The organism is Rhizobium acidisoli (assembly GCF_002531755.2).
GTDB classification, from domain to species: Bacteria; Pseudomonadota; Alphaproteobacteria; order Rhizobiales; family Rhizobiaceae; genus Rhizobium; species Rhizobium acidisoli.
Genome location: NZ_CP035001.1, coordinates 230,687 through 286,396, shown reverse-complemented (window position 1 = coordinate 286,396; position 55,710 = coordinate 230,687). Strand labels below are relative to the sequence as shown.

The 55,710-nt window shown below is 60.4% G+C and carries 56 protein-coding genes and 3 pseudogenes; 32 read left to right on the top strand and 27 right to left on the bottom strand.

From position 1 onward, the window contains the following. Positions 1 to 190 precede the first annotated feature (190 nt). The 3 genes from CO657_RS30245 to CO657_RS30235 all read left to right on the top strand — a co-directional run bounded on the left by CO657_RS30245 (position 191) and on the right by CO657_RS30235 (position 2,187). Entirely contained in the window at positions 191 to 1,276 is a 1,086-nt protein-coding gene (locus tag CO657_RS30245) for an NAD(P)H-dependent flavin oxidoreductase (protein WP_054184690.1), read from the top strand. Between the two features lie 37 nt (positions 1,277 to 1,313). After that, the gene (locus CO657_RS30240; RefSeq protein WP_054184691.1) at positions 1,314 to 1,538 is read left to right on the top strand and encodes a YbfB/YjiJ family MFS transporter; all 225 of its coding nucleotides are present in this window, start codon (positions 1,314 to 1,316) and stop codon (positions 1,536 to 1,538) included. Between the two features lie 187 nt (positions 1,539 to 1,725). Beyond that, the gene (locus tag CO657_RS30235) at positions 1,726 to 2,187 is read left to right on the top strand and encodes a YybH family protein (RefSeq protein ID WP_054184692.1); all 462 of its coding nucleotides are present in this window, start codon (positions 1,726 to 1,728) and stop codon (positions 2,185 to 2,187) included. Positions 2,188 to 2,234: 47 nt separating this feature from the next. On the opposite strand, the gene CO657_RS30230 is transcribed toward CO657_RS30235, so the two are convergent. The 3 genes and pseudogenes from CO657_RS30230 to CO657_RS30220 form a co-directional block, all read right to left on the bottom strand. Beyond that, positions 2,235 to 3,272 (bottom strand): LLM class flavin-dependent oxidoreductase, encoded by a 1,038-nt coding sequence (locus CO657_RS30230; RefSeq protein WP_054184693.1) that lies wholly within the window; start codon positions 3,270 to 3,272, stop codon positions 2,235 to 2,237. 162 nt (positions 3,273 to 3,434) lie between these two features. Then, positions 3,435 to 4,472 (bottom strand): annotated as a pseudogene (locus CO657_RS30225) (alpha/beta fold hydrolase). A gap of 146 nt (positions 4,473 to 4,618) precedes the next feature. Beyond that, positions 4,619 to 5,284, bottom strand: a complete 666-nt coding sequence (locus CO657_RS30220; RefSeq protein WP_054184694.1) for a response regulator transcription factor — start codon at positions 5,282 to 5,284, stop codon at positions 4,619 to 4,621. A gap of 249 nt (positions 5,285 to 5,533) precedes the next feature. Between CO657_RS30220 and CO657_RS30215 the strand changes: the two genes are divergently transcribed. From CO657_RS30215 to CO657_RS30180, 7 genes are all read left to right on the top strand, one after another. Next, positions 5,534 to 8,374, top strand: a complete 2,841-nt coding sequence (locus tag CO657_RS30215) for an ATP-binding protein (RefSeq protein WP_054184695.1) — start codon at positions 5,534 to 5,536, stop codon at positions 8,372 to 8,374. A gap of 340 nt (positions 8,375 to 8,714) precedes the next feature. Further along, positions 8,715 to 9,428 carry an SDR family NAD(P)-dependent oxidoreductase gene (locus tag CO657_RS30210; RefSeq protein WP_054184732.1) on the top strand — a complete coding sequence of 238 codons (714 nt, stop codon included), beginning with the start codon at positions 8,715 to 8,717 and terminating at the stop codon, positions 9,426 to 9,428. 60 nt (positions 9,429 to 9,488) lie between these two features. Continuing rightward, a complete protein-coding gene (locus tag CO657_RS30205) occupies positions 9,489 to 10,121 on the top strand; it encodes a DsbA family protein (RefSeq protein ID WP_054184696.1) in 633 nt (210 codons plus the stop codon). Between the two features lie 32 nt (positions 10,122 to 10,153). Then, on the top strand, positions 10,154 to 10,390 hold the full coding sequence (locus CO657_RS30200; protein ID WP_054184697.1) for a tautomerase family protein: 237 nt from the start codon (positions 10,154 to 10,156) through the stop codon (positions 10,388 to 10,390). A gap of 484 nt (positions 10,391 to 10,874) precedes the next feature. Next, on the top strand, positions 10,875 to 11,576 hold the full coding sequence (locus CO657_RS30195) for a type 1 glutamine amidotransferase domain-containing protein (protein ID WP_054184698.1): 702 nt from the start codon (positions 10,875 to 10,877) through the stop codon (positions 11,574 to 11,576). 390 nt (positions 11,577 to 11,966) lie between these two features. After that, complete coding sequence (locus CO657_RS30185; protein ID WP_054184699.1) at positions 11,967 to 12,323, top strand: EF-hand domain-containing protein; 357 nt, start codon at positions 11,967 to 11,969, stop codon at positions 12,321 to 12,323. An 843-nt stretch (positions 12,324 to 13,166) separates the two neighbouring features. Continuing rightward, on the top strand, positions 13,167 to 14,663 hold the full coding sequence (locus tag CO657_RS30180; RefSeq protein ID WP_054184701.1) for a phospholipase D-like domain-containing protein: 1,497 nt from the start codon (positions 13,167 to 13,169) through the stop codon (positions 14,661 to 14,663). A gap of 144 nt (positions 14,664 to 14,807) precedes the next feature. Here the strand turns inward: CO657_RS30180 and CO657_RS30175 are convergent, their stop codons facing one another. From CO657_RS30175 to CO657_RS30165, 3 genes are all read right to left on the bottom strand, one after another. Beyond that, positions 14,808 to 15,422, bottom strand: a complete 615-nt coding sequence (locus tag CO657_RS30175; protein WP_054184702.1) for a general stress protein — start codon at positions 15,420 to 15,422, stop codon at positions 14,808 to 14,810. 38 nt (positions 15,423 to 15,460) lie between these two features. After that, complete coding sequence (locus CO657_RS30170; protein WP_054184703.1) at positions 15,461 to 15,778, bottom strand: hypothetical protein; 318 nt, start codon at positions 15,776 to 15,778, stop codon at positions 15,461 to 15,463. A 312-nt stretch (positions 15,779 to 16,090) separates the two neighbouring features. Further along, on the bottom strand, positions 16,091 to 16,318 hold the full coding sequence (locus CO657_RS30165; protein ID WP_054184704.1) for a hypothetical protein: 228 nt from the start codon (positions 16,316 to 16,318) through the stop codon (positions 16,091 to 16,093). Positions 16,319 to 17,090: 772 nt separating this feature from the next. On the opposite strand from CO657_RS30165, the gene CO657_RS30160 reads away from it, so the two are divergent. The 3 genes from CO657_RS30160 to CO657_RS30150 all read left to right on the top strand — a co-directional run bounded on the left by CO657_RS30160 (position 17,091) and on the right by CO657_RS30150 (position 21,207). Further along, complete coding sequence (locus CO657_RS30160; RefSeq protein ID WP_003595398.1) at positions 17,091 to 19,208, top strand: carboxy terminal-processing peptidase; 2,118 nt, start codon at positions 17,091 to 17,093, stop codon at positions 19,206 to 19,208. 113 nt (positions 19,209 to 19,321) lie between these two features. After that, positions 19,322 to 19,618, top strand: a complete 297-nt coding sequence (locus CO657_RS30155; RefSeq protein WP_003595401.1) for a type II toxin-antitoxin system TacA family antitoxin — start codon at positions 19,322 to 19,324, stop codon at positions 19,616 to 19,618. A 668-nt stretch (positions 19,619 to 20,286) separates the two neighbouring features. Beyond that, on the top strand, positions 20,287 to 21,207 hold the full coding sequence (locus tag CO657_RS30150; protein WP_128715632.1) for an ArdC family protein: 921 nt from the start codon (positions 20,287 to 20,289) through the stop codon (positions 21,205 to 21,207). Between the two features lie 110 nt (positions 21,208 to 21,317). Here the strand turns inward: CO657_RS30150 and CO657_RS30145 are convergent, their stop codons facing one another. From CO657_RS30145 to CO657_RS30100, 10 genes are all read right to left on the bottom strand, one after another. After that, on the bottom strand, positions 21,318 to 22,130 hold the full coding sequence (locus CO657_RS30145) for an ABC transporter ATP-binding protein (protein ID WP_054184707.1): 813 nt from the start codon (positions 22,128 to 22,130) through the stop codon (positions 21,318 to 21,320). Further along, positions 22,127 to 23,116: an ABC transporter ATP-binding protein gene (locus CO657_RS30140; protein ID WP_003594482.1), complete on the bottom strand. Its 990-nt coding sequence runs from the start codon at positions 23,114 to 23,116 to the stop codon at positions 22,127 to 22,129. The genes CO657_RS30145 and CO657_RS30140 overlap by 4 nt, the downstream gene beginning before the upstream one ends. A 1-nt stretch (position 23,117) precedes the next feature. Further along, entirely contained in the window at positions 23,118 to 23,975 is an 858-nt protein-coding gene (locus CO657_RS30135; protein ID WP_054184708.1) for an ABC transporter permease, read from the bottom strand. A 3-nt stretch (positions 23,976 to 23,978) separates the two neighbouring features. Further along, on the bottom strand, positions 23,979 to 24,983 hold the full coding sequence (locus CO657_RS30130) for an ABC transporter permease (protein WP_003594484.1): 1,005 nt from the start codon (positions 24,981 to 24,983) through the stop codon (positions 23,979 to 23,981). 121 nt (positions 24,984 to 25,104) lie between these two features. After that, positions 25,105 to 27,009, bottom strand: coding sequence for an ABC transporter substrate-binding protein (locus CO657_RS30125; protein ID WP_054184709.1), 1,905 nt, complete (start codon positions 27,007 to 27,009; stop codon positions 25,105 to 25,107). Positions 27,010 to 27,202: 193 nt separating this feature from the next. After that, complete coding sequence (gene arfA / locus CO657_RS30120; protein WP_003594486.1) at positions 27,203 to 28,711, bottom strand: arabinosylfuranosidase ArfA; 1,509 nt, start codon at positions 28,709 to 28,711, stop codon at positions 27,203 to 27,205. Positions 28,712 to 28,922: 211 nt separating this feature from the next. Next, on the bottom strand, positions 28,923 to 29,849 hold the full coding sequence (locus CO657_RS30115; protein ID WP_172643320.1) for an ArsR/SmtB family transcription factor: 927 nt from the start codon (positions 29,847 to 29,849) through the stop codon (positions 28,923 to 28,925). A gap of 104 nt (positions 29,850 to 29,953) precedes the next feature. Further along, a complete protein-coding gene (locus CO657_RS30110; RefSeq protein WP_003594489.1) occupies positions 29,954 to 30,376 on the bottom strand; it encodes a type II toxin-antitoxin system VapC family toxin in 423 nt (140 codons plus the stop codon). Beyond that, positions 30,373 to 30,621: a FitA-like ribbon-helix-helix domain-containing protein gene (locus tag CO657_RS30105; protein WP_054184710.1), complete on the bottom strand. Its 249-nt coding sequence runs from the start codon at positions 30,619 to 30,621 to the stop codon at positions 30,373 to 30,375. Before CO657_RS30105 ends, CO657_RS30110 begins: the two co-directional genes overlap by 4 nt. A gap of 115 nt (positions 30,622 to 30,736) precedes the next feature. Further along, positions 30,737 to 32,026 carry a cytochrome-c peroxidase gene (locus CO657_RS30100; RefSeq protein WP_054184711.1) on the bottom strand — a complete coding sequence of 430 codons (1,290 nt, stop codon included), beginning with the start codon at positions 32,024 to 32,026 and terminating at the stop codon, positions 30,737 to 30,739. Positions 32,027 to 32,222: 196 nt separating this feature from the next. On the opposite strand from CO657_RS30100, the gene CO657_RS30095 reads away from it, so the two are divergent. Then, a complete protein-coding gene (locus tag CO657_RS30095; RefSeq protein WP_054184712.1) occupies positions 32,223 to 33,767 on the top strand; it encodes an acid phosphatase in 1,545 nt (514 codons plus the stop codon). Between the two features lie 55 nt (positions 33,768 to 33,822). Here CO657_RS30095 and CO657_RS30090 read toward each other — a convergent pair whose 3' ends face one another. Beyond that, positions 33,823 to 34,581, bottom strand: a complete 759-nt coding sequence (locus CO657_RS30090; protein WP_003594497.1) for an IclR family transcriptional regulator — start codon at positions 34,579 to 34,581, stop codon at positions 33,823 to 33,825. A 152-nt stretch (positions 34,582 to 34,733) separates the two neighbouring features. On the opposite strand from CO657_RS30090, the gene CO657_RS30085 reads away from it, so the two are divergent. The 9 genes from CO657_RS30085 to ligD all read left to right on the top strand — a co-directional run bounded on the left by CO657_RS30085 (position 34,734) and on the right by ligD (position 44,392). Then, on the top strand, positions 34,734 to 35,441 hold the full coding sequence (locus CO657_RS30085) for a 3-oxoacid CoA-transferase subunit A (RefSeq protein ID WP_054184713.1): 708 nt from the start codon (positions 34,734 to 34,736) through the stop codon (positions 35,439 to 35,441). After that, on the top strand, positions 35,438 to 36,127 hold the full coding sequence (locus CO657_RS30080; protein WP_003594501.1) for a CoA transferase subunit B: 690 nt from the start codon (positions 35,438 to 35,440) through the stop codon (positions 36,125 to 36,127). The genes CO657_RS30085 and CO657_RS30080 overlap by 4 nt, the downstream gene beginning before the upstream one ends. A gap of 9 nt (positions 36,128 to 36,136) precedes the next feature. Next, positions 36,137 to 37,342 (top strand): 3-oxoadipyl-CoA thiolase, encoded by a 1,206-nt coding sequence (gene pcaF, locus CO657_RS30075; RefSeq protein WP_003594503.1) that lies wholly within the window; start codon positions 36,137 to 36,139, stop codon positions 37,340 to 37,342. Between the two features lie 40 nt (positions 37,343 to 37,382). Beyond that, positions 37,383 to 37,865, top strand: coding sequence for a GNAT family N-acetyltransferase (locus CO657_RS30070; RefSeq protein ID WP_003594505.1), 483 nt, complete (start codon positions 37,383 to 37,385; stop codon positions 37,863 to 37,865). 128 nt (positions 37,866 to 37,993) lie between these two features. After that, complete coding sequence (locus CO657_RS30065) at positions 37,994 to 39,208, top strand: MFS transporter (RefSeq protein ID WP_003594507.1); 1,215 nt, start codon at positions 37,994 to 37,996, stop codon at positions 39,206 to 39,208. Between the two features lie 220 nt (positions 39,209 to 39,428). Next, positions 39,429 to 40,223: an SDR family NAD(P)-dependent oxidoreductase gene (locus CO657_RS30055; protein WP_003594508.1), complete on the top strand. Its 795-nt coding sequence runs from the start codon at positions 39,429 to 39,431 to the stop codon at positions 40,221 to 40,223. Positions 40,224 to 40,325: 102 nt separating this feature from the next. Beyond that, positions 40,326 to 42,482 carry a glycogen debranching protein GlgX gene (gene glgX / locus CO657_RS30050; protein ID WP_054184714.1) on the top strand — a complete coding sequence of 719 codons (2,157 nt, stop codon included), beginning with the start codon at positions 40,326 to 40,328 and terminating at the stop codon, positions 42,480 to 42,482. A 15-nt stretch (positions 42,483 to 42,497) separates the two neighbouring features. After that, positions 42,498 to 43,502 carry a DNA topoisomerase IB gene (locus tag CO657_RS30045; RefSeq protein ID WP_012555243.1) on the top strand — a complete coding sequence of 335 codons (1,005 nt, stop codon included), beginning with the start codon at positions 42,498 to 42,500 and terminating at the stop codon, positions 43,500 to 43,502. Next, positions 43,499 to 44,392, top strand: a complete 894-nt coding sequence (gene ligD / locus CO657_RS30040; RefSeq protein ID WP_003594514.1) for a non-homologous end-joining DNA ligase — start codon at positions 43,499 to 43,501, stop codon at positions 44,390 to 44,392. The genes CO657_RS30045 and ligD overlap by 4 nt, the downstream gene beginning before the upstream one ends. A gap of 12 nt (positions 44,393 to 44,404) precedes the next feature. Here the strand turns inward: ligD and CO657_RS30035 are convergent, their stop codons facing one another. Genes CO657_RS30035 through CO657_RS30025 form a run of 3 tightly spaced genes read right to left on the bottom strand, consistent with a single transcriptional unit; the run spans position 44,405 to position 45,797 of the window. Continuing rightward, complete coding sequence (locus CO657_RS30035) at positions 44,405 to 45,130, bottom strand: glutathione S-transferase (protein ID WP_054184715.1); 726 nt, start codon at positions 45,128 to 45,130, stop codon at positions 44,405 to 44,407. A gap of 6 nt (positions 45,131 to 45,136) precedes the next feature. Further along, positions 45,137 to 45,427, bottom strand: coding sequence for a DUF3175 domain-containing protein (locus CO657_RS30030; RefSeq protein ID WP_003594518.1), 291 nt, complete (start codon positions 45,425 to 45,427; stop codon positions 45,137 to 45,139). Between the two features lie 55 nt (positions 45,428 to 45,482). Then, entirely contained in the window at positions 45,483 to 45,797 is a 315-nt protein-coding gene (locus CO657_RS30025; RefSeq protein WP_003594520.1) for a hypothetical protein, read from the bottom strand. Between the two features lie 127 nt (positions 45,798 to 45,924). On the opposite strand from CO657_RS30025, the pseudogene CO657_RS37665 reads away from it, so the two are divergent. Continuing rightward, positions 45,925 to 46,291: pseudogene (locus tag CO657_RS37665) on the top strand (hypothetical protein); the annotation flags it as partial. Between the two features lie 57 nt (positions 46,292 to 46,348). Here the strand turns inward: CO657_RS37665 and CO657_RS36955 are convergent. From CO657_RS36955 to CO657_RS30005, 4 genes are all read right to left on the bottom strand, one after another. After that, entirely contained in the window at positions 46,349 to 46,522 is a 174-nt protein-coding gene (locus tag CO657_RS36955) for a hypothetical protein (protein WP_003594522.1), read from the bottom strand. A gap of 10 nt (positions 46,523 to 46,532) precedes the next feature. Then, positions 46,533 to 46,745, bottom strand: coding sequence for a hypothetical protein (locus CO657_RS30015; RefSeq protein WP_003594524.1), 213 nt, complete (start codon positions 46,743 to 46,745; stop codon positions 46,533 to 46,535). A gap of 107 nt (positions 46,746 to 46,852) precedes the next feature. Further along, positions 46,853 to 47,107, bottom strand: a complete 255-nt coding sequence (locus tag CO657_RS30010; RefSeq protein WP_003594526.1) for a DUF2934 domain-containing protein — start codon at positions 47,105 to 47,107, stop codon at positions 46,853 to 46,855. A 142-nt stretch (positions 47,108 to 47,249) separates the two neighbouring features. Next, positions 47,250 to 47,891, bottom strand: coding sequence for a UdgX family uracil-DNA binding protein (locus CO657_RS30005; protein WP_054184717.1), 642 nt, complete (start codon positions 47,889 to 47,891; stop codon positions 47,250 to 47,252). Positions 47,892 to 48,053: 162 nt separating this feature from the next. Between CO657_RS30005 and CO657_RS30000 the strand changes: the two genes are divergently transcribed. Together CO657_RS30000 and CO657_RS29995 are read left to right on the top strand one after the other, a co-directional pair. Beyond that, entirely contained in the window at positions 48,054 to 49,517 is a 1,464-nt protein-coding gene (locus CO657_RS30000; protein WP_054184733.1) for a phospholipase D-like domain-containing protein, read from the top strand. A 179-nt stretch (positions 49,518 to 49,696) separates the two neighbouring features. Then, positions 49,697 to 50,512, top strand: a complete 816-nt coding sequence (locus CO657_RS29995; protein WP_003594532.1) for an endonuclease/exonuclease/phosphatase family protein — start codon at positions 49,697 to 49,699, stop codon at positions 50,510 to 50,512. Between the two features lie 24 nt (positions 50,513 to 50,536). Here CO657_RS29995 and CO657_RS29990 read toward each other — a convergent pair. Beyond that, positions 50,537 to 51,286 (bottom strand): annotated as a pseudogene (locus tag CO657_RS29990) (nucleotidyltransferase); the annotation flags it as partial. Positions 51,287 to 51,498: 212 nt separating this feature from the next. On the opposite strand from CO657_RS29990, the gene CO657_RS29985 reads away from it, so the two are divergent. From CO657_RS29985 to CO657_RS29970, 4 genes are all read left to right on the top strand, one after another. Then, complete coding sequence (locus CO657_RS29985; RefSeq protein WP_054184734.1) at positions 51,499 to 51,768, top strand: type II toxin-antitoxin system prevent-host-death family antitoxin; 270 nt, start codon at positions 51,499 to 51,501, stop codon at positions 51,766 to 51,768. Beyond that, complete coding sequence (locus CO657_RS29980) at positions 51,758 to 52,183, top strand: hypothetical protein (protein ID WP_054184718.1); 426 nt, start codon at positions 51,758 to 51,760, stop codon at positions 52,181 to 52,183. Before CO657_RS29985 ends, CO657_RS29980 begins: the two co-directional genes overlap by 11 nt. A gap of 125 nt (positions 52,184 to 52,308) precedes the next feature. After that, positions 52,309 to 52,677: a hypothetical protein gene (locus CO657_RS29975; protein ID WP_128715630.1), complete on the top strand. Its 369-nt coding sequence runs from the start codon at positions 52,309 to 52,311 to the stop codon at positions 52,675 to 52,677. Positions 52,678 to 52,799: 122 nt separating this feature from the next. After that, the gene (locus CO657_RS29970; RefSeq protein WP_054184735.1) at positions 52,800 to 53,114 is read left to right on the top strand and encodes a DUF736 domain-containing protein; all 315 of its coding nucleotides are present in this window, start codon (positions 52,800 to 52,802) and stop codon (positions 53,112 to 53,114) included. A gap of 167 nt (positions 53,115 to 53,281) precedes the next feature. On the opposite strand, the gene CO657_RS29965 is transcribed toward CO657_RS29970, so the two are convergent. Beyond that, on the bottom strand, positions 53,282 to 53,560 hold the full coding sequence (locus CO657_RS29965; protein ID WP_003594536.1) for an HU family DNA-binding protein: 279 nt from the start codon (positions 53,558 to 53,560) through the stop codon (positions 53,282 to 53,284). 402 nt (positions 53,561 to 53,962) lie between these two features. Between CO657_RS29965 and CO657_RS36950 the strand changes: the two genes are divergently transcribed. Then, entirely contained in the window at positions 53,963 to 54,130 is a 168-nt protein-coding gene (locus CO657_RS36950) for a hypothetical protein (protein ID WP_003594538.1), read from the top strand. Positions 54,131 to 54,207: 77 nt separating this feature from the next. Here the strand turns inward: CO657_RS36950 and CO657_RS29960 are convergent, their stop codons facing one another. After that, a complete protein-coding gene (locus CO657_RS29960) occupies positions 54,208 to 54,534 on the bottom strand; it encodes a WGR domain-containing protein (protein WP_082366323.1) in 327 nt (108 codons plus the stop codon). A 445-nt stretch (positions 54,535 to 54,979) separates the two neighbouring features. On the opposite strand from CO657_RS29960, the gene CO657_RS29955 reads away from it, so the two are divergent. Further along, positions 54,980 to 55,456 (top strand): hypothetical protein, encoded by a 477-nt coding sequence (locus CO657_RS29955; protein ID WP_054184719.1) that lies wholly within the window; start codon positions 54,980 to 54,982, stop codon positions 55,454 to 55,456. Positions 55,457 to 55,710 lie beyond the last annotated feature (254 nt).

Sequence of the window (55,710 nt, the reverse complement as noted above, 5' to 3'; positions counted from 1 at the left end):
GGAGCTTCCCGGCGGTCGCGCCGCCATCCGCTCTGCCACGACCATCGCGCCAAAAATCAGGAGCCGATATTGTACCAAGGTGTTCCCGATACCTTCGGATTGGGTCGCTCTTCAGCACACCAAGGTCCAATAGACGTGGAGGGTGGCCGGGGGTATCAGCGTTGCACCTCACGCACGATAAGGAGCCCACATGACCCGCTGGCCCGATCGCCGAATTCTCGATCTGTTTGGAATCGAGCTTCCCATCATCCAGGCGCCGATGGCCGGCGCGACGACGATCGAAATGGTCGTCGCCGCGGCCAAGGCCGGCGGTCTCGGGTCACTTCCAAGCGCTCAGTCGAACGTCGAGGGGCTGCGCCAAGCCCTCCATGAGATCCGCGGCGCTACCCACGCGCCTGTTAACGTGAACTTCTTCTCACATGTTTCCCCGGCCGAAGATCCAGCAGCACAGATGCGATGGAGAGCGCTGCTCGCGCCTTACTTCGTAGACGCAGGACTTGACCCTGCCGCGCCGATCGCCGCGACAGGCCGCGCACCATTCGACCCTTCGTTTTGCGAGGTGGTCGAGGAATTGAAGCCGGAGGTCGTGAGCTTTCATTTCGGGCTGCCCGAAAAGTCACTGGTCCAACGTGTGAAGGCGACGGGCGCGAAGATCATGTCATCTGCGACGACCGTGGCCGAGGCCCTCTGGCTCGAAAAAAACGGCGTCGACGCAGTCATCGCGATGGGTTTCGAGGCCGGCGGACATCGTGGGAACTTTTTGAGCCAGGACATGACGACACAGGTTGGAATCATGGCGCTCCTGCCCCAGGTCGTCGACGCGGTGCGGGTGCCGGTCATCGCCGCCGGCGGCATCGCCGACGGGAGAGGTGTTGCCGCCGCCCTGATGCTCGGAGCTTCCGCCGTCCAAGTCGGGACAGCATACCTGTTCTGCCCTGAGGCGAGGATTCCCGCAGTTCAGGCAGAGGCGCTGGCCTCCGCCCGTGACGACAGTACCGCGATAACGAACGTTTTTACCGGCCGTCCAGCGAGAGGCGTCGTAAACCGTCTGATGCGTGATCTGGGTCCAATCTCAGAGGCTGTGCCTGCATTTCCAACTGCCGGAGGAGCTCTCGCTCCAATCAGAGCAAAAGCCGAGGCGGAGGCGAGGAACGATTTTACGAACCTATGGTCGGGTCAGGCCTCCCGTCTTGCTTTGAAAGTTGGGGCCGAGGAATTGACGCGAGAGCTCTATCGGTCTGCGTTGGACGTCATTGCACGCCGCAGTCCTACCTGACGGCATTCCGCAGATCCTTCCGCATCTCGGGAGATACATGGGACTGCTGACGGCGGTGTTCGCGATCGGACAAATCATGGGACCGCCGGCCGTAGGATTGATCCTGAAGCATGCGGTGAACGTAGACGCCGGGTTCGATCTCGTGCTTGCCGTCGCCAGCCTCGCGCTCGTAATCGGCGCCGCGATCTATGTTGCGATGAACCTACTGTTTCCAAGCGAGCGAAATGTGAGGACCGAGATACGATCGGTTCGCCCCACCTGAAAATAACGCGACGATCTCCACCGATGCACTCATCAAATTGATCGGCAACACCATCGTACAATAGATGGATTGGTATCGATTGGGCATGATGCCCTGATGAACAGACAGCAAACCAAGTTGGCCAGCACGACGAGAGTCACATGCTTTCCAAGTGCGTCACCACCTTGAAGAAGTACGGAGCAAATCAATGGACCGGCATCTCATGGAAGTTAACGGCGGGGAGACGGTGCAGGAAGATGGAAGCGCCTCGGATGCCTTAATACGGTTCTATCGAGCCTTCAACGCTGGCGATCTCAAAGGTCTGGAGAAGGTCTGGCTCGGCGGCTCGGATCCCAGTATGGACAATCCGATCGGCGGCATCCGCCGTGGTTGGGACCAGATCGCCGACGGGTATTCAAAGCTCTTCAAGGGAAACACGAAGGTCCAGGTGACCTTCCACGACTTCACGAGCCAGGGCGGCGACGAGTGGCATCTGTTCGTCGGCCGCGAACGCGGAGTATGTCAGACGGCGACGGGGACGCTTGCTGTCGCCTTCCGGACGACCCGGTGGTTTGTACGCAAGGGAGGCGGTTGGCGACAGCTTCATCACCATGGGTCTGTCGAGGATCCGCAGATGCTGGCTGCCTATCAGAAAATGATCTTCGGCTGAAGAAATGGGCGCCGGCAACCGCCGGCGCTCTCCGCGACGCACACCAGCTATTCGCGCGGCTGTCCTCGCACCAAAGGCGCGACGTTGGTTCCCAGCAGCTCGATCGAACGATGCATCGCTTCCGCGTCGAGCGAGGCGGTGCTCATCTGAAAGGTGATGCGAGCAATCCCTCCCAACGTACTGCTAACATGAGATATCTTGGCAGCCACCGTCTGTGGGCTGCCGACAAGGAACGCGCCACCCGGCCCGCACATATGCTCGAACTGCGCCTGCGTCGGCGGCGGCCAACCGCGCTCTCTTCCGGCGTCCGTGAACATTTGGAACCAACCGGGGAAGAACGCCTTCTTTGCCGCCTCGTCGGTCTCTCCGACAAATCCAAGAGCGTGGACGCCTACTCGCTGGTTTTCAGCGGGGTGCCCACTGGCGAGCCATGCTCGACGATAGAGTTCGACCAGGGGCAGAAAGCGCTCGAAGCTCCCGCCGATGATGGCCACCATCAGCGGGAGGCCGAGAGTCCCGGCGCGGATGAAGGATTCTGGCGTGCCGCCGACGCCAAGCCAGATTGGCAATCTGGTCTGATGCGGACGCGGGAAGACACCCTCGCCATTGATCGCAGGACGAAACCGGCCCTGCCACTTGATGTTGGGCTGCTCCCTTATCTTGATTAGCAGGTCCAGCTTTTCCGCAAACAGTGCATCGTAGTCCCTCAGGTCGAAGCCAAACAGGGGATATGCCTCCACGGAAGAGCCACGACCAACCACGATCTCCGCCCGTCCGCGGGAGATCAGGTCCAGCGTTGCGAACTCCTGAAAAAGCCGCACAGGATCGGAGGCGCTAAGGACGGCGACAGCGCTCGTCAGCCTTATCGACTTGGTTCGCGCCGCCGCTGCGGCAAGTATTACGGCAGGCGCGGAATCAAGCGCGTTTGCCCTGTGGTGTTCGCCCATTCCGAAGACGTCGAGACCGACCTGGTCCGCAAGCTCCACCTCGGAAAGTACACTCTCCATTCGATCGACAGCCGACTGCAGACGACCCGTATCAGGTTCGGGCAAGAGCATCGCAAAACTATCGATACCGATTTCCAATGTTGGATCCTTTCAATGGGCTCGCACCGGAGCTATGGCGTCTGACGCCTTCCAGGCCGCAGCGTTTCCCATCTCACGACTAGGCGATGCCGCGCCAGTCGGGTTTTTCGGATGAAGATCATCGATTTTTTGGATAATTGAGCGCGTCGGGATCTCGGCTGCTCACACCCACGAATCGACGTCTCCTACCGCCTTGGCGAACGCCTCGGGCGCCTCCTGTGGTAAATTGTGGCCGATCCCGCCCACTGCGAGACGGTGTTCGTATTTCGCCTTGAACTTTGCGGCGTAGGCCTTGGAATCTGGATGAGGCGCTCCGTTGGCGTCGCCCTCTATCGTGATCGTCGGCACATGGATCTCGGGACCTGCCGCAAGCTTGGTCTCGAATTCGTCGAACCGTTTTTCGCCTTCCGTCAGGCCCAGCCGCCAGCGGTAGTTATGAACGACAATCGGGACGTGATCGGGATTGGCAAATGCTTCTGCACTCCGATCGAAGGTTTCGTCGTCGAACTTCCACTGTGGCGAGGCGAGATGCCAGATCAGCTTGGCGAACTGGTTCGTGTACTTTTCATAGCCGTCGCGACCGCGGTCCGTCGCGAAGTAGAACTGATACCACCATTGAACCTCCGCGGCTGGGGGCAGGGGCACCTTTCCAGCAGCTTGGTTCCCTATGAGATAGCCGCTGACGGATACTAAACCCCTGCATCGTTCTGGCCAGAGCGCGGCGACAATGTCGGCAGTCCGTGCACCCCAGTCGAATCCGGCGACCGTCGCCTTTTCAATCTTCAAGGCGTCCATCAGCTTGACGGCGTCGAGAGCAAGCGCCGACTATTGGCCGTTCCGCATAGTGTCATCGGACAGGAACCTAGTGCTGCCGTATCCGCGCAGATGCGGCACGATCACACGATGACCCCGCTCTGCGAGCAAAGGCGCCACCTCGGCGAAGGCGTTGATGTCGTAGGGCCAGCCGTGGAACAGTATAACGGCCGAGCCGCCTTCAGGGCCGAGATCGGCGTATCCGACATTCAGGTCTCCGGCGTCGATACGCTTGTCGGCAACCAGGCCCATGCCCTTGTGCAGTCCGGGCATTTTGCTTTGCGCGGCACCTTCGACACGCCCTGCGAGGATTCCTGCGGCCGCCAGCCCGAGTGCTGCTCCGCCGAAGGAGCGGCGTGTCCAGGTCGCGTTGTTTGAGTTGCCCATGCCTGTGTCTCCAAAGATCGCTTGTTGAATGCCCGCCGCACGACAGGCCATTTCAGGTCCATTTCAGACAGCTGGTAGAAGTTGCTACTGTCCAATGGTGTCGGTTAGCTACGGGTTGTGCTGGAACGTGGAGGCGCTGCGGCGCTTCAGAAGGTCGAAAGTTCGTCCGCGACGGAGCCTGCAGGGCCGAGCCTTGCGGCCATATACAAAAGGTCAGGAAGTGTTCTGGCGTTCATCTTTCTCATGAGCCGGCCACGATGAGCTTTGACGGTGATCTCGCTAATATTCAACTTGAAGGCTACCTGCTTATTTAGCAAGCCTTCCACCACGAACTTCATGACTTGCCGTTCTCGCGGTGTCAGCGTGAGAAAATATGCTTCCAAACGGTTCGCCTCGTTGAACGCACGTATAGATGCGTTTACCTCCTCTGCAATTACGGCGGGATCATCCTGCTTAGGGAGGAAGGTCACCCGGAATCTGGTGGTGGCAACAGACGTGGCGGGACTGCCGCTAGGGGTGACGACGATGATTGGGCAGTGCACGGCGTAAGAACAGATCAATCGCGCGAGATCTGAGACCGGTAGATCGGCCATGCTTGCGTCAACGAGGATGCAGCTGAAACATCCAGACTGGGCGCCGCTCAGCAAGTCGTGCGATGAGGTAAATCGTTGCAGTTGCCGGCCCATGCCCGAAATATGTACATGCAAATTGGGATCGCATTCGCTGCCGTTATCCAATACGGCGACCAAAGCATCGCTGCAGAGTGTTGTCGCCATTGTCGAGAGATCAGTTGGTTTTTTTGTGGGGGACATGTCATTGCTCCTCGTCGATCGTGCACGCGATGTGCTGCGGCTGGGGGATGATATGAATGCTTTACGCTGCCTCGCAATGAAGGTGCTCCGCGTTTTTTAAACCAGCATGCACGCCTTCACGACTTAAGTGGTGTGAGAGATCCTGAAAAAAGCTGAAGTATTCCCCTATCAGTTGTCGAAGTAGCCTTGGCGCAATCTGCCCGTCTGTGATTTTATCGATGGGGTTGAACCAGATAGATTCGGATCGCTTTGGGACAGATTGAGATAGGCCTCTTCGAGCACTCCGGATGGGAGCTTGACCTCGAAAAGCGAGAGCTGCGTGCGATGGGCGCTCCGGTACCGCTCGGCAGTCGCGCGTTCGAAATCCTCGAAACGCTTGCAGTTTCATCGGGGAGGATCGTCACGAAAGACGAGCTGATGAAGCGCGTCTGGCCTGGGATGGTCGTCGAGGAAAACACCCTCCAGGTTCATATCTCTGCAATAAGGCGTGCTCTTGGAAAGGATCGAGACCTGCTGCGTACCGTGTCCGGTCGCGGATATCGACTGCTTGGCGAGTGGACGGAACCCGAAAAGCGGTTTGCCGATCCGACGCCCGCCACGCTCGTACGGTCGAGCGAACGAGAGGGTTTTGTTACCAACATCCCCTCGGCGGCGTCCGAACTGATTGGCCGTCAGGCTGCAATTTCTCATATCGTGACGCTCATGTCGGCCTATCGACTTGTAACCTTGACGGGACCCGGTGGGATCGGAAAAACCGTACTCGCGTCCGAAGTCGCCCGACGCCTGCAGCCAACGATCGATGGGGATGCGTTCTTCGTGGAGTTGGTTTCCCTCTCGGATCCAAATCTTGTTCCCACTACACTTGCACAGGCCCTCGATCTGCGCCTTCAAAGCGACGACGTCTCTGCCGAGCTCGTTGCGCGGGCAATTGGTAACCGGAAAATGTTGCTTCTGATCGACAACTGCGAACATGTCGTCGATGCCGCTGCCGAGATGATCGAGGCGATGTTGCGCGCCTGCCCGAACGTTTCGGTTCTCGCAACGAGTCGGGAACTTCTCAGGATCGAAGGGGAGTTCACATATCGTGTGCCCCCGCTCGATGTTCCCGCGAACGAAAAGGCTGGTGATCCGCTAACGCACAGTGCGGTTCAGTTGTTTGTCGCCCGAACAAGAGCGTTGCAGTCCGACTTTAGGACGAGCGGGGACAGTGTCTCAACTATCGCGGGTATTTGTCGACATCTGGATGGAATTCCCTTAGCGATAGAGTTCGCCGCCGCCCGTGCCGCCACGTTGGGGCTTCAACAGATCGCCGGCCGATTGGATGACCGTTTCGTTCTTCTGACCGGCGGACGACGCACTGCCTTGCCTCGGCACCGCACGCTTCGGGCAGCGCTCGATTGGAGCTATGAATTGTTGCCCGAAGGAGAGCGTCGCCTTCTGTGCAGTCTCTCCGTATATCCCGCAGGGTTTACCTTGGAGGCCGCGATGGCCGCCAGCGGGGAGGATGAGGAAGAGACCGCACTAGGGCTGTCGAACCTTGTCACGAAATCGTTGGTGACCTTCGACGGAACTGAGGCAGCCCCCCGGTGGCGCCTTCTGGAGACGGTGCGGGTCTATTCGCTGGAAAAGCTTGGAGGGGGCACCGACTATCAAATGACGATGAGGCGCACCGCGGCCTTTTTCCTTTCGTTATTTCGGCCATTTTCGAGTGAAGACTCGCTGCAGTTGGCAATCGACGGTCTGGGGCGGTACCGCCGAGAGATCGACAATCTCCGAGCCGCTTTGACTTGGGCGCTTTCTTCAGAGGGCGATGGAAAGCTCGGAGCTGGCCTTGCCGCAGTTGCCTCCGATTTCTGGATCGCGACCTCACTCGTGTCGGAGTCAGGCGAATGGGCTAAAAAAGCGCTCTCCTGCCTTGAAGGAGAGGAGGGGGGACGCACCGAACTGGTCCTGCAGTGCGCGCTGGGATTTGCGATGATTTATACTCAGGGTATGAGCGAGCAAGGTCGAACGGTGCTCGCACGCGCCCTAACACTCGCTGAAACCTTGGGTGACCAGGACTACCAGCAGCGCGTTACTTGCGCCCTATGGCTGTTTAGCGCTCGATCGGTGGAGTTGGATGATGCGCTTGTTTACGCGCAAGAATACGAGAAACGCGCTGGCGGGGGCGATGCGAGGTCACGCGCAACGGCAGCTTGGATGTCGGGTATCCCGCAGACCTATCAGGCTCACCACGTGGAGGCTCATGACCGACTTGATTGGGCGGCGAGGAACTCGCCGTCGAACAATCGTCGTACGGATATGCTCAGGCTCGGGGCGGACATTCCAACGTCCTCCATGGCGCATAATACCGTCAACTTGATCTCGTTGGGTCGATTGGAGGCGGCTTCTCAAGCAGCCGAAGACTCAGTCGATGAAGCACGTGCAACGAAGCAACCGTTTGTATTTTGCGTTGCGTTGGCCTGGGCATCCGCCTTCGTGTCACTCAGTCTGGACAATGAAGCGCGAGCACGACAATGGGGCGAAGAACTCACAGCACATGCACTGCAGCATGGCCTGAAACCTTTTTACGCGGTTGGGATATGCGTCCGAGGCAGCTTGGCGTCGCGTTCAGGCTCGCCTGCGGAGGGGATCCACGCTCTTCGGGCCGGCATTCGAGATATGCAAGAATCCTCGTATCTACTGTTCTATCCGTTTTTCATGTGTGAACTCGCAGCCGCGTTGCAGGCGGCCGGACGTTTGGACGAGGCGCTCTTGGAGATCGACAGAGCGCAGAAATTTTCAGTGGAAAAAAGCTACCGCTGGATAGTGCCCGAACTTCTACGAAAGAAAGGCGAGATAATCGCAGCACAAGACGTGGACGAGACCTTAGTCGTAGACCTATTTCGAGAGGCTGGCCGAAGAGCATCGGCTCAAGGCGGTTTGTATTGGGAACTCACAGCGGGCATGACCTACGCTGAATATCTGACCAGCCGCGGTGATCTTGGAGCGGCACAAGAAATCCTTCGTCCCGTCTACCAGCGGTTCCGCGAAGGATTCTCCAGCCCTCGACTGTTGCGCGCGAAGACGTTGCTTGACACGAAGCAATGAGCTCCCCAGACCTTTGACTGTTTCATCAGAGGCTTCGAACTCGCACGGCCTCGCTATTTGCCCGCTGGCTGACGAAGCCAGGGAATACGAAAGTATTGGCAATACCTTCGCAAGCCGTTGGATGATGCAAATTCCGCCGACGTCATGAATGGCTCGTTCGTTTCGATGGGCATTTAGGTCACAAAGCGTAGCTCGCTAAAAATTATGCCGAAAAACGGCTCAGTGACTGCCGATGCCAGGCAATTCTCCCGATGGTCGACAGCACCTAAATCAATAGCACCGACGCCGAGGGCGACGGGCGGCCCAACGAAGGACCGATGCAATTGAAAGGATGAATATCATGAGCAATCAGCAGAAGGTCGCCGTCATCACCGGTGCATCGCAGGGCATTGGTGAAGGTCTGGTCCGCGCCTACCGTGCGCGGAACTACCGTGTCGTCGCCACCTCGCGTTCAATAAAGCAAGGCTCCGACGATGGCGTACATGCCGTGGGGGGCGACATCTCTAGCTCCGAGACCGCAGAGCGCGTCGTTCGCGAAGCGGTTGACCGTTTCGGTCGTATCGACACGTTGGTGAACAATGCCGGCGTCTTCACAGCAAAGCCTTTTGTCGACTTCACTCAGGAAGATTACGACCTGAACTTCGGCGTGAACGTCTCGGGCTTCTTCCACATCACGCAGCGGGCTGCGAGGCAGATGCTCAAGCAGGGCTCTGGCCACATCGTCAGCATCACGACCAGCTTAGTAAACCAGCCGGTGTCAAGCGTCCCCACGGCCCTTGCTTCGCTCACGAAGGGCGGTCTTAACGCCGTTACGAAGGAACTGGCGATTGAGTTCGCCAAGACGGGCGTTCGGGTGAATGCCGTGTCTCCTGGCATCATCAAGACCCCGATGCATGCTCCAGAGACCCACGAGTTCCTCTCCGCGCTGCATCCCGTCGGCCACATGGGCGAGATCAGCGACATCGTCGACGCCGTGATCTACCTCGAAGGCGCAAGCTTCGTCACGGGCGAGATCCTTCATGTCGACGGTGGCCAGAACGCCGGCCGCTGGTAGGTCTCGAACATCACGCGGGCACGTGGCCTGAATAAGCCGCTGCGAGTGAAAGGAAAGAGAATGGAACTTGTACTAGCCGCCGATCCGATGTGCTCGTGGTGCTATGGATTCGGCAAACAGATGGCGCTGCTGCTTGAGCGGCGTCCGGAACTGTCCGTCAAGATCATCCTCGGTGGTTTGCGCGCGGGTGCGACCGACGTTCTCGATGACGCGGGAAAGCAGTTCAGACTGCACCACTGGGGCAAGGTCGAGGAAGCCAGCGGCGTACCGTTCAACCGAAAAGGTCTTCTGGCCAGAAAAGGCTTCGTCTACGATACTGAACCCGTGTGCCGTGCGGTGGTGACTGCCCGCATTTTTAGGCCGGAAGCCGATCTTCTGAGCGTCTTCCGAGCGTTCCAGCATGCCTTCTACGTAGATGCGCTCGACACGACGGACGGGGCAGTCCTGGCTGAGACCGGTTCTCGCGCGCTCGCCGAACTCGGTCATCCCGTCAGCTCGGAGGAATTCGTGGCGGAATGGAACAAGCTTAGCACTATCGAAGAAGCCGCAACGGACTTCGCGACGGTGCGAGCAATGGGCGTTTCAAGCTTCCCGACCTTGTTCTTGAAGAAGGGGGGAACTCTCGGCAAGGTCGGCGCTGGGTACACTCATGTCGACGAACTTGAGAAGCACCTCGCTGCAATGGCCGCTTAGCAGATCGACGAGCCCAACAAGGAGAATAAAAAATGCCCATCGTCACCGTACAAGTAACCCGTGAAGGCACGACCCCCGATCGCGCCTCGGTAACATCCGAGGAGAAAGCGGCAATCATCGCTGGCGTCAGCCAGGTCATGCTCGACGTCCTCAACAAGCCGCTGGAATCAACCTACGTGGTGATTGAGGAGGTCGACTTGGACAATTGGGGCTGGGGCGGCCTTCCAACCGTCCAATACCGAAAGAAGAAGGCTGAGGGCAAAACCTGACGTTACTGTATTTCAGAGGAATATATGCACGCCGCCGGTGATCACCGGCGGTGTGTGCATTTTTCGGTGCCGACGGGATCTAAAGGAACGCAAGTAGCCGAAGCTCTCGGCTCGGCAAACAGGTGCCGAAAACGCTATGAACGAAGTGGATTCATTCCAGCCAGCCGGCGTGCTTGGTGCCGCGGCAACGATTCGCCATTGCTTCTCCGTGTCGTCGAGGCGTCGGAATGCCGTCGTGCAATAGCCTTGGCCTACTCAAGCCTCACGCGCGCGCAACTCGGACTAAGATTGGTCGTTCGGCATGGGTAGTGCGCGCAGTACTTGACAGGCGGGCTCCGATTGCGGTCATACCCCGCCCGATTGATCACCAACACCAAGGTATTGGCGATACTAACGTGCACATGCAAATCCCCCTAATCCAAGACATGCTTCCGGTCGTGCAGCAAACCGGCTGCGAATTAAGAAAAGTGGAAGGAGCCTGAGCATGAAGATCCTTATGGTATTCACCTCGCACGACACCCTCGGAAGCACAGGGCGCAAAACTGGTTTTTGGCTGGAGGAGGGCGCCGCACCGTACTACGTCTTCCGAGATGCAGGCGTCGACTTGACACTCGTGTCCCCAAAAGGGGGTCAACCCCCGATCGATCCAAAGAGCGATCTGCCGGAAAATCAGACCCCCGCCATGACGCGGTTCAAGGGCGACGAGGCCGCGCAGATGGTTTTTGCGAGCACCAAAAAGCTGAGCGAAGCCCGTTCCGAAGATTTCGATGCCGTCTTTTATCCCGGCGGCCATGGTCCCATGTGGGATCTCGTGGACAATTCGGATTCCATCAAGCTGATCGAATCCTTTTACAACGCCGGCAAGCCGGTGGCGGCAGTCTGCCACGCGCCGGCCGTGTTTCACCGCGTCACCTATAACGGCGCTCCGATTGTCAAGGGAAAGCGGGTCACAGGCTTTACCAATGGCGAGGAGGAGGAAGTGCAACTGACGAAGGTTGTTCCTTTCCTCGTTGAGGACGAGCTCAAACGTCTCGGCGGTCTCTACGAGAAGAAGGCGAACTGGGAGAGCTTCGCTATCACGGACGGCATGTTGATCACTGGGCAGAACCCGGCATCTTCCACCGCAGGAGCTCAGGCCCTCATCAAGCTTCTCACCAGTGTGAAAGCCGGCGCCGTAGGCCCCTAGCGATCATCTGCACGGGAAAAGGAGGCCGCCGGGTGGTGCTCCTGCGGCCTCTTTTTGGACTCGTTTCTACAACAGCGAATTCAGGTTGATGGAAAGATGACGGCTTTCGTTTGGAGAAACGCTTAAATCTTCGGGGCGGCCTCACGTCCAATGCCATACATCTTGAATCCTCCGAAGGGCGCCGCCGTGGCCAGTTTCATGCCATTGATGTGAACCTGCCCGGTGTCAAAATCTGCGAGCAATTTTAATGCATTGGAGCGATGACTTCGCTTCGATTGTCTGCATTCCACCTCGCATGAGGTGAGCCATAATCCAGCTCTGCTCAAGTCGTCTCGGATATCACTTGGCCAGCGAACCGCATAGTTAATTTGATAGCCGGGGAGGAACAACGTGACATTAACCGCAACGGCGACGCAACTGTCGCAAATGCTCCACAACGCCTTCACAAAGTTTGATCGCGATGGCGACGACAAACTGAATTCCGAGGAGGTCGCGAGCTTCAACGAGGTGCTGGAGCCGGGGCTGAAATTGGATGACAAGGGCAATCCTAGCGTGGACATGAACGCAAGGATGGATCACGATGGCGACGGGCTGGTCGACAGGGACGAGATGGATTCGACGGGAGTACTAATGCCGTCAAATTTGACCGATTCAACATTGAAGTCGATGATCGAATATTTGCATTTGACGGTCGATCCCGCCGCTATCCAGGCTGCGACTATACTCGAAGGCGATTCCAAGCAGTAAGGCCAAACGTCACAACTCTTTGCGACGACCAGCCTCTGTACGCCTCCTCGATACCAGGCTTGCCTCTGGCCGACGAGCTGCTTATCAGTGGCTCGTTCGACTTTCGTTGAGTTTGGAAGTCTGACGTCGTCTTGGCATCTTAAGAATTGAGCTCCGTCGCCTCCAGCGCGGCCTCGTATATTTCAACGTCTGGAGCCACGGTCCCAGCCAATTACGCCGACCCCACCAACAAGGCGAGCCTCCGCCCATAGCGCAAAACCTTTCTTGGGATATCAGGAAAAGCTCACCGGTCTTTCTGGCCTTCACCGCCTTCTTCTTCTCCTCGATGAGGGCCAGCAATGCTTCCTGTATGGGATCGGTTGTCAATCAGCGTCCAAAATTCACCCTTATCCGCGTCCAATTTCGGTTCTGACGCAGATATAGTGCAATTCCCTCATGTCGCGCCGATCCGGCGGGCGCCCGTTCGTCTGGCGCTCCAGCTGGTCCGCGCCGCAGATGCTTTTCTCCTTCACATGCAGATATCGCATGGGCGCAAAGCGAGAATGGCCACCATGAGCCGGTTGGGCAAAGGTCGTCGCGGCTGAGATCACTTCTTATTGTTCTTTCCAAACAGGGTCCCGAAGGCGCGACGCCAGGACTCTGCCCTCCTGGGACTGGCCGCAAGAGGTTATCCGTTTCCGGTTGCTGTTGGCGGTCAGAAATGAGAAGTACTTCCGCGAGGGAAAAGCCGACAGGTCGTATTCCCGAGAGCAGGCCTCGCTCGAAAGCCTTACGCAATTCGGGTTTCATCAATCAACGGGGTTGCGCGGTGTCCCGTGCAGCGAGACGGACTAAGGAAAATTAATGTCGGAACTGCTTCAACCATCCTCCAATATCTGGCGGGCGGAGCGGGCTGACGAGTTCGCGATAATAATTGACGCAGACGACTACTTCGCCGCCGCCCGGACGGCGATGGCGTCGGCCCAAAAGTCGATTTTCCTCGTGGGATGGGATTTCGATGCGTCTATTACCCTCGGCCGTCCAGGCGACTATTATGAAGGACCGAGCCATGTCGGAGATTTTCTTCTGTGGCTGACCAAGAAAAACCCGGACCTTGAGATTCGGCTTCTCCTCTGGAATCCCGGTTTCCTCTCAAGCTGGGCGAAACTGTCGAACCTTCCCTATCTCCTTCGATGGAAGCTCCATCGCCAAATAACTGTTCTTCTGGACGGCAATCATCCGATCGGCAGTTCGCACCACCAAAAGATCCTTGTGATTGACGATTCGATTGCTTTTTGTGGCGGCATCGACGTCACGGCAGGGCGCTGGGATACGCGTAAGCACCTGGATGACGATCCGCTTCGCAGGCGGCCCAATGGAACGTCTTATGGCCCTTGGCATGATGTCTCGAGTTTCTGCGCGGGGCCGGCCGCAGAAGCGCTTGGCGATCTCTGCCGTTCAAGATGGCGATCTGCGGGCGGTGAACAGCTGGCACCGGTCGATTTCCCACATGAGCCCCCGTTCATCAACGGCGCCATTTCGTTCGGACCCGTCACTCTCGCAATTTCTCGCACAATGCCTGCCTATGGAGATCAGGCAGGTGTTGCGGAGATCGAGCGGCTCTATGTAGATATGATAATGTCAGCCGAGCGGTTGATTTACGCGGAGAGTCAATATTTCGCCTCCCGGGTTATCGCTCAGGCTCTTGCCAAGCGTCTCGAGGAAAACGACGGTCCGGAAGTTATTCTCATCAACCCGGTTAAAGCAGACAACTGGCTGGGCGAGCTTGCAATGGACACAGCACGAGCGCGCCTGAGGGAAGCTCTGCGCCCGCGCGATCGCCAAAAGCGATTTCGAATTTATCATCCGATAACAACCGATGGTGTGCCGGTTTACGTCCATTCAAAGTTGATGATCGTAGATGATAAAGCGTTACGCGTCGGATCATCAAACTTCAACAACCGATCGATGCGGTTTGATAACGAATGTGACGTTGCCTTTGAGGCTGGGCAAACCGAGCGACTATCGAGCCGACTGGTCGACCTACGCAATATTCTCTTGGCGGAACACCTCGGCGTTGATCCGGATGAAGTGGCTCAGACGATTAGGCGCTCGAAGTCAGTTATTGCAGCCATCGAGGAATTAAGACATACGCCCAACGGGGATCGACCCGGAAACAGGCCAACCTTGGTCCCCTATGACACCCCGGCGATATCAGACCTGGAGGAATGGCTGGCGGATAACGAGATCCTCGACCCGGAAGGTCCTGAGGCGGTGATGGAGCCGATGGAACGGCGAGGGCTATTCCGGGGGCTCCTGACAACCCCGTTAAAAAGAAAGTCCAGATTGAGATCGCGTTAGGTTTACCTTGAAGGTGGGGTTCGCGCCGCCTCTGCTCAACAAAAGCGTCCTGTCGTAACGTGAAAAAGGCGATCCAGCCGGAAACCCGCCGACGTATCGGCGGGTTGTTTAGTCCCTCGAGCGTGGCGACGCTCAAGGTGTTCCTCAGATACCGGTGCTGCGGTCATAACGACGACGTTCTTGCTCGACCTCCGCCGGCGTATAGGGATCAAGCGTAGGATCGAACGATTTCCAGCCGCCTTCTAAATAAGCGTTGCGGCGAGCAGCAACATCGACACGGGGTGACTTTGCCAGAATGTCCTCCGCCGCACCGAATAGCGTGTCGGGAACGCGAGCCGTCACCAAAGTGCCGCCGCGACGAACGCCTTCAGCGTAAACATGAGCGTCTCTCTCATCGACGCCGGCATCCGTCAGGGCACCGATCAGACCGCCAGCAGCACCCCCGACAACCGCACCGGTTGCAGCACCCGCTAAAGTCGCTGCCAGCCAGCCTGCGGCGACCACAGGGCCGACGCCCGGAATGGCCATGATGCCAAGGCCGGTGAGGAGGCCGCCGGTGCCGCCGAGCACGGCGCCGATTCCTGCGCCTTTACCCGCATCTTCTGCGACATCATTGTCGTCGGCATCGATTTTGTGGCGGCTGTCGCTGTTGTTGGAAACGACACTGATCTCGTCGTGATCAATGCCGAGGGACCGAAGCTGGGAGACGGCACTCTCGGCATCGGTATAAGAGTCGAAAAGTCCTGTTACGGTTCTCATGGGAGATCTCCTTCAAGTTTCTCTAAGCGGTGCGCTGGCTACTTCGCGACGACGTTACCCTGGTAGTCCAAACCGACCATGACGGACTTCGCACCCTTCTTGGCGCTGGCCTGCCAGATGCCCTTGTCATCGAGCTTAAGCCCCGTTACGTCGGAATAGCCGGCGTCTTCGATCCGCGACTTGGCCTGACTTTCGGTAAAGCTGTTAGCCCCCTCGACCGGAGCAGTTGGGTTTTTCTCCGCCGGCGTCGCAACGGCCGGTGTTTTCGGATCCGCCGTTGGCTTGGGCGCGGTCTGCGCAAGTGCGGATGAGGTAGCAAGCGCGGCGGCGAAGGCTGCGAAAATTAACCTGTTCATTGAGGTTCCTCCTGATTTCTTGAGGTGATGACGGGGAGAGAACTCAGTGCAGCTCTCTAGGTTCCACCGGCTAAGGAGGTCTCGGACTTTGGTCTGAGTGCGAGAAGTTTCAAGAAGTTACCACTACCCTCGGCGCATGGTATGTAGATCGCGGAGGAGGCATCGGGGTAAGACCCATCCCTTAGCCAAAAGTGAGGACGTCACCTTTCGCAGCGCCTATAGAGAGATCCTTCGCAGTGACCTACAGCTAGTTTCCCCCAAAACACCCTGGGCCTTGCCTAGCTTTTAAAAGCCAGTTGCCGAACAGCCGACTTACTCGGCGGCATACCGCATCGGAATTCCGTGTGGCGGTTCGGCGATGGCGATGAATTCGAAGTCGCCCAGCATGTAGTGCTGATCCGAACCAATGACCGCGACGGTCCAATAATCAGGATCCTCACCGAAAACGGACGACACCTCCACAACGGTGATTTTGCCGTCGAAGTGTTTCCAAGAACTGGCCCAATAAAGCTTGCCCGGCACCAAACCCGCGATAGCCACAAAGAAACTCCAGATTGAGGTCGAAGAACGAAAAAGATAGAAGTGCGGAACCGAAAGGCAACAGCCTCAGCCTGCTTTCCGCATTATACTCGAACGTTCGATCCCGTTCTGATGCGCTTTTTCTCATTGCGGGTTTGTCCACAACGGCGTCGCCACCTATCCTCCTCCAGCTGGCTCGTCGCTCGACCCCTCGGTCTGTAATATCCCCCCGGACTTGAAGTTAGCCGTCTGCGCGCTGAGGTTGATTTCCGAGCGGTGGCCTTGCCGACGCTGGGTAGGTCTTGGCCACGCAGATGTATAACGGGTGCGGCTGCGCACTTGAAGATCTGGCGCGGCCGCTGTGGTCGTCGACGGAGGGCGTTGGTTAAGACCTTCGATCACTTCGAGGAGCTATACGGCGAGGAAACGGAGATTCAGTCTAATCCCGATCGAGATAAATATGCGCTTATGTGGTTTGTTCCGTTCCGCCGCTGCATCATGCCGAACGCAACGGCGGGGGCAGTCGGTCCCGCCTCCCAGTCGGGCGCTATGCTGAGCCTCCTGCGGTTGCCGCTACTCCGCCCTTAGCGTGGGGAGCATTCCCGATTGCCATTCTCCTTCCAACAGGTCCGCTCCAGCGAGGTGATAGACGTCAATTTCTCCCGATCGATGGCGCCCGGCCGTTTTCAACGCTTCGCGACAATGTCATTTGCCAGCTGGTTGCCAAAAAACCATGATTGCCTCACATAGATCACAGATCGATCACAGGCATGAAGAATTGGATCAACGCTGCATGCGCATAGCTTACGTTTTTCTCGGTGCATTTCTTGCAATCGTACAGTCCGCCTCTGCTGAAGTCGCATCGCCGCCGGTTTTGGCGCCGCTGGAGCGACAGGCCGAAGCTGCTCAGTTGAGTGCGCAATTTCTCTCGCGCTATAGCTACAAGCCCGTCCCGCTCGACGATGCCCTGTCGGCGAGGGTCATGGATGGCTTCATCAAGTCGCTTGATCCAGACCGCATGCTGTTCCTGCAGGCCGATATCGACAAGTTCATGGCCGAGCGCAGCGAGATCGACGATGCGATCGAGCGGAAGGACCTGAAGATCCCGTTTGCGATCTTCAACGCCTATGAACAGCGCGTCGTCGACCGCATGACCTATGCGCGCAGCCTGCTGAAGCAGGATTTCGATTTCAGCGGGCAGGATAATTATTCGGTGCTGCGCGAGAAAGCCCCCTGGCCGCAGTCACAAGCCGAGAGCGATGAGCTGTGGCGCAAGCGCGTCAAGAGCGACTGGCTGCGGCTGAAGCTTGGCGGCAAAGCCGATGCGGCTATTCGCGAAACGCTCGACAAACGCTATGAAAACACGCTCGAGCGCGCTTACAAGTTCAAGAGCGACGACGTGTTCCAGTCGTTCATGGACGCCTATTCGAACGCGATTGATCCGCACACGGATTATTTTGGCGCGGCCGCTTCGGCCGATTTCGATGTATCGATGAAGCTTTCGCTGTTCGGCATCGGGGCGGTGCTGCAGGAGCGCGACGACTATACGACGATCCGTGAGCTGGTGCCCGGCGGGCCGGCTGAACTCTCAGGCAAGCTGGCGGTCGGCGACCGCATCACCGGCGTCGGCCAGGGCAAGAGTGGGCCGATCAAGGAAGTTGTGGGAACGCGGCTTGATGAAGTCGTGCAGATGATCCGCGGGAAAAAGGGCTCCGTCGTGCGCCTCGACATACTGCCGGCCGATGCGGGCGCCGATGCCACGCATCGCGTCGTCAGCCTGGTGCGCGATAAGATCAGCCTGGAAAAGCAGGCTGCCAGGAAGACCGTGCAGACCGTGAAAGTGGGTGATGCCGAGCGCAAGATTGGGATCATCACGCTGCCGGTCTTCTACGAGGATTTTGAAGCCAAGGGCAAAGGCGACAAGGATTATAAAAGCGCCAGCCGCGATGTCGCCAAGCTTCTCGGCGAGCTGAAGGATGAAAAGGTCGACAGCGTTCTCATGGACCTGCGGAACAATGGCGGCGGTTCCTTGGACGAGGCGATCGATTTGACCGGCCTCTTCATCGGCAAGGGCCCGGTGGTTCAGCAGCGCCGCAGCGACGGCAAAACCGAGGTCAAAAGCTCGGATCTGGCTGAGCCTGTCTGGTCAGGCCCGATGGGCGTGCTGATCAATCGGGGCTCGGCCTCGGCTTCGGAGATTTTTGCCGCCGCCATCCAGGATTACGGCCGCGGCGTGATTGTCGGCGAAGGCAGCTTCGGCAAGGGCACGGTCCAGACGGTCGTCGATCTCGACCAGATGGTTCACAACAGCAAACCCGAATATGGCGAGCTGAAAGTGACGATCGCCCAGTTCTTCCGGGTCAACGGCGGCACGACGCAGCTGCGCGGCGTCACCCCCGATATCAGCCTGCCGGGACTGTCCGACCCCACAAGCTTCGGCGAGACCAGCTATGACAATGCCCTGCCATGGGCGGAGATCAAGCCGGCGAAATACGCACCCGAAGGCAATGTCACGGCCTTGCTGCCGGCATTGCAAAGCCGCCATGATGCGCGGGTCAAGGGCGATCCGGATTTCCAGCGCCTGGTAAAGGACATTGCCGACCTGAAGGCGCAGCGCGAGAAAGGCATCGTCTCCCTGAACGAAGCGGAACGTCGCAAGGAAGCGGCGGCGCGCGAGAAGCGGTTCAAGGATCGGGCGCAGGCAAGCGATGGCGATAATCCCGCAGGCGATGACGGCCTGGAGGCGGGCGAGCGCAGCCTGACCGCCGATATCGCCCTCGAAAACGCCCGCAAGAACGCAAAAGACGTCCTGCTCGACGAGGCCGCCGCCATTCTTGCAGACGAGGTGGGATTGCAGGATGGTGTCCTGAATGCTGCCACGAAACCATCGGGACAGGCGGACGGGAAATAGCATGCCGACTGGGTAGGAGATAGCCGACAGACGCGTAACGACAGTATCTTTACATTCGCCTTTGTAAAGATGATGTCGTTACGTTACGTCTCTGCTCGAGACGGGAGTTTGCCATGGCCACCTCGCACTCGAACAAAAGTCCAGACGCAAGCGTGCCGTTGAATATATGTATCAAGCCTGCGACCCGCAACTTGATCGACCGCGCCGCCGAGTTGTTTGGCAAGACGCGCACGGATTTCATGCTGGAGGCTTCCGCGCGGCGGGCTGAGGAAGTGCTGCTCGACCGTACGATCTTCACGGTCAGCCCTGAAATCTACGCCGAATATCTTGCCCGCCTCGACGCGCCGGCGCAGCCGAATGATCTCCTGAAACGGACCATGTCGACCAATGCGCCGTGGGACGAGGCGTGAACCTCGCGCCGGCACCCCATCACGAACTGGCCGAAGCTGGTGCGCCCTGCTAGACTCGCCGACGAGCACGAGCCTGTGTCTTTGACAGCCGGGGGAGCGGGCCGCGATTGCGGAATCGAGCGCCGCCGCTGCGCGGGCGATTCGCAAGCGATGATTGACCCGCGGCTCGGATGTACGCGTATTGCTCGCATCGCTGGGCTGAAATCGCCGCCAGCACCGCCTCTGAGCACGCGCAGCCCACTTGGGACTGAAACGGACCATGTCGACCAAAGCGCCATGGGACGAGGCGTGAGCCTCCGCATCTCTACTGACCAATCTTCAAGAGCTGGCCGAATTTTCTGGGGCCTGAATTGGTGACTGGCTCGTCGCCGCGCCAGCCAATGATGGCGTCAGGCAGGTAAGCCCCTGACGCTCCGGCTCACATTGGAGGCGATCGGCGTGATGCAGTCTCGAATTTTCTACATCTGCCTCCCTCAGAACCTCGCCGCAATCTTGCTGCCATCGCGTCCTGCCCCGGCTTTTGGTCCTGCCAGGCTCGCGCAGCCGGCAACGGCTTTGCCGTCCTCCACTTCGTTGCGGCCCTGCGGGTGCCGGCAGCGCTTGCAGCCTGGCTTTCGGACCGCCGTAGCAGGTCGCGATGGCCGCGACCTCGAAACGGAGGTTCAGACATGAGCAGGCAGCAAACCAATCAACGATCAGACATCTACAGCCGCATCACCAACAAGATCATCGCCAATCTTGAGCAGGGTGTACGGCCCTGGACCAAACCGTGGACCACGGGTAACGCGACGACCGAGGTCAGCCGGCCCCTGCGCCACAATGGCCAACCCTACACCGGGATCAATGTTCTGCTCCTTTGGTCTGAAGCCATCGCCCGCGGCTTTGCATCACCAAGGTGGATGACGTTTCGCCAGGCAATCGAGCTCGGCGGCGCCGTCCGCAGGGGCGAAACCGGCACGACCGTCGTCTTTGCCAGCTCTTTCATCCGCGCCGAGACGACGGAGACAGGCGCCGAAATCGAACGCGATATCCCCTTTCTCAAAACCTACACCGTGTTCAACACTGATCAGATCACCGGCCTCAATGGCCTTGCTCAATCTACAGCCCCTGGCCAGGATTGGATGAGCCGCATCGGTGCTGCCGGCCGGTTCTTTGCCAATACGGGAGCACTGATCCGGCACGGAGGATCCGCGGCCTATTATGCTGCTGCCCGTGATTACATCCAGATGCCATGCCTCGATGCCTTTCGGGACGATGCCGCCTATGTCGCCGTCCTTAGTCACGAGATGACGCATTGGACCGCCGCACCCCGGAGGCTTGATCGGGATCTCAGCCGCTACGCGAAAGACAGGAGTGAACGCGCCCGCGAAGAACTCATTGCCGAACTCGGCAGCTGCTTTCTCTGCGCCGATCTTGGTATCGTTCCCGAGCTCGAACCACGCCCCGACCATGCAAGCTATCTCGATGGCTGGCTCAAGGTTCTCGGCAACGACAAGCGCGCGATCTTTTCAGCGGCAGCTCATGCCCAGCGCGCCGTCGACTACCTGCATGACTTGCAGCCGGTCCTCGACGAGGATGAGGCGGCGTGAGCCGCCTCTTTCTTAGCCATTCGGGCTCTGATCACTTCAGCGACCCCATGGCCACGCGAGCTCCTCTTGTATGAAGTCCTCTCGGATCACCAAACTTCGCCCGCAGCCACCTACAATGCCGGGGCGAAATCGGCTGCCAGCACCGCTTCCTTCAGCGCGCGGGAGTAGGGATGCTGCGGATTATCCAGCACGGGGCGAGCCTGGCCGCGCTCGACGATTTCGCCCTTGCGCATGATGATGATGTTGTCGCTGACGTAATAGGCGGTGGCGAGATCATGGGTGATGTAGATGATCGACAGACCGAGTTCGTTTTTCAGGCGGCCGAAGAGGTTGACGATCGCCATGCGGAGCGACGCGTCGACCATCGAGACCGGTTCGTCGGCGACCAGCAGGCGGGGTTGCGGGATCAGCGCGCGGGCAATGGCGACGCGCTGAAGCTGGCCGCCGGAGAGTTCGTGGGGGAAACGGCCTTTCACCTCTTCAAGCGTGAGGCCGACATGGACCAGGGCGGCATCGGCCATCCGCTCCGCCTCTTTCCGGTCTATCCGTTTTCCTGGGCCCGGCAGATTGCGGGCCGTCTCGAACAGATAGCGGTCGACCCGCTTTAGCGGATTGAAGGCTTCGAACGGGTTCTGCAGAACCGGCTGGACCTCTTTCATGAAGGCCTTGCGCTCGGATCGACTGTGGATGGAAACGGTTTTGCCTGAGAATTCCAGCCGCCCTTCCGTCGGTGTCGTCTGCCCGAGGATCATTGCTGCGATCGTCGATTTGCCCGAGCCGGATTCGCCGACGATCGACAGGATCTCCGGTTCCGCCCCAACTTCGAAGCTGACATCCTTGACCGCGGTGATCAGGCGCCGGCCGAGCATGCCGCCCTGGCGATAGACTTTGGTGACATGCGAGAGGTGAAGCAGAGCGGTCAAACCTGATCTCCCGTAACTGCGAAACAGGCGACGCGGCGCTCCGGCTCGACGGTAACGAGCGGCGGCACCTTTTGCGAGCAGATGTCCATCCGCTTCGGACAGCGCGGATGAAACCGGCAGCCTTCGGGCGGCATGGCAAGGTTGGGCGGGCGCCCCTCCAGCGAAGGCCGCGTCGTCGCATCGCCGATGCGCGGCAGGCTGCCGACGAGATGCTGGGTATAGGGGTGGAGCGGCTTGCTGAAGAGTTTGGCGGTCGGCGCCTCCTCGACGAGACGCCCGGCATAGACGATGCCGATGCGGTCGGAGACTGTCGCGTGAACCCCCATATCATGGGTGACGAACAGAAAGGACGAGCCCATCTCGCGCTGGATTTCGCGGATCATCGACAGGACGTCGCGTTGAACGATGACGTCAAGCGCGGTGGTCGGCTCGTCGGCGATGATGAATTCCGGCGTCAGGATGGTGGCGAGCGCAATGGTCATGCGCTGGCGCATGCCGCCCGACAGTTCGTGGGGATAGGCGTCGAGCAGATGCGGATCGAGCTTCAGCCGCTGTAGATGGGCGGCGACCTTTTCGAAGAAAACCTGTTTGCTGACAGCCATGTGGCGGAAGGCGAAATCGGTGAAGGAATGGCGGATCCGGCGCACCGGATTGAGCACATTCATCGACCCCTGCATGATATAGGAGAGATGCCGCCAGCGCAACGCCATGCGCTCCTCCGGCTTCATCGCGTAAATATCCTGGGTGCCGCCGGCGAAATGGAATTTGACGTTGCCCGATACGACCCGGAGTGGCGGGCGGATGGCGCCGGCGATGGTTTTGATCAGGGTGGTCTTGCCGCTGCTCGATTCACCGGCAACGCCATAAACCTCGCCGCGGCCGATCGTCAGGCTGATATCGTCGACGGCGCGCACTTCGCGGTCGACGCCAAAAAGGAAGGCGCGGTAATAGGCTTTCAGGTTCTCGATTTCGACCAAAGGGTCCATGCTAACTTCCCATCCGGTTCAGCCGGCTGCGCGGATCATTGTATTCGTTCATCGACATCGACAGCAGGAAGAGCGCCAGGAACAGAATGACGATGACGGCGACGGGGGCCGCCACCCACCACCATATTCCGGCGATCAGCGCCGAATGCGCGTTGGCCCAGTAGATCATCATGCCCATGGTCGGCGTCTCGATATCGGTGAACCCGAGCACCGAAAGGGTGATCTCCATGCCGATCGACCAGATCATGTTGTTCATCGTGGTGGCGAAGACGATCGGCAGCACATAGGGCAGGTGCTCCTCGACCAGGATCTTGCGCATGCTCATGCCGGAATAGACGCTCTGGGTGGTGAATGGCCTGGTCTTCAGGCCGATCGCCACCGAGCGGATGAGACGCGCATCGTAGGACCAGCCGAGCGAAGCCATGATGACGATCAGCACCGTCCAGGTCATGCTGTCCTTCAGCACGAAATAGAACAGGATCAGCAGCGGAAATTGCGGAATGACCATGATGCTGTCGTTGATCGCCATCAGCACCCGGTCGACCGCGCCGCCGGCATAACCGGCGACGAGGCCGACGACCAGCGAGATGATGCGCGAGAGAAAGGCGACGCCGATGCCGAAATACAAGGTGTTGCGCAGGGCCGTCGTCAGCTGCCAGAACACGTCCTGGCCGCGCGATGTTGTGCCGAGCCAATAGTCGCCATCCGGCGGCATGTCGGGCGGCAGAAGATAGATGTCCGTCGGGGCGTAGGGCGAGAAATAGGACAGGATGATGAACCCGACGATGACGGCAAAGAGCAGCAGGCCGCAGAGGAATTCAAGGTTCTGGCGGGCGAGGTCGCGGATGATGGTAAACATGGCCTATTCCACCTTGATGCGCGGGTCGATCAGCGGGCTCAGAATGTCGATGATGAAGACGGCGGCGGCGACGCCGACGATCGACAAGGCGCTGAGGCCGAGCACCAGGCTGTAATCGCCGGCATGCACCGCCGAAATCAACAGGTTGCCGATGCCGGGATAGCCGAAGACGATTTCGGTGATGACGGTGCCGTTGAAGATCGCCCCGAGCGACATGGCAAGCCCGGTGAATTGCGGCACCATGGCGTTGCGGGCGATGTAGGAGCGGAGAATTTTCCGCTTCGGAACGCCGCCGAGCTCGGCGAAGACGACGTAGTCATCGGTGATGATGTTGGACACCAGCGCGCGCATGCCGATCAGCCAGCTGCCGGCGCCGACAAGGATCAGCGACAGTGCCGGCAGGATGGAATGTTTAAGGATATCGAGCACCAGGGCAAAGGAGAGATCCAGATTGGCATTCATCTCGTAGCCGCCATTGATCGGCAGCACCGGCCAGAGATAGCCGAACAGGATGAGCAGCACGAAGGCCAGGATATAATAGGGAATGGGGAGCAGGGCGATGCAGACGAGGCTGACCGCCTTCAGCACCATGTTCTTCCGGTAATAGCCGGCGAGCGCGCCGAGCGCATTGCCGAGCACGAAGGTGATCAGCGTCGAGACGGTCATCAGCCCGATCGTCCAGGGCAGGGACCGCATAATGATGGTGGACACGGGTGTGGGGAAGGCAGACAGCGAGGGGCCGAGATCGCCGGTCGCAAGCCGCAGCCAGAAGTGCAGATATTGCTGCCAGATCGAGCCCTCCATGCCGTAAAGCTCGCGCAGCGACTGGCGCATCAGTTCGATCGCATTCGGATCGGACTGCCCCATCTGGGTAATGGCGCCTATGCTTTCTTCGACCGGATCGATCGGGGTCAGGTGAGTGACGAAGAAGGTGATGCTGACGCCAAGAAAGACGACGAGCAGAAACTGACCGAAACGCTTCAGCACAAAGATTAGATAGGGCGTCATAAGGCAGTGGTTCCTCTCTGGTTCTCCTTTCATCGATTGGACGGCATCGATGGAAAGGATCGGCGGGCAGAGCCCGCCGATAAGGAGCCGGCGCGTGGCTAAAGCGCCGGCGTTGGGAGGATTATTTCGGTTGGGCCGGCTTCAGCTTGACCATCATCAGCCTGGAGTTGGCCCAATTCGGCACCGGGTCGGTATAGGGGTCCTTGATCGTCGGATAACCGGTCCAATAGGTCGTATCCATCGAGGTGAAGACGTTATAGGACATCAGCGGGATCGTCGGCATTTCGCGGGCAACCAGCTTCAGATAATCCTTACCGAGCTCGATGCCCTTCGGATCGTCGGCACTGATGCCGCGGATCGTCTCGATGATCTTGTCGAGCTCCGGATTGCTCCAGCGCTGCCAGTTGCGCGGCGGCTGGTTCTCACCCTTCTTGGCCACGAACTGCGAGTGCCAGCTGTCGAGGAAGAAGGACAGGTCGGGATCGCCGCCCCAGGTCTCGACGCTCCAGGCAATCGCCACCTGGAAATCGCCGGGCTGCAGTGCAACCTGCCAGAGGTTGGTCGTCGGTACGGCTTTGGCATCGATGCCGAAGGCGGCCCATTGCTGGGCAATCAGCGTGCCTGCCCGGGTGAAGACGGAGCGCGTGTCGCCCTCGACCGTCATCCGGATCCTGAACGGCTGACCATCAGGGGTCATCCATTTGCCGCCGCTCTTCTTGAAGCCTGCCTTTTCAAGCAGTTCGGCGGCAGCCTGCGGGTTCGGCTTCCACCAGCCATAGCCGAAGGCCGTGCTGATCGCCTCGGGGTCGGTCGGGATCTGGTCCTTGAACTTCGGCTGCTTGCGCAGCAGATCGGCGACCTGCTGCCCGATCGTCGGGTCGTAGGGCTTGATTTTCTGCTTGCCGGTGTCGATCTCGAAATCCTTCAGCCAATCCTGCATCGGCGCCTGATAGTCTTTCATGGCGATCGCCGTCGGCGGCACACCGAGTGCCGAGAGCGTCGCGGTGCCGCGATAGCTCGCCATGTCGACGGCCTTGATGTCGATCAGCAGGGCCAGCGCCCAGCGCACGTCGGGATTGTTGAAGGTCGGGTCCTGGGTGTTGAAAATGACAGCCGGCAGCGTCGGATCCGGATGGGCGAAGGGGAAGCCCGGGAACCAGGTCTCGACCGACTTGGATTTCTCCTTGAGGGTGAACATGCCCTCCGGCGTGTTGTCATGGATGATATCGAGATTATGCTCGAGCTGGGCGATGGTGCGTTTATCCGGCGGGCCGGGATCGACGTAAGTTACATATTTCGGGGCCGGCTCGCCGAAGCGGGCAAGCGATGTCTTCTGCCAGTCGTCGCGTTTCTCCCAGGTATACCACTTGCCTTGAGGATCGTAGGCCTTGAGCTTGTAGGCGCCGAGCGAAACCGGATTGGCGAAATCATAGCGAAGCGGATCGGCGACCTTCTCGAATACATGCTTGGGCATGATCCATGCGCCGTTCCAGCGAACGGTGAAAAGGGCGTGGAAGCGCGAATTCGGCTTCTTCAGCTTGAACACCACGGTCTGAGGATCGGTCGCCTCGACGCTTGCCACCTGCACCGAGAAAGCCGCACTCCAGACCATGCCGGGATGATCCATCTGCGTCTTGACGGTATAGACCACGTCGTCGGCCGTGAACTCGACACCGTCGCTCCAGAAGAGCCCCTTGCGCAGTTTCACGGTCATTTCGGTGAAGTCGGCGTTATATTGGGGCTTGTCGGCGGCCAGCGAATTATCCCAGGTCGCGCCGCCAAGCCCTTGCTCGGGGTCGATATACCAGAGCGTATCCATGGTCAGCTGCTGCAGACCGGTGGAGACACCGGCGCCGGCATTGACCCAGATGTTGAACCAGCCGGGATTTTTGATCGTCCCTTCCGGATTTTCGACTATGAGCGTCTCCTTGCGCGGCAAGGAGGTATAGTCATCGGCTTTGGCCGCCGCCGTCAGGCCGAGTGCGGCCAGCGCGACGCCAAATGCGAGCCTCTTCAACTGTTGCATGAACTCCTCCCTAGAAAGCGACGATACGGCGGCCGCAAAGGCACGCATGGGAACGTCGCGGTTGTCGGTTTGCAGAGGCATCAGGACTTAAGGTCCAGACCGCCCCTAGCGAACCATCCCTCCGGCCGCCTGCCTCCTCGCAGTCGAACCGAACCTCTTCAGCCGGGCCAATGGCCTTACCCGGCGGCAGCTGTCACACCGACAGCCGAATGACGTTGTAGGACAGCGGCTTCAGCGCCGCCCGCAACCTGATGTCCTCGATCTTGGCGGTCTCGACATTGACCGGCGCGACCGTGTCTTGCCGCTGAGCCGTGTTGACGGCTTGGAGATCGCCATGGGTCATTTCCACCTGCTCGATCACCCGGGCGGATCCGAAGCCTTCCAGCCGCACATCGAGATCCAATGCGGTCTGCGGATGGCGGTTGACGGCAAAGAAGGTGAGGCTCCTGCCGTCTTCGGAATGGACTGCCGAGACATCGAGATAGGGGACGTCGTTCTCCTCGTCGCTGTCATAGGTCGGGCCATCGACGACCAGCTGCAGGGCTGCGCCGCGGCCATATCGGGATGCGTAATAGAAGGGGTAATAGATCGTCTGGCGCCAGGCAGCGCCGCCGTCGTCGGTCATGATCGGAGCGATGACGTTGACGAGCTGGGCGATGCAGGCGATGCGCACCCGGTCGGAGCGGCGGATGAAGGTGTTGAGGATGCCGCCGACCTGCAGCACGTCCTCGAAATTATAGACGTCTTCAAGCAGATGCGGCGCATCCGGCCACTCGTCGCGCGCCAGGATCTCCTTGTCCTGCTGGTTGGAATGATACCAAACGTTCCATTCGTCGAATGAAATGCCGATCGTCTTCTTCGAACGCTTCTTCGCCTTGATATAGTCGATCACGCCGCCGATCGTGGTGATGTAACGGTCGAGTTTCGTCGCCCGGGCGAGATAGTTGAGCGTGTTCTTCTCGCGGTTGGCGAAATACATATGCAGCGAGATATGGTCGGCGCTGTCATAGCACTGCTCGAGGACTTGAGCCTCCCAATCCGGGTAGGTCTTCATATCGGAATTGGAGGAGCCGCAGACCACCAGTTCCAGCGATTTGTCGAAGCCGCGCATGGCCTTGGCCGTTTCATCCGCCAGTCGGCCATATTCATAGGCCGACTTGTGGCCGACCTGCCAGGGGCCGTCCATCTCGTTGCCGAGGCACCACAATTTGACATCGTGCGGATTGGCCCAGCCGTGTTTGCGGCGCAGATCGGAATAATAAGTGCCGCCGGGATGGTTGCAATATTCGAGGAAATTGCGGGCGGCATCCAGGCCGCGCGAGCCGAGATTGACGGCGAGCATCGGCTTGGTATTGGCCTTCTTGCACCAGTCGACGAATTCGTTGACGCCGATCTGATTGGCTTCGCGGGTGCGCCATGCAAGATCGAGGCGAACCGGGCGCTCCGAACGCGGGCCGACGCCATCCTCCCAATTATAGGCCGAGACGAAATTGCCGCCGGGATAACGGCAGTAGGGCGTGTCGAGATCACGCACCAGATCGAGCACGTCACGGCGGAACCCGTCCTCGTCGGCTGTGGGATGTCCGGGCTCGTAAATGCCGCCGTAAATCGCTCTGCCGAGATGCTCGAGAAACGAGCTGTAGAGCCTGGCGTCAATGGTCGCGATGCGGAAATCGCGGTGGGCAACGACATTGGTCTTCAACGGATCCTCCCGTTTTATGTATCAGGAATTTTGTTTTCTTGCCTCCAACTTGATATCAGGAAAGTCGTTCTGTCAACCAACTTGCGGGTTTTATCATACTAATTTGAATTTCGAAAAATATCATGCAAACTCAAAATGTTAATGGAATTTCTATTTCGTAAAATTCGGAAAAATGCGTGCTTTTCAAATCAGCATTTCCGATATCGATCGATCACACATGCAGCCGCATGATGATGTCGCGCCCGTGATTTCCGAAGCCGCGGCCGAAAATATTGACGCCGCCGGTATGGCCGGCATTTTCGGCGATGCCGACGCGCAGCCGGATGGAGGAGTGCTGGCCAAGCGCCAGGTCCCCGAGCGTGACATTCGAGGCGGCGACACCGTCGATGAAGGTCCCGCGGGTCGAGATGCGCCAGGTCTTCATCATCCCATATTGCGAGCCTTCGAGCTTCCACCAGGCCGGTGTAAAGGCGCCGCGCTTATCGCCGTAATCGCCTGGAGACGTCCAGGTGCCGATCGCCATGCCGTTCACCCAGAGCGTAATGTCGGAGGGCCAGTCCGCATTGGTGCCGGGCACCTCAGACGACAGCTCCAGCGAAAATTCGATGGCGCGGATATCCTTGTTCAAGACCTTGGCATTGTTGGGGAATTTATACTCGACATAGCCCCGGCCGAACCAGACGAGCCCGGCCTGCATGCGCTGCGGATCAAGAAAATAGTCGGGCACATCGAGAGGGCCGATGACACTTTCGCTCGAGCAAAGACCGCACGGCGCATGTACATCGCAGCTGGTATAGAGCCCGACCGGCATCTCGACTTCGATGATATTGTTGGCACGTTGCGCGGCACTTTCCTCGAAGCTGATCAGGATTTCGCTATAGACCGCCGAGCAGATCTTCTGGTTGCCCTTGCGGGCCTTCGCCAGCCGGGATTCGACGAGCCCCGCCTCTTCCAAAATCTGGATGCCGGTGGCGACAGTCGATTGCGGCAGGGAAAGCGCTTGGGCAATATCATTGATATTCGTCGGCCCTTTGGCGCAGAGCAGTTTCAACATCTCGACCCGCGCCGGCGCCGAAAGCGCCCGTATCGCCGTATTATTCTCACCGGCGGCAATCGTCAAAAACGAACGTTCCATCATTCCCCCAAGAATTCCCGGAGAAATGATGTATATCGAGAATTGTGATACATCAAGTGGGGATTCCTGCGCCGAGGGTGATAATATGTGTGGTTGGGAGGCGCGTTTTAGCGGTTTTCCCACGGATTTATGATCTGTAAGCCCATTCCCTCGAAATCGGACACGTTGCGCGTTGCGAGCGAAGCGCCGCGCGAGATTGTGATGGCTGCGATCTGTGCATCGAACTGGCTGATCGGCCTGCCAGCCTTGCGGCGATCGGTGGCAATGATGGCGTAGACGTCTGCCGCGTCACGATCGAATGGCAGGACGCGGCCGCTCATATCCTCGTTGAATATTGGCAGGATTGCTGTTTCAAGATCACTCCGGCGCCGACCGTGAGGAAGGAGGCGCAAGCCATATAGAATTTCCGCTTCGGTAATCGCGGTCGTGAACACCGAAGATGCAGGTTGTACGCCCAGCCATTTGCTAACAGCCGCATTCGGTGCGCGTGTAAGCAGTTCCGAAATGACGTTGGTATCGAGAATGATCACGCGTCAAAGTCCGGCGCGTTCCGGATCGGCTGCCGGGGCGGAATTTCGAGCTCAACGCCCCCGACCGATTGCAAGCGGGCGCGGATAGTATCGGCGAGATTGCGCGCTGCTGGCTCCGTGGTCGCAAGTGCCGTACGCAGAATATCGCGTGCTTCATCTTCCATTGAACGGCCATGCGTCGCGGCGCGGACGCGCAGCCGCTGCTTCAATCCCTCATCGAGATTTCGGATCGTCATGCTGGCCATCATTGCCTCCATTCATCAATGACAGCATATAAATCATTGATTGCATGTTCTCAAGCAACGGTGACGAGATGTGTTTCCGTCCGTCAGACCCCAGCAAGGGCAGTTCGCCGGCCGGTCAATGCCCGCTGATTTTTGGCTGCAGGTCGGCATCGGTCAGCGTCCCCAGGAAGGCAACGATATCGTCGATTTCGGGGTCGGTGAGGGCCGGGGCGTCGCCTGGCTTCCGGCCGAAGGGCGGGTCCTGGTTGAGGTTGTCCCAATAGGCTTGCGGCAGGTCGTCGTATTTGTGGATCGTGCCGTCGGCTTTCTTGGGATACCAGCGGCCGAGATCGCTGTCGCGGGTCGCATAGAAGGAGACGACGTCGCGCAGCGTGTGGAAATAGCCATTGTGGAAGAAGCTCTTCTTCAGCGCGACATTGCGCAGCGTCGGCGTGCGGAACAGGCCGCAATATTCGCTGTATCCGGCAAGATCGGTCCGCTGCGGGCCGCAGAGGCCGAGATCGTGATAGTTCGGGTCGCTGTTGGCCGAGATCGCCATGTTGCGGGGGGCGGCGAGGCCGAGGAAGCCGAAATCGGAAAATTGCGGCGGCTCGCCGTCATTGGCGGGTTCGCTCAAGTGACAGCTCGAACAGTTGCCTTTTGCGGGATCCTCGAACAGCTGCCGGCCGTGCAATTCCTGGGCGCTCAGCGTCGCCTTGCCGGCGAGAAAGGCGTCGTAGCGGCTGGAATAGGGATAGAAGTCCGGGCCGCTCTGCTCGAAGGTGGCGAGCGCCTCGGTGGCGGCGTCGAATGTGTCCTGCGGATTGTCGAACACGCTCTCGCCGAAGGCCGCCTTGATGGCATCGGCATAGGGCGCCTTGCGCAGCTTGGCCGCGACCTCGGCCGCTTCCTTGTTGCCCATCTCGAAGGGTGAGAGCAGCGGGATCTTGGCCTGGTCTGCGCCGTGATCGACGCGGCCGTCCCAGGTCAGGCCGCCGGTCGGGCCGTTGTCGACGCTTTCGTCGCCCTCGTCCTCGGAATCGTAAAAATGTTCGGTGAAAGCAGGCACCGACTGCAGATAACGCAGCGTCGGAACGGTGCGCAGGCCCGGCTCGTTCATCTCCCTGCCGCCCATCTCGACCGGTTTGGCCGAGGCCGGGCCGAAGGCGTGAGCGGGATCATGGCAGGAAGCGCAGGCCTGCAGCCCCGAGGCCGATAGCGAAGGATCTGAGAATATCTTGCGGCCGAGCGCGGTGAGCGTTTCGGCCCGGGCAAAGGCTTCGGCGCGCGACATCGGTCCGGGATGCACACCGAGGACGGCTGCCGCGCTGCTTTGCCGCAGCGGCAGAATGGCCAGACAGAGGGCCGCGGCGCCCAGGCCGATCGCCAAACCGGGCCGCATAGGCCAAACCGTCTTTGTCGTCATGATAAGGATTCCAGTAGCTTAGATAGATTCTGATCATGATCGAACCTTGATGCACAGATTGATGACGGTGGTTGGGCTGCGGCGTCGCTGTAACGCTGGTGTCACAAAGCTGATAGGCGGCGGGACTAGCGTCAGTACGCCCCCGAGCGTTTCCCGCTCCCTCTAGCCAACGCCCCTAGCCATGAGGTCTCACCCCGTGAAAAGACTGAAACTTCTGAACGCCCTCTGTCTTGCCGGTTCGGCGATGATGCCGCTCGCCATGGTGACGGCAGCCCATGCCGCACCGGCCGGTTACGACAAGATCGACAATATTGTCGTCATCTATGCCGAAGACCGCAGCTTCGATAATCTCTACGGCAGCTTTCCCGGCGCCAACGGCCTTTCCAATGTCGGCGCCGATCAGGCGCGCCAGCTCGACCGCGACGGCCAACCGCTTTTCGAACTGCCGCCGGCCTGGGGCGGGTTGACCGCCAAGGGCGTGACGCCCGCGATCACCGAAGCGCAGTCGGCCCATCTCGCCAATGCCAGCTTCGCGATCGACGATCCGAAGGGTTTTGCCCAGGCGCCGTCGGTCATCACCCGCGATCTCTGGCACCGCTTCTATCAGGAGCAGATGCAGATCGACGGCGGCAAGAACGACAAGTTCGTCGCCTGGGCCGATTCCGGCAGCCTGGTCATGGGCCATTATGACGGCTCCATCCTGCCGATGTGGCAGGTGGCGCAGAAATACGTCATTGCCGACAATTTCTTCCAGGGCGCCTTCGGCGGTTCGTTCCTCAATCACTTCGCGCTGGTCTGCGCCTGCGCACCCTATTATCCGGATGCCGACAAGAGCCCGGCCAAGCCTGTGATCGCCAAGGTCGGTGCCGACGGCACGTCCTTGACCGTGGCCGAAAACGCCCCGAAATCGGCGCTGGAAGGCGCCCCGAAATTCGTCTCCGATGGCACGCTGACCCCCGACTTCTACGCCGTCAACACCATGCAGCCGCCCTATCAGCCGAGCGCCAACCCGCCGGCCAAGGATGGGGATCCTGCTTTGGCCGACCCCGCGGCCGCCACGACGCTGCCGCCGCAGCATGCGATCACTATCGGCGACCTCCTGTCGGTGAAGGGCGTCAGCTGGGCCTGGTATGGCGGCGCCTGGCAGGCAGCCCTCGACGGCAAGAACGCCACGCCGGTGCCGAACTTCCAGTTCCACCATCAGCCCTTCAACTATTTCGCCAATTTCGCGCCCGGCACACCGGCGCGCGCCGAGCACTTGAAGGACGGCGGCCTTGCGGGCGAAGCCTTCCTTGGGGATATCGACGCGGGCAAGCTGCCGGCCGTTTCCTTCTACAAGCCGCAGGGCAACCTCAACGAACATGGCGGTTATGCCGATGTTTCGAGCGGCGACCAGCATCTTGCCGATATCGTCTCCCATCTCGAGAAGAGCCCGCAATGGGGCCATATGCTCGTCATCGTCACCTATGACGAAAACGGCGGCTTCTGGGATCACGTCGCGCCGCCGAAGGCCGACCGCTGGGGGCCGGGCAACCGCATTCCGGCCTTCATCATCTCGCCCTTCGCCAAGGACGGCACCGTCGACCACACTCAGTACGACACGACGTCGATCATCCGCTTCATCACCGCGCGTTACGATCTGCCGGTGCTGCCGGGAATCGTCGCCCGTGACAAGGCGCTTGGTGATAACGGCCAGCCGCCGATGGGTGACCTCACAGCCGCGCTCGACCTGACGCATTGACAATTGCGGGCGGCCCCGGCGCCGACCGGGGCCGCCCCTTTTTCCCTGCTTGCCGTCACCGGCGCAGCAGCGGCCGCAATGCGGCCTGGGTTTCCTTCAGCAATGGCAGATAACGCTCCTTCATCTCCGCAGCCGGGACGAGGGCGGCCGGCGCGCCGATATTGATCGCCGCAACCGTTTCGCCGCGGTCGTTTTCGACGGGCACGGCAATCGAGCAGAGGCCAATCTCCAGCTCCTGGTCGATGATCGCATAACCCTCGGCGCGCACACGGCGGAATTCGGCGATGAGATCTTTAGGGTCGGTTCGGGTCTTCGGCGTATTTTGTCTTAGCTCGCTGCGGGCAAGGATGGCCCGCGCCTCGTTTTCAGTGAGGGCTGCGAGCAGCACGCGGCCCATCGAGGCGCAATAGGCGGGCAGGCGGCTGCCGGGGGTGAGATTGATCGACATGACGCGGCGCTGCGAGGCGCGGGCGATATAGACGATTTCGGTGCCGTCGAGCACCGAGGCCGAGGCGCTCTGGCCGGCTCGTTCAGAGAGATGATCGAGATGCGGCTGCAACAGCGCCGGCAGCGGCGTCGCCGCGAGATAGGCATGGCCAAGCCGCAGGATCTTCGGCGTCAGGGTGAAGAACTTGCCGTCATAATCGGCATAGCCGAGTTCGGCCAGCGTCAGCAGCGAACGGCGCACGGTGGCGCGGTCGAGCTCCGTCAGCTTCGAGGCCTCGGCGATCGACAGTCGCTGCCGCGTCTCGCCAAAGGCTTCGATGACTTTCAGGCCGCGGGCAAAGCCGCTGACGAAATCCGTTTCGCGCATGGTCGGTTCTCCAATCGATTCATCGAATTTGTGCGATATATGAACAAAAGTCAAATAACGCACAAATCTCTTGCGGCGGGTCCCCTCCCGCCTTATGCCTGACCCTGGAGGACGGGAGGACCAGTTCTCGATCTCGCCAAGGAGAAATCTGCATGGACAAGACAATCGGGAGCACGTCGGAGGCCGTCTCCGAGATCGGCGACGGCGCTACCGTCATGATCGGTGGTTTCGGCGGCTCGGGTGCGCCGATCGAGCTCATTCATGCCTTAATCGACAGGGGGCCGAAGAACCTCACCGTGATCAACAACAATGCCGGCAATGGGCGCATCGGCATTGCAGCGATGATCGATGCCGGCATGGTCAGAAAGATGATCTGCTCGTTCCCGCGCTCGTCGGATCCGCGCGCCTTCACGGACAAATATCTGGCGGGCGAAATCGAGCTCGAACTGGTGCCGCAGGGAACGCTGGCCGAGCGCATCCGCGCCGGCGGGGCCGGCATTCCGGCTTTCTACACGCCGACGGCCTACGGCACGGAACTCGCTGACGGCAAGGTCATCGCCGAATTCGACGGCCGCCATTATGTGCAGGAACGTTGGCTGAAAGCCGATTTCGCCATTGTCAAAGCCGAGATCGGCGATATCAATGGCAACCTCACCTACAACAAGGCCGGCCGCAACTTCAATCCGCTGATGTGCATGGCGGCGGCCAAGACGATCGCCCAGGTTTCATCCATCGTGCCGGCCGGCGGCATCGATCCCGAGCATGTGGTGACACCCGGCATTTTCGTCGACCGTGTCGTCGCCGTTCCCCGTCCGCAGCAGGAAGAAGAGCTCATTCGAGCCGGAGTGGCCTACGTATGACCGTCGATATCAGAGAAGACATCAAGCTCTCCAATGCGCAGATCGCCTGGCGCGCCGCGCAGGATATTGCCGACGGCGCCTATGTGAACCTCGGCATTGGCTTTCCCGAAATGGTCGCCCGCTATCAGCCGCCCGGCCGCGAAGCGATCTTCCACACCGAGAACGGCATCCTGAATTTCGGCGAGCCGCCGGCCGAAGGCGAAGAGGACTGGGATCTGATCAATGCCGGCAAGAAGGCGGTGACGCTGAAGCCGGGCGCAGCCTTCTTCCACCATGCCGACAGCTTCGCCATGGTGCGCGGCGGCCATCTCGACGTCGCGATCCTCGGCGCCTATCAGGTCGCGCAGAGCGGCGATCTCGCCAACTGGCGCGTCGGCAGCAAAGGTGTGCCGGCCGTCGGCGGCGCCATGGATCTGGTGCACGGCGCCAAGCAGGTCTGCGTCATCACCGAGCACGTCACCAAGACCGGCGAGCCGAAGCTGGTGGAGAAATGCACCTTCCCGCTAACTGGTGTGGCCTGCATCACCCGCGTCTATACCAGCCATGCCGTCATCGACATCGTCGACGGGCGCTTCGTCCTGCGGGAGAAGCTGGCCGCGATGTCGCAGGAGGAATTGCAGGCGATGACCGGCGCGGCCCTCCATGTCGATGGGCCGGTTGCCGACCTCGTCGTTCCGAAACTCTGAGGAAAAGCCATGACCGAAGCCTTTATCTGCGACTATATCAGGACGCCGATCGGCCGCTTCGCCGGCGCGCTCTCCCAGGTGCGCGCCGACGATCTCGGCGCCATTCCGCTGAAGGCGCTGATGCAGCGCAACGGCGGCGTCGATTTGGACGCCGTCGACGACGTGATCTTCGGCTGCGCCAACCAGGCAGGCGAGGACAACCGCAATGTCGCGCGCATGTCGGCACTGCTCGCCGGGCTGCCGATTGCCGTTCCGGGCACGACGATCAACCGGCTCTGCGGTTCCGGCATGGATGCGGTGATCACGGCGGCGCGCGCCATCCGCGCCGGCGAGGCCGAGCTGATGATCGCAGGCGGTGTGGAAAGCATGTCGCGCGCGCCCTTCGTCATGCCGAAGGCCGAGACGGCCTTTTCGCGGGCGGCCGAAATCCACGACACGACAATCGGCTGGCGCTTCGTCAACCCGCTGATGAAGAAGCAATACGGCGTCGATTCCATGCCGGAGACCGGCGAGAACGTCGCCGAGGATTATAAAGTCAGCCGCGAGGACCAGGATGCCTTTGCGGTGCGCAGCCAGGCGAAGGCCGCCGCCGCCCAGGCGAGCGGACGCCTGGCGAAGGAGATCGTCGCCGTCACCATCCCGCAGCGCAAGGGCGATCCCGTCATCGTCGACAAGGACGAGCATCCGCGCGCGACGACGATCGAGACGCTGGCGAAACTCGCCACACCTTTCAAGAAGGAGGGCGGCACGGTGACCGCAGGCAATGCCTCCGGCGTCAATGACGGCGCGGCGGCGCTGATCGTCGCTTCGGAAGCGGCGGCGCGAAAATATGGCCTGACGCCGATCGCCCGCATCCTCGGCGGCGCGGCGGCTGCCGTTCCGCCGCGGGTGATGGGCGTCGGCCCGATCCCGGCCTCGCGCAAGCTGATGGCCCGGCTCGGCATGAGCCAGGAACAGTTCGACGTCATCGAACTCAACGAGGCCTTTGCCAGCCAGGGGCTGGCGGTGCTGCGGGCGCTCGGCATTGCCGATGACGACCAGCGGGTGAACCGCAACGGTGGCGCGATCGCGCTCGGCCATCCGCTTGGTATGTCGGGCGCCCGCATCACCGGCACGGCAGCGCTGGAGCTTCTGGAGACCGGCGGAAAATATTCGCTGTCGACCATGTGTATCGGTGTCGGCCAAGGCATTGCGATCGCGCTCGAAAGGGTTTGAGAACGTTGCGCCCGATGCCCGGCTTCTGTAGAAATCGGGCATGCTGATCCGACCCGCAGAAAACGACGATCGAGATGCCATCTGGAGGATCATCGGCCCGACGGTCCGCGCCGGTGAGACCTATGCGCTCGATCGCGATCTCCCTGAAGCCGATGCGCTCGCCTATTGGATGGGGAAGGACCGCGAGACCTTCGTCGCCGAAGAGGATGGCGTCATCCTCGGCACCTATTACATCAAGGCCAATCAGGCCGGCGGCGGCCGCCATGTCTGCAATTGCGGCTACATGACCGATCCCGCTGCGGCCGGCCGCGGCGTTGCCCGCCGCATGCATGACCATTCCCTGCAGCACGCCCGCGCCCGCGGCTTTCGCGCCATGCAGTTCAATTTCGTCGTCAGCAGCAACCGCCGCGCCGTTGAGCTCTGGCAATCCCTCGGCTTCGAAATCGTCGGCCGCCTTCCCGGCGTTTTCCTTCATCCGAGTGAGGGTTATGTCGACGCATTAGTGATGTTTCGTACCCTATAGGACTGCACGGGAAAAAAGATGTGAGCGCGCTGTCGAAATCCCAGCAGTCCGAACGTCTTTAGATTGCGAGGAGCGCGGCGGAGGAGCTGTGCGGCGCAATCACTCTGTCGGCATGGAGGTTTGAAGCCATGGGTGTTTCCTATCGTTGGGTCATCGTCGCCGTCGGCGCGTTGATGTCGTGCGTAGCCATCGGCGCGATGTTCTCGCTGGCGATTTTCCAGGAACCGATCGCGACTGCCACCGGCTGGTCGCATGTCGGTATCGCCAGTGCGATGACGCTGAATTTCATCGTCATGGGCTTTGGTGGCTTCCTCTGGGGGGCGGCAAGCGACCGCTTCGGCCCGCGCATCGTCGTGATGATCGGCTCAGTGCTGCTCGGCCTGGCGCTGGTTCTGGCGAGCCGGGCCGAAACGCTGCTGCAGTTCCAGCTGACTTACGGCATCCTCGTTGGCCTCGCCGCCAGCGCCTTCTTCGCGCCGATGATCGCAGCGACGACCGCCTGGTTCGACGAAAACCGCGGCCTTGCCGTGTCGCTCGTCTCCGCCGGCATGGGGGTTGCGCCGATGACGATCTCGCCTTTCGCGCGCTGGCTGATCTCTGCCTATGAATGGCGCCCCGCCATGCTGATCATCGGCATTGCAACCTGGGTGCTGCTCGTGCCGGTGGCCCTCTTGGTTCGGCGCCCGCCGGCCGAAACCGTCGATGCCGGCACCGAGTTTGCCGCGGCGGGCGCCCGGCCACAGCTGTCGAAAGTCCTCCGGTCGCCGCAGTTCATCGTGCTCGGCCTGACCTTCTTTGCCTGCTGCGCGGCCCATTCCGGCCCGATCTTCCACATGGTCAACTATGCGACGATCTGCGGCGTCGCCCCGATGGCGGCTGTCAGCATCTACAGCGTCGAAGGCTTGGCGGGCCTCGGTGGCCGGCTGCTCTATGGCACCCTTGCTGACCGGATAGGGGTGAAGCCGGTGCTGGTCGCTGGCCTGCTGGTGCAGGCGGGCGCACTTGCCACCTATCTCCTCGTCAGCGAACTGACCCAATTCTATGCGCTCGCCATCGTCTTCGGCAGCGCTTATGGCGGCGTGATGCCGCTTTATGCGGTGCTGGCGCGGGAGTATTTCGGCCAGCGCATCATCGGCACCGTCCTGGGCGCGGCGACGATGCTCTCCAGCCTCGGCATGGCCTTCGGCCCTCTTATCGGCGGTTGGATCTTCGACACCTTCGCCAATTATTCCTGGCTGTTCATCGGCTCGGCGATGGTTGGCCTCGGGGCTGCGGCGATCGCGCTAGCATTCCCACCACTCGCGCGCCAGAAGCCGCAGCCGGCCTTGGGGACGTCTTCGTAACGAGATGGAAATTGGTGAGATCCGCCACGCGGCCGTTTACCCCTCCTAATCCCTGCCCAAACGGGAGAGGGTTTGGGAAGGGTCTTGGGTCGGTCCCATACAATCCCCACAGTGGAAATCTCCCGCTTTCGTGCATTGCCCTTCGCCGATTTCGGCTGATAGACTTCCCCAATCTGTTTCATCACCTATGTCATTGGTTTTTCGGGAGACTGTCTTAGCCATGGTAGAACTTGCCCAATCGCTCGCATCGATCAAACTGCCGGACCTCGCCGGCAAGGCCGTGCTGATCACCGGCGCCTCCACAGGCATCGGGGCGGCGCTTGCCCGCGCTTTTGCGGCGCAGGGCGCCAAGGTCGGCGTGCACTACAATGCCAGCCGCGAGCCGGCGGAGGCGCTTGCCGAAGAGATCAGGGCTGCCGGCGGCACCGTGCATCTGATCCAGGGTGATGTATCCAGGGAAGGCGAGACCGAGCGTGTCGTCGAAGAGACGGCGAAGACCTTCGGCCATCTCGACGGGCTCATCAACAATGCCGGCGGCATGCTGGGGCGCAAGCCGACCTCGGAATATACCGACGCGCATTATGCCGCGGTCATGGATCTCAACGCCCGCTCAGTGCTGGCGGCAACGCGTGCGGCCCATCCCTGGCTGAAGAAGCAGGGCGGCTTCATCATCAACACCACCTCGATTGCCGCCCGCAACGGCGGCGGCAATGGGGCAATCCTTTATGCGGCATCGAAGGGCTTCGTCTCGACGATCACCCGCGGCCATGCCAAGGAATTCGTCGCCGACAGGATTCGGGTCAACGCGGTGGCGCCTGGTGTCATCGCCACGCCCTTCCACGAGCGTTATACCAATGACGAGCAGATGGAGCTGCAGCGCAAATCGATCCCGATGGGTTTCGTCGGCACATCGGAAGATTGCGTCGGCGCCTATCTCTTCCTCGCCTCGCCGACGCTGTCCGGCTACATCACCGGCCAGATCATCGAGGTCAATGGCGGCCAGCTGATGCCGTAGGACCTTCCTCCGGCGCACAGCATCTGCCCTTTTCCCTTGGACGAGGGAACTTTCGAACTACCGTAACGTTTCCCGCTTGGTCTTTTCATTGAGCGGGGCATCATGAGCTTTTCATTTTCGGAACTCGACTTCCTGAAGCCGGAACTCGGCGCGGAGTATACGGGTTCCGGCACTCACTTCGCCATCTTCTCGGCGCATGCCGAACAGATAGAGCTCTGCCTCTTTTCACCCGACGGAAAAAACGAGATCGCGCGGATGCCGCTGCCGAAACGCGAGGGCGACATCTGGTCGGGCTATATCGCCGGTGTCGGGCCGGGCACCGTTTATGGCTATCGCGCCCATGGTCCTTACGACCCGGGCGCCGGCCACCGTTTCAATCCGAACAAGCTTCTGCTCGACCCCTATGCCAAACAGGTGACGGGCGACCTGAAATGGGACGACGCCCTGTTCGGTTATCAGATCGGCGAAGACGACCTTTCCTTCGACGAGCGCGACAGCGCGCCCTTCATGGTCAAGGGCGTGGTGCAGGATCCGGATTTCGACTGGGCGGGTGAAGAGGCGATCCGCCGTCCCTGGCCCGACACCATCATCTACGAAGCGCATGTGCGCGGCCTGACGATGACCCATCCGAAAGTGCCCGACCGGCTGCGCGGCACCTTTCTCGGCATGTGCAGCGATCCGATCATCGATCATCTCGTCAAGCTCGGCATCTCGGCGATCGAGCTTTTGCCGATCCAGTATTTCCTCGACGATCGATATCTCCTGGAACAGAACCTCAGCAATTATTGGGGCTACCAGACGCTCGGCTTCTTCGCGCCGCAATCGCGCTACATGTCCGGCGACAAGATCACCGAGATCAAGACCATGGTGCGGAAGTTCCATGCCGCCGGCATCGAGGTGATCATGGATGTGGTCTACAACCACACCGCCGAGGGCAGCGAGAAAGGGCCGACGCTGTCTTTCCGCGGCCTAGACAATGCCAGCTATTACATCCTCTCCCCCGACGATCCCCGCCACACCTTCGATACGACGGGCACCGGCAATACGCTGAATGTCGCCCATCCGATGGTGATGCGGATGGTGCTCGACAGCCTGCGCTACTGGGTCGGAGTCATGCATATCGATGGCTTCCGCTTCGATCTCGCCAGCACGCTCGGGAGGCAGGATCTGGAGTTCGACCGCCAGGGCGGCTTCTTCGGCGCCATCCGGCAGGATCCGATCCTCTCCGGCGTCAAGCTGATCGCCGAACCCTGGGATATCGGCGAGGGCGGTTATCAGGTCGGCGGTTTCCCGCATCCCTTCCGTGAGTGGAACGACAAGTTCCGCGACGACGTGCGCCGTTTCTGGAAGGGCGATGGCGGCATGGTGTCGGAGGTGGCGGCCCGCGTCACCGGCTCGGCGCCGCAGTTCAACCATTCGGACCGAGGTGCTACCTCCTCGGTCAACCTTCTGTCCGCCCATGACGGTTTCACCCTGATGGATACGGTCTCCTTCGACGGCAAGCACAATGAGGCGAACGGCGAGGGCAACCGCGACGGCCATTCGGACAATCATTCCGACAATATGGGCGCCGAGGGCGCGACCGATGATGCCGACATCAACACAGCGCGGGCACGGCGCCGGCGCAACATGATCGCGACCCTGATGCTCTCCCAGGGCGTGCCGATGATCCTGGCCGGCGACGAACTCGGCAACAGCCAGGGCGGCAACAACAACGCCTATTGCCAGGACAATGAAATTGGCTGGACCGGCTGGGACGGGCTCGACGATCCCTTCCTCGATTTCTGCCGCCAGGCCGTCGCCTTCCGAAAGGCGCATCCGGTGCTGCGCCAGGAAAGGTTCCTGACCGGGGAGGTGAGCGAGGATGGCCGCATCGAGATCGCCTGGTACAAGCCGGACGGCAGCTTCATGGACGACGGCGCCTGGAACGACGATGGATTGCAGGTGCTCGGCGTCTATCTCTCGAGGAGCGTGCATGCGCCCGATACCGAGACGATGGACGACCTTTTCCTCGTTTTCAACGCCGGCGGCGACTGTCAGATCCACCTGCCCGAGGTGAACGGACTGCAGCATTGGTCTCGGATTCTCGACACCGGGGCGGAGACCGATGCCTTTGCGGTGCATGAGCAGGACAATCCGGTTATCGTCTATGCCCAAAGCGTCGCAGTCTTTGCGCCGACAGGCCAGACCCAGCCGCCGGAGGGGGCGACCAAGGCCCAGCGCCGCCGCTGGTTCCAGTTCGGGCGCAGGAGCAAGTAGCGGGTCGCAGAAAAGATGAATGCCGAAGCCATCACCGAACTTGGTCTCGTCTATGTCAGCGACGCCGAACCAGGCATCCGCAGGCGAAGGAAGGGCAAGGGCTTCAGCTATGTCATGCCCGACGGCACGACGCTTGCCGATGAATTGCAGCGGGCGCGCATCGGCGCGCTTGGCCTGCCGCCGGCCTATGAGAATGTCTGGATCTGCCTCTATGACAACGGCCATCTGCAGGCGACCGGCATCGATGCCCGCGGGCGCAAGCAATACCGCTATCACAAGGACTGGCAATCCTTCCGAAGTGCGGGAAAATTTCACCAGCTGATCGAATTCGGCCGGGCGTTGCCGAAGATACGGCGCACCGTGCTGCGCCACCTCGACACCGGCACGGAGGATATCGACGGCGTGCTTGCGGCGCTGACCACGCTGCTCGACGAGGCGCATTTGCGCGTCGGCAACCAGGCCTATGTCCGGGAGAACGGCACCTATGGCGCAACGACGCTGCTGAAGCGCCATCTGAAGATTGTCGATGGGCAGATCGAGCTGAAATTCCGCGCCAAGGGCGGCAAGCGCGTCCAGCGCAGTCTCAAGCATCCACGGCTGCAGAAAATTCTGGAGGAGATCGCCGACCTGCCCGGCCGCCAGCTGTTCGTCTGGAAGGATGAAAGCGGAGCGCTGAAGCCGATCGATTCCGGCCGGTTGAACGCCTATCTGGCCGAGATATCGGGCATTCCCATTTCGGCGAAGACCTTCCGCACCTGGGCCGGCTCGCTCGCCGCCTTCGGCGCGGCGCGCGAGACGATTGTCGGCGGCGGCCGGCCGACGGTGAAGCAGATGTCGGAGGCGGCTGCCGAGGCTCTGCACAACACACCGGCGATCTCGCGCTCGAGCTATATCCATCCCGCAATCATTGCGCTTGCCGGCAACGATCATCCGCTGATCGAGAGCGCCGAACCACTGCGGGGCTTGCGGGCCGAGGAAAACAGGCTACTTGATTTCCTCACACGCGAGACCGAGGAATGAGCCCCCAAAATCCACCGCCAAGTCATCCACCCGCATCGGACGTCGTGCTGACCCATCCCGACCGGCTCTACTGGCCGGACGAGGGCGTGACGAAGCAGGCGCTCGCGGATTATTATGCCGCGGTCTGGCCGTTCATGGCGCCTTATCTCGTCAACCGGCCCTTGGCGCTGCTGCGTTTGCCTGATGGAATAAAAGGTCACCAGCGATTTTTCCAGAAACACGCCTGGAAGGGCATGAACCCCCATATCGAAGAGATCGCCGATCCGCAGGATATCGACGGCGAAAAGCTGCTTCGAATTGCTGATTTCAACGGTCTCACGGCGCTGGTGCAGTCGGCGGCGCTCGAAATTCATCCCTGGGGCACGACGACCGAGAATTGGGAAAGACCGGATATGATCACCATGGACCTCGATCCCGGCGAGGACGTGGCCTGGAGTGCGGTGATTTCAGCGGCGCTCGACGTCAACGCGCGGCTCAAAGCCCGCGGCCTTGCCGCTTTCGTCAAGACCTCGGGCGGCAAGGGACTGCATGTGGTGGCGCCGCTTGCGCCGAAGGCCGGCTGGGCCGAGGTAAAGGATTTTGCCCATTCTCTTGCGGAGAGCATGTCGGCCGACGAGCCGGAGAAATATCTCTCAACCGCGACGAAAGCGAAACGCGGTGGACACATCTACATCGATTATCTCCGCAACGGCCGCGGCAGCACGGCGGTCGCCGCCTATTCGACGCGGGCACGACCCGGCGCTCCGGTTTCGATGCCGCTCGATTGGTCTGAATTGGAAGAGGTCAGCGGCCCGGCCGCTTTCACCCTCGCCAATGTGCCGCAGCGAGTGGAAACCCGTCCGAGCGACCCGTGGGGTGATTTTTTCGATGCGGCCGTGCCGCTGGAATGAATAGCCCTCAGCTCATCCCACGCTGTCGAGTTCGGGATAATGCCGGAAAATCCCGTCCTCGTTGAAGGCGAGGCGGCGAGGGGAGGCGAGATAGCGGGCAATGTTTGGGCGCTTCGTCACCCGATCATGGAGCGCGAGCAGGGCGGGATGTTCCGCATTGCGCTTCGCCATGGCTTTCGGAAAGGCGTAGGTTAGGCCCTCGATCACCTGGAAGAGCGACAGGTCGACATAGGTGAGCGCATTTCCCACAATGTGGTCGGGACCCCCAGGGTTCTGCCGCAGTACACGCTCGAAATAATCGAGGAATTTCGGAATGCGATCGCGGATGAAGGCGGCGGAGCGCGCTTTCGCCTCCGGCTTCTGGTCCTCGTAATAAAGCGATGTGTCGATCGGGTGATGCGTATCATGCACTTCGGCGACGAAATCGGTGACGGTCAGCTGCAGGCCGTTGGCGACATGGCGAAGGCCTTCATCTTCAGGCGCAAGGCCGAGCTTCGGGCCGAGATAGAACAGGATGTTGGCAACATGCGGGATAATGAGGTCGCCGTCCTTCAGGAAGGGCGGGGCGAAAGGAATATACGGTTCGCTGTCGCTCTTCATCAGGGCGAACATGGCATCCGTACCGCGACCGGGCTCACGGGTGACGTCGACATAATCGGCGCCCGCCTCCTCAAGCGCCAACCGCACGAATTCGCCGCGGCCTTGAAGACCGTCCCAATAATAAAGCTCGTAGGCCATGGCTGATCATCCCTTCGGCTGACGACCGAAGTCTTTTCGCAATTCGACCTTGGCCTTTTCAAGGGTGCCTCGCCGTTTTTTCGTAAGCTGGTCGCCGGCGCGGTTGATGTAGAAGGTCAACATCGACATGGCGGCGCGGAACGGGCCCGACTTGCGGCGATGGCTCTCCTCGGCCGAGTGCTTGACCGCGCGGGCGATCTTTTTCGGATCGTCCGATTTGAACACGCCTTCCTTCAGGTCCATCGCGTCGCTGTGTTCGGTAACATTCTGCGACCATTTTTTCTTCGATTTGGCCATCTCTGAAAATCCTTTGCCGATGCGGCCGAAGGCAGATCGCCGCCGTCGCATATTCTTAGTGGTGGCTGTGGTGCTCATGGCGCTTGCGCGTCGCCGCCGCCTTCTTCGCCGAAGCGGAGCGTTCCTCCTTCGATCGTGCGGCGGATGCAGCGCCGCCGGCGCGCCCGCCCTTTTCGGAGGATTCATGGGTATCCTTCTTTCCGCGACCGGAACCGGATTTGTTGCCGCCGCCGCTTTCCTTGTTGACCGTCGCCCAGGCACGCCGTTCGGCCTCCTTTTCGGAGACGCCGCGATCCTCGTAGCCCTCCTCGATGTGCTCGGCCTTGCGCTTCTGCTTGTCGGTATAGTCGGATTTGTCACCTCTTGGCATTGTCGCCTCCTCTGGTGTGCAAAGGGGGCAAACTGGTGTTGCGACCGAAAGTTCCGGCCTTGTGATCACTGATCCGGATTTCAGAACAAAAGCCGCCTTCGCTCGGTTTTCGAGGAGACAGCCTTGCATGAGCCACTACTTGAGGGAGCCGAACGCATGGAAAACCACATCGTCCAGGATCGACGTCAATGGCCAACTGTCCCCCGTCCTATACGGTGACTCAGGCAAGGGAGGGCCCGTTCCTACGAGGTCGACATCCGCCTCATGGCGCCGCGCGACTGGCTGCTGCAAAGGGGGGTCGAGCGCGATGCCGTGCTGGTCAGCCAGAGCGGCGCGCGCATTCCCGTCTCTCACGATGGTTGGCACCATCATGATGGTGCTAACCATCTCGTCGAGGGCCGCCTGGATCCCGCCGCTCGATCTCGGTCGAACTGACGGCGCGTGACGACAGCTGCACGAGCGAGGTGGATCTGATGCGCAAATACCCGAATTGGACAGCGCCGGTATTGGATGAGGTTCAGCGACAGGTCGCGCCCAACGGCGCCGCAGTGCTACTTCCGATGGAGTTTTTGCGATGCGGCGAAGGCGCGGCCGATATTGAAGAAGGGCGGCTGAGCCGGCGCACGTGGATCGCGGAAAACCAGCCCGACGAGATTGTCGACGACTAGGATGAAGCCGAGCGCGAGCCCGAGATAAAGCAGGGCGGCGATGACGAGGAGCGACATTTCCATCCCTCTAGACCGCGATCGCAGTGCGGGTGTCGGCTGCGGCAAGCGGGACGGAACGGATATTGGTGCGGTCGTCGTTCATGGCAACTTCCCGGGTTTCGCCATAAACAGCCAGCGCATAGACTTGTTCCCGGTTTTCGGGCGAGGGCTCAACTTTTTCAGGAAGCCTGAAAGCGTGCAACGTCATCCAGCCTTTGTTCACCCCCGCATGGAAGCCCATCCTCCGAAATTCGATAATGCAGAACTAATTCAAACTTATGACAAACAGCACCAAAGGGCGCCGAGACGACGCCCTTTTTTCAATTCAGTTGCTCGGTATTCCGGTATTTAAAGAGCTGTCTTTCGGCTTGCCGTCCGTTTCGGCGCAGGGGTCACGACGCCGTTGGTCTTGCTGCCGGCGACGTTACGCTTCGCCTTGGGCTTCACTTCCTTGCCGTCCGAAGAGGCGCTCGACCGTTCGAGCGCTTCGCGCTCGTGTCGTGCCTGTTCCCAATGGATGGATTCTCGCCCTGTTGGATAGCCCTCTTCTTCCCAGAGGGCGTATGCACGTTTCTTGATCCACTCGTCCCGAGTTTCTGCCATCGCTGATCTCCAGTCAAATGATGCCGTCATTCGAACGCGATACTCCTTGGATGGTTCCAGAGGAACGGGAGCGTTTCAAGCAAAATCACGCTGCAACCGCAAATATTTTCGCGATGCAGCATAACAGGGTTGAGAAACACGTTCAGCGCGCGCCAAACTCGGCCGCCTTGTGCAGATCTGACACGAAATCCAGGCGCAGCCGCTGCTGCTCGGCCTCGTCGCGGATGCGCAGGAGATAAGAGGGGTGGATGGTGACGAGGACAGGCGGATGATTAGCCGGCTGTAGGATATGGCCGCGTTCCGGCGTCAGCTTCACCTTTGACCCGAGCAAGGCATAAAGCGCGCTAGCGCCGAGGGTGACGACGAGTTTCGGTTCGAGGATGTTGATCTCCGCGCCGAGCCACCAGGCGCAACGCTTGATCTCGCCGGCATTGGGTTTGGCGTGCAGCCGCCGTTTGCCGCGTTGGGTGAACTTGAAGTGCTTGACGGCATTGGTGACATAGCAGCGCCGCCGGTCAAGGCCGGCCTCCTCAAGGCAGCGATCGAGCAACCGGCCGGCGGGACCGACAAACGGCCGACCGGCCACATCCTCCTGGTCGCCCGGCTGTTCGCCGACAAGGACAATCTCGGTTTTCCGCGGCCCTTCACCGAAGACGATCTGCGTGGCATTCCTGTAGAGATCACAGCGGGTGCAGCTTTCGGCCTGATGCCGCAGTTGGGCGATGCTTTCCGCTTCCGCGACGTCGAGCGCCAAGGCGGGGCCGACGCTTGCAACGATGTTCATGATGCGATCCTCATCTCTCCGGATCAATCGTCGGGCGCCGGGATTGTTCCCGCGGCGAAACGGGTGGCCGGGCAGGCAAAATGGTCACGGCGAAAAATTTCGCGTCATGGGAGAGAGCCGGCGCGATTGAACGCTGCCGTTTCGCGGCTATATTGGCCAGCGATGTTCTATCTCCTGTCGACCTACTGGCCGCATATCCTCTTTGTCGTTTCGATCGCCATGGGGGCCGCGGCGGCGATCCATGCCGCCATGACTAAGGAGGAGGTGCGTGCGGCGATCGGCTGGGTCGGCGTCATCATCCTGTCACCGATCATCGGTGCGGTGCTCTATGCGATTGCCGGCATCAACCGCATCCGCCGCAAATCGCTGAGCATCCGCCGCGACGCGCTGCTGCCGGCGGCCGAGTTCGACGAGCTGGAAACGTTCGACGCTGAGGCCGAGACGGTGATCAGCCAGTTCGGCCGCCGCTTTGCGGCGCTCCAGACGCTCGGCGATCGGGTAACGCGCAATCCGCTGACCTCAGGCAATTCGATCGACGTGCTGGAGACCGGCGACGAGGCCTATGCGGCGATGAAATCGAGCATCGACGAGGCGGCGCGCAGCATCCTGCTCGAAACCTATATTTTCGATCGCGACGCGATCGGCCTTCGCATCGCCGATGCGCTGATTGCGGCGGCCAAGCGCGGCGTGGCGGTCCGGGTGCTGATCGACGCGGTCGGCGCACGCTATTCGGTGCCGAGCATTCTCGGCCATCTCCGGGACGGGGGCGTCACCGTCGCCGTCTTCAACGGCAACGTCATCATGGGGTTGCGGCTGCCCTATGCCAATTTGCGCACCCACCGCAAGATCCTGATCGTCGACGGGAAGATCGCGCTGACCGGCGGCATGAACATCCGCGCCGGCTTCAGCGAGGAGGCGACCGGCGAGAGCTTTGCTCACGATACGCATTTCAGCATCACCGGCCCTGTTGTCGCCGACCTCTTCGACCTTGCTGCCGAGGATTGGCGCTTCTCCACGCGGGAGCTGTTGAATGGCGAGGCCTGGCGCATCGAACCGCCGCAGCGCAGTCCCGGCGATCCCATCCTGATGCGCGTCGTCGCCTCCGGGCCCGATCGCAGCGTCGAGACCAACCACAAGATGCTGATGGGCGCCTTTTCCGTGGCGCGCCAATCGATCCGCATCATGTCACCCTATTTTCTGCCGGACCGCGAATTGATCAGCGCCCTGGTGACGGCGGCGCGGCGCGGCGTCGAAGTCGATATCGTCGTGCCCGCGGTCAACAACCTCGTGCTGGTCGACCGGGCGATGACGGCGCAATTCGACCAGATCCTCAAGGGTTACTGCCGCATCTGGCGCTCGACCGGCAGCTTCAGCCATTCGAAGCTGCTGACGATCGACGGCACCTGGGCTTATGTCGGCTCATCCAATCTCGACCCACGCTCGCTCAGGCTGAATTTCGAGGTCGATCTCGAAGTGCTGAACGAAGGTTTTGCCGGCGAGATCGACGAGCATATCGAGGAAACCCTGAAATCGGCGACGCCGGTGACGCTCGACGGTTTGCGGGCGCGGCCCTTCCCGGTGCGGCTGCTCGAGAAGGTGCTGTGGCTGGGTTCGCCTTATCTCTGATGCAAGTCGCCCAAAACTGTGCAGCCGTTTTGGGAGAACGACATGCATAAAACAAGAAACCGGTGCGTTGCATGTCGATGCTACGCGCGTTTTTTTGGCGTTTGACATGGCAAGTTCCGCTTGCCCTCCTATACTGCCGAGAGAAGCCTTTTTGATCAACGGAACGATCGCGCCTTCCGATGCACGCCAAGAAAGATAATCTTCCTTCCAGCATTCTCGCCTCGATCAGAAGCAGGAAGAAGCGACTCGACCCGGCCTACACGGAAACACGGCCGCGCAGTGTGGGAACGCTGATCGCCTCCTACAACGTACACAAATGCGTCGGCACCGATCGCCGCTTCGATCCGGAGCGCACCAGCCGGGTGATCCATGAAATCGGCGCCGACGTCATCGCGCTGCAGGAGGCCGATACGCGCTTCGGCGAACGCACCGGCATTCTCGATCTCGGTCGGCTGGAGCGCGAGACCGGGCTGATCCCGGTGCCGGTTGCCGGCATGGCCAAGGCGCATGGCTGGCACGGCAATGTCGTGCTCTTCAAGAAGGGGCTCGTGCATGACGTGCACCAGGTCAAGCTGCCGGGGCTGGAGCCGCGTGGCGCGCTGGTGGCCGAGATCGAGCTGGAGCAGGGCGGGGTGTTGCGCATCATCGCCGCGCATTTCGGCCTGCTACGCCATAACAGAGCCCAGCAGGCCCGTATGCTGGTCGAACTCATCAACGACAGACAGGAGATGCCGACCATCCTGCTCGGCGACCTAAACGAATGGCGGCTCGGCGACCGCTCCTCGCTCAACACCTTCCAATCCGCCTTCGGCCCGCTACCCCCCGCCGTCCCCAGCTTCCCCGCCGGCCTGCCGCTTCTCGCCCTCGACCGCATCATCGCCAACCGCAAGGGGATCATCTCGGAGGTGGAGGCGCACGACACGCCGCTGGCGCGGATTGCCTCGGATCACCTGCCGATCAAGGCGCTTGTCGAGCTGAAAGCGGTGGGCGGATAGGGCGGACTTTGCGTATCCCGATTGTCATTGCACGGCTTGATGTGGTTCCGACCCCCTCTTCCGCTCAAGCTTCGCCAGATGCTCGGAGCACACTGCCTTGACCAGCTCAAGCAATAAAGCCGTTTGCTCTGCCAGCGCGCTGAGAGCCTTCTCGTTTGATCTCGAAATGCTTGGAATACCGGGCTTTAACATAGGCCTCGTTAAGAGTGTTGAACCAGGTGCGCTCACGATGCTGATCGCGAGGAAACGCTCTCAAGACGGCGGTCCTGTTCCTCAACGAGTGAGCGGAAGAATTTGATGTTGGGGGAGGCGGCCGTAATTGGTGAGTGTCAGCAGGACGCAGGAGTAAGCTTGTTCGAATGACTGGTGAAGGCTGAAAGCAGCCCAATTCGTCCAAGCGTCGGGGGTCCTTTCTGATCTGCCAAGCTGAAACTTAGCCGTTTCCAAAATGACCGTCGCTTCGCTAAATTTCAGCTCAAAATGTTCCTGCGCCAAGCGCAGTCGATCGGCTACGGCGAGTGGCTCCGCAAGGAGCTCATCATCGAGTTCAGAGAGAACGATCCCTTCCTTGCGGATATCGAAAAAGAAGTACCGTCCTTCTTCCAGGTTAGTGTTCACCTCGCGCCTCGAATGAACGATGAAGCTCACCGGCGTTTCGATCGATTTGTCGTGGATCAGCCGGTCGGCTGCCTTGTGCCAGTACTCGGCGAAGTCGCAAAGCTTACGGTTGTTGACGATGATCAGTAGATCAAAATCCGAGCGGTAATCCTCCATGGGTCAAGCGAAATCGCCCCGGCACCAAATCTTGACGCTCTTCCAGCAAGTTTACGGGCGGACGAGATGACAGATGGATTTTGGATGCGATGGTTCCTGAGATCGATGAGTGAAAGTGGCAGTTTGCATGTACCTCTGGAAGTGGCATCTGCACGAATTGAAGTTTTCTGCATTTTCTGTATAATGCAGAAAACGCTCTCATGGAGACTTTCATGAACACCAAGACCGTCAGTACCGCGGAATTCATCCGCCATTTCGGACACTATCACGACGAGGCTCGGCGCGCACCGATTACGCTCACCAAGCACGGCCGGGAATCGCTGGTCGTGCTCTCAACCGAACTGTTCGAGCGCCTCAAGGGCAATGAGGATCCACGTCGTGTCTATGCCGCCGGCGAAACTCCTTCCGACCTGGCGGAACTTCTCATCGGCGAGCTCGACCGGCAATCGGCGGACTATAAGGCTGGGGATCATGACGGCTGAGCGTTTTACGAACGGCACCATCGTCAGCTATCCCTATCTCTGGCGCTGGCAGGCCGACGAAGGACGCGAGCATGGCGAGAAGGACCGGCCGGTCTGTCTGGCGCTTACGGTGCCCGATCCTCGCCAGAACATGACCCATCTGGTGATCCTGCCGATATCGGGAACTCCGCCGCGATCCGACCAGATCGCGCTCGAAATTCCCGATCTCGAACTGCGTCGCGCCGGCCTTTCGGTCTTCAAGCGCGGTTGGGTAACCGTCAGCGAATATAATTACGACATCGCCGAACGGTCCTGGTACTTCGACGCCGGCCAAACGCCGGGCGGCTGGTTCGGCCCGCGCTTTCTAGAAGATATTCGCCAGGCGTTGCGGCCGATCCTCGCAGCCCATGCGGGCCGCATCGATCGCACCCGCTGACGATGTGAAGATCGCCCGCCTTCTCGGCGAGGCCTTACGGTCGCAATCGCCTCGTCGTCGCGCCCGGTGCTGGAGGCGAATTTTTCGCATCTCAGGATACCGATTCCGGCTGATGGTAGCTGGGATTGGCGTCAAATCTGATTGAATATGGTTCGCCTGATGCCGCAGGCGACGTCCAATGCGCGGCTTATCTCGCGCAAGCGGAGGCCGCAATCGGGATGTGTCAGACGCAGGCGTCGATGGGACGAGGACGCGAAAAACTGTCGCAGGTGATGGCTGCGGCCCGCGTGATGTCGCGTCGCTGGCGGGCAAATGCCAATATGCCAATCCCTGAGCGGCTGCCTTCCACTTTGAACATCGGCGCACCACAGCTGATCTCGATGAACCGGGTGTGGCCGCAGGACGACTGCGTCTCGATCGTCTGCCCGCAACGGCCGTCACGGACTATTTTCCGCCGGCGGGCGAACCCGCCTTTGCATCGCGAAGCAAAATAGCCCTATCCGGCCGTCTTTCACTTCGTTCCAGCCCTTCGGGTGCGGCGCCGATCGCCTCCGTCCTGAACACCGCCATCGAGGTCGCAATGGCGCGACCCGACCAAGCGGAAAGGAACCAAGTCATGGCAGTCATCGGCGAATTCACCACCAACGGCAACGTCATTCAGGGCAACGTCCGTACCCTCACGGTCGCAATGAAGGTCCGCCTGCATCCGATCGAACGGGTCTCGCGCGACGCGCCGGATTTCAGGGCCGTTGCCAAGGGCGCCGAGCTCGGAGCCGGCTGGAAGGCGGTCTCAGGCAACGGCGAGCCCTATATCTCGCTTAAGCTCGACGACCCGAGTTTCAACGCTCCGATCAACGCGGCCCTGTGGCCGGCAGAAGCCGACGGTGACTACGTTCTCGTCTGGAACCGCCCAAACCGCGAAGCCGCGTGATCGGACGAAGGGGACCCCGCCCAAAAGGCGGCGTCTGCCACATGAGGAAGCCGGAAGCTGGTGTCGAGCCTGCTTCCGGTTTTCGGTGCCCTCGGGACGGTGGGATGCTTGCCAGTCCGTCCGAGCATGCGATGTCGCCGGCGCTCGCGCACCCAAGCCGAACTCGCTTACTTGTTCAGGGCATCCTTCAGGGCTTTGGCCGGCGTAAAAGCCAGCTTCTTCGCCGCTGCAACCTTGATCGTTGCGCCGGTCGCAGGATTGCGCGCCTCGCGCTCAGGTGTTTCCTTGACCTTGAACTTGCCGAAGCCTGGCAGGGATGTTTCGTTGCCAGCAACAGCAGCATCGGTGATCGAAGAAATCACAGCTTCGACGATCGCCTTGCCCTGGGCCTTGGTCAGGCTGTGCTCGGTGGCGATCTTGTCGGCGATTTCATTGGTGGTGGTCATATCAGTCTCCGCATCGTGATTGATAACGGAATCCGTGACAGGCGGTTATCCTTCTGTCATCGCTCGATGCTCGTGTTTGCGGCTTAAACCCTGGATTTCCACAGCTTCTGATCGAGCGCAGCACACGGCGTTCCGAGCGCCGCGACACAATCTGCCGCTCCCGACATTATCGGTGCCACACGAGAGGTTGGTTGTCTGCTCAGTCCCTCCGAGGATGTCATGGCGGGATAGAGGCCTCAAGGACGAGCGGTTCCCCCAATTTTGTCTCCGCTCCGATTCCCTCCACTCCGACAAAATCGGCACCCCCACTCGCCGGCTCCGCCGGTCGCATCCGCGATCCTTGACCCCTCTATCCCGCCATGACCCGAGCGCGCGTCTTTCACAAACGTCAAGGAGACGACGATGACGAACGAACTCGACCGCACGATCCTCGAACTCGAAGCCGAGCTCCGCAACGCCGATCCCGCCGAGCGCCGGCAGATCGAGACCGAACTCGAACTTGCACTGGCCGAGCGCGAGATGATCGTGGCAGAACAGGAAGGATGGGCAACCTCGGAGCCTCCGTTCTGACGGAGGCTTCGGCCGTGTCGCGAGCCAGGCGCGCCGGATCGAGCGGCAGGCTCGAAGCTCCGCTTCGCCACCAACGATCAAAGGTTAGGAGCTCCCTGTCGGTTATGCGCTTTCGGGCGATAGCCGCGAGATCGCTTCTGGCGGAGCAGGTCGAGAAACAGCGACACTGCCTCTTCTTCTCTGGCGAAGACGTGGGCCTTTGACTGCCCGTATGCACCGATCCGTCCCCAGCGCCGCGTCAGGCAGGTCTGCCCGAACAGTGTCGGGGATATATCCATGGCGTAGTAGCGCGCCATGTTCCTCGAGGCGTCCGTGCGTTCGACATAGAGTTGGTAAGGCTGCGCGATCATACCGATAGAATCGCCGATCACCGACTCTACGTCCAACGACAGATTTGAATCCATTGCGCCGGATTGATTCATCCCTGTGATGTTTGAGGGAGGGAACATGCGTTCGGGCGAGTGGCCTTCGTTGGCCTGGCTCTACTGTGTCGCTTCGCGTCATCCCGGAGCCCGCTTCCGCCTTCAGTCACGATCCACCTCGCGGCAAGGGCGAGGCCGCCGCCTCGTGTCGAAACGGCGCCGGGTGGTTCCTCAGCCGGCTAGTCGCCGGAAACGGTCGCGGCGCCTGCCGGCACCGCGGTACTCTTCTTCTCTGACGTCCTATTGTGCACCCGCCACTCCGGCGTCAAGGACTGCACGGCCCCTCCAATTTTCAGTCGCCGGCTGCCGGCCGGCGTCAGAAAATCGGTTCCTCCGCTTGCCGCCGCTGGCGGTCGCGTGCCGCGATCCCTGACCCCTCGCGGCTACTGTGCGGCCTCCTTTCGTCAGAACGAAAGGAGACAATACGATGTCCAATGACTGGTACTACGTCCATCAGCTTGCCCTGCTTGCGGGCTTCAGGCTAATCGTCCTTGCGAACCGCATCGGTTGCACAGATAACTTTTCGAGAGCGTTGCACGACCGGCTCGCCGACGGGCTTGCATGCGCAATGGCACGGGCGCGATCGATCATGGCGCTACAGGGCGAACAGGTGTGCGAACCGGATCTCGAAGGCATCACTGCCTTCCAGCTCGAGGGCGAAAAGGAATGCTTCAACCGCTTCCAGATCACCCTTCTTGACGACCTCGAAATCGACTTCGCCACTCGTGAATATCGGGTCAACAATGGCGAGTGGCATTATGCGGACTGCGAGGGCATCGAAATCAGCTATCCGGGCACAATCGGCCTGACCGATGCAGAACTGGGTGGGCTCGGCCCGATCATCCGCGATATATCCCACGAAACGGGCATCTGCATCAGCGCCGCGCGGATCGTCTACGATTGATGCTCGGCGAGAGACGGCGGAGCCCGTCTCTCGTCTCTTCCCATTCCCATGACTTGCCGGCATCGAGCCGGCGCGGTCTTGAGGCGAAAGACTTGCCGCCTCTCCCCTCAAGCACCCCTCTCCCTGCGGAGCGGGTTAACACCCGCCCGGCCTATGGGGCCGATCAGCGGACGCTGCCGCGACTTCCCCAAGCAAGACGGAGAGGAGGATCGCCTTACGCTACGCCGTCATGCTTCGGGCATCCGCCTCAGGTG

Bases quoted from the DNA above. Each gene is read 5' to 3' on its own strand.
- CO657_RS30090 (WP_003594497.1), bottom strand. From the start codon at position 34,581: ATGCGCGAAACGGATTTCGTCAGCGGCTTTGCCCGCGGCCTGAAAGTC.
- CO657_RS29970 (WP_054184735.1), top strand. From the start codon at position 52,800: ATGGCAGTCATCGGCGAATTCACCACCAACGGCAACGTCATTCAGGGC.
- CO657_RS30195 (WP_054184698.1), top strand. From the start codon at position 10,875: ATGAAGATCCTTATGGTATTCACCTCGCACGACACCCTCGGAAGCACA.
- CO657_RS30175 (WP_054184702.1), bottom strand. From the start codon at position 15,422: ATGAGAACCGTAACAGGACTTTTCGACTCTTATACCGATGCCGAGAGT.
- CO657_RS29965 (WP_003594536.1), bottom strand. From the start codon at position 53,560: ATGACCACCACCAATGAAATCGCCGACAAGATCGCCACCGAGCACAGC.
- CO657_RS30150 (WP_128715632.1), top strand. From the start codon at position 20,287: ATGAGCAGGCAGCAAACCAATCAACGATCAGACATCTACAGCCGCATC.
- CO657_RS30180 (WP_054184701.1), top strand. From the start codon at position 13,167: ATGTCGGAACTGCTTCAACCATCCTCCAATATCTGGCGGGCGGAGCGG.
- CO657_RS30035 (WP_054184715.1), bottom strand. From the start codon at position 45,130: ATGGCCTACGAGCTTTATTATTGGGACGGTCTTCAAGGCCGCGGCGAA.
- ligD (WP_003594514.1), top strand. From the start codon at position 43,499: ATGAGCCCCCAAAATCCACCGCCAAGTCATCCACCCGCATCGGACGTC.
- CO657_RS30045 (WP_012555243.1), top strand. From the start codon at position 42,498: ATGAATGCCGAAGCCATCACCGAACTTGGTCTCGTCTATGTCAGCGAC.
- CO657_RS30000 (WP_054184733.1), top strand. From the start codon at position 48,054: ATGTTCTATCTCCTGTCGACCTACTGGCCGCATATCCTCTTTGTCGTT.
- CO657_RS30065 (WP_003594507.1), top strand. From the start codon at position 37,994: ATGGGTGTTTCCTATCGTTGGGTCATCGTCGCCGTCGGCGCGTTGATG.
- CO657_RS30205 (WP_054184696.1), top strand. From the start codon at position 9,489: ATGGAACTTGTACTAGCCGCCGATCCGATGTGCTCGTGGTGCTATGGA.
- CO657_RS30085 (WP_054184713.1), top strand. From the start codon at position 34,734: ATGGACAAGACAATCGGGAGCACGTCGGAGGCCGTCTCCGAGATCGGC.
- CO657_RS30235 (WP_054184692.1), top strand. From the start codon at position 1,726: ATGGACCGGCATCTCATGGAAGTTAACGGCGGGGAGACGGTGCAGGAA.
- CO657_RS30055 (WP_003594508.1), top strand. From the start codon at position 39,429: ATGGTAGAACTTGCCCAATCGCTCGCATCGATCAAACTGCCGGACCTC.
- CO657_RS36955 (WP_003594522.1), bottom strand. From the start codon at position 46,522: ATGTCGCTCCTCGTCATCGCCGCCCTGCTTTATCTCGGGCTCGCGCTC.
- CO657_RS29985 (WP_054184734.1), top strand. From the start codon at position 51,499: ATGAACACCAAGACCGTCAGTACCGCGGAATTCATCCGCCATTTCGGA.
- CO657_RS30010 (WP_003594526.1), bottom strand. From the start codon at position 47,107: ATGGCAGAAACTCGGGACGAGTGGATCAAGAAACGTGCATACGCCCTC.
- CO657_RS29955 (WP_054184719.1), top strand. From the start codon at position 54,980: ATGTCCAATGACTGGTACTACGTCCATCAGCTTGCCCTGCTTGCGGGC.
- CO657_RS30030 (WP_003594518.1), bottom strand. From the start codon at position 45,427: ATGGCCAAATCGAAGAAAAAATGGTCGCAGAATGTTACCGAACACAGC.
- CO657_RS30200 (WP_054184697.1), top strand. From the start codon at position 10,154: ATGCCCATCGTCACCGTACAAGTAACCCGTGAAGGCACGACCCCCGAT.
- CO657_RS29980 (WP_054184718.1), top strand. From the start codon at position 51,758: ATGACGGCTGAGCGTTTTACGAACGGCACCATCGTCAGCTATCCCTAT.
- CO657_RS30140 (WP_003594482.1), bottom strand. From the start codon at position 23,116: ATGGACCCTTTGGTCGAAATCGAGAACCTGAAAGCCTATTACCGCGCC.
- CO657_RS30105 (WP_054184710.1), bottom strand. From the start codon at position 30,621: ATGGCCAGCATGACGATCCGAAATCTCGATGAGGGATTGAAGCAGCGG.
- CO657_RS30220 (WP_054184694.1), bottom strand. From the start codon at position 5,284: ATGTCCCCCACAAAAAAACCAACTGATCTCTCGACAATGGCGACAACA.
- pcaF (WP_003594503.1), top strand. From the start codon at position 36,137: ATGACCGAAGCCTTTATCTGCGACTATATCAGGACGCCGATCGGCCGC.
- CO657_RS30015 (WP_003594524.1), bottom strand. From the start codon at position 46,745: ATGGGCTTCCATGCGGGGGTGAACAAAGGCTGGATGACGTTGCACGCT.
- glgX (WP_054184714.1), top strand. From the start codon at position 40,326: ATGAGCTTTTCATTTTCGGAACTCGACTTCCTGAAGCCGGAACTCGGC.
- CO657_RS30210 (WP_054184732.1), top strand. From the start codon at position 8,715: ATGAGCAATCAGCAGAAGGTCGCCGTCATCACCGGTGCATCGCAGGGC.
- CO657_RS30130 (WP_003594484.1), bottom strand. From the start codon at position 24,983: ATGACGCCCTATCTAATCTTTGTGCTGAAGCGTTTCGGTCAGTTTCTG.
- CO657_RS30025 (WP_003594520.1), bottom strand. From the start codon at position 45,797: ATGCCAAGAGGTGACAAATCCGACTATACCGACAAGCAGAAGCGCAAG.
- CO657_RS30005 (WP_054184717.1), bottom strand. From the start codon at position 47,891: ATGAACATCGTTGCAAGCGTCGGCCCCGCCTTGGCGCTCGACGTCGCG.
- CO657_RS30125 (WP_054184709.1), bottom strand. From the start codon at position 27,009: ATGCAACAGTTGAAGAGGCTCGCATTTGGCGTCGCGCTGGCCGCACTC.
- CO657_RS29995 (WP_003594532.1), top strand. From the start codon at position 49,697: ATGCACGCCAAGAAAGATAATCTTCCTTCCAGCATTCTCGCCTCGATC.
- CO657_RS30240 (WP_054184691.1), top strand. From the start codon at position 1,314: ATGGGACTGCTGACGGCGGTGTTCGCGATCGGACAAATCATGGGACCG.
- CO657_RS30245 (WP_054184690.1), top strand. From the start codon at position 191: ATGACCCGCTGGCCCGATCGCCGAATTCTCGATCTGTTTGGAATCGAG.
- CO657_RS30170 (WP_054184703.1), bottom strand. From the start codon at position 15,778: ATGAACAGGTTAATTTTCGCAGCCTTCGCCGCCGCGCTTGCTACCTCA.
- CO657_RS30100 (WP_054184711.1), bottom strand. From the start codon at position 32,026: ATGACGACAAAGACGGTTTGGCCTATGCGGCCCGGTTTGGCGATCGGC.
- CO657_RS30155 (WP_003595401.1), top strand. From the start codon at position 19,322: ATGGCCACCTCGCACTCGAACAAAAGTCCAGACGCAAGCGTGCCGTTG.
- CO657_RS30135 (WP_054184708.1), bottom strand. From the start codon at position 23,975: ATGTTTACCATCATCCGCGACCTCGCCCGCCAGAACCTTGAATTCCTC.
- CO657_RS30115 (WP_172643320.1), bottom strand. From the start codon at position 29,849: ATGATGGAACGTTCGTTTTTGACGATTGCCGCCGGTGAGAATAATACG.
- CO657_RS30070 (WP_003594505.1), top strand. From the start codon at position 37,383: ATGCTGATCCGACCCGCAGAAAACGACGATCGAGATGCCATCTGGAGG.
- CO657_RS30160 (WP_003595398.1), top strand. From the start codon at position 17,091: ATGCGCATAGCTTACGTTTTTCTCGGTGCATTTCTTGCAATCGTACAG.
- CO657_RS29960 (WP_082366323.1), bottom strand. From the start codon at position 54,534: ATGGATTCAAATCTGTCGTTGGACGTAGAGTCGGTGATCGGCGATTCT.
- CO657_RS36950 (WP_003594538.1), top strand. From the start codon at position 53,963: ATGACGAACGAACTCGACCGCACGATCCTCGAACTCGAAGCCGAGCTC.
- CO657_RS30080 (WP_003594501.1), top strand. From the start codon at position 35,438: ATGACCGTCGATATCAGAGAAGACATCAAGCTCTCCAATGCGCAGATC.